Here is a 55,747-nt window from a genome sequence, read left to right on the forward strand (position 1 = left end):
ATTCGCCATGCTGCGAGACGGCACCCTCTACGAAACTGAACACCAACTCGCTGCTTGACAAAAACATAGGGGCACCCCCCGGTTTCCCGTTGACTAATTTAGGTTCATGTTGATGAGGGGCACGGCCGTTGGTCGGCTCAGCGGCGCGTTAGAGTGGGTAGCGCAAAGCTTGCCGCGAAATGGGTCCGGAGGATTTGCGTTAATCGTGTTACTCACGAATGTGGGATTGCTTCGATAGCCGACGCCTCGCCCGCGAGAACTCGCTGCCCGGAACCTGTCGAAGCCGCGTATTTTTTGCGAATGTTGAATGAAGTCGAGTTTGGGTGTAACCAAGGCTTTGGAGAAAGAGGGAACGCGTGCTGCCAGCTGGAATGGACGATCAATCTCGACACTATGAATTGTTGTCGGACGACAGATGGCTGGAATGGAATGCTCGCACGTGGGGGCTCAGGCCACAGAGAGTTGCCTACGAACCGGACGGAGGAGAATTCAAGCTGTCTGGGGTGCTCTATACCGACAAGCGTGGGCGCGTGCGGATGCCGCGCCTGAACCCCTATGTTCCCTTCCGATTCGAGTCCTCGGGAGCGCGCCGTCCGGAGAGAATGAGTCGCCAGTGGGCTACAGTTGCAGGCCTTCTTGCCAAGGATCTGGCCGCGAGAAAGACGATCGGGCAAATTGCGCTACCTCCTGAGTTCACCGATGCTCGACCGTTCCAGTGGCAGGGTTTCACAGTCGAGGTGCGTTACACCTATACGGCGGCCTTACCCTACGCAATTGAGTCGGCATCGCAGGCCGTAAGAAAAAACATCAACAAAGCAGTGCGAGAAGGATTCCAGTTCGAATCCACTGAGAGTGCGGCAGAGATCGTCAAGTGCCTACAATCGACCGCAAATCGCAAGGGTTTTGGCTATCATGTCGACACTGAGAGTTTGAAAGATTTGTTTGGACTTCTAAACGCTGACGAGTGTCGAGCGCATGTCGTTCGCGACGCAACTGGAACAGTAGTGAGCGCGGGAGTGCGTCTGATCACGGTCGGCGGTACTGCGCTCGACTGGGTGCAGGGAACTGAACTCGAAGCGCTCAAGCGGGGTGCTGCGCAATTAATGTATCGCGGGGCGCTCGACGATTTGGGTACCACCGGGGCAATATCTTTCGACTACGGCGGCGCGAACATTCAATCCGTCACAGCAGCAAAAGCGGCCTGGGGAATGACGCTGACTCCATACTTCGTGCTTGGCCAGCCAGACGCCCGTCACCTTTACAAAAGCGCAAGAGGTGCGACGAAACGTTTGTTCCCTCGCCCCAATGCTCAAGCTTGACTACGTCTACCCTGATCCCGCCACGGCACGGAATCCACTGAGAATCTCTTCTTCGATCCGCTCGTTGATGGCGCCTAGGCCAAACGCCTTACAGTACCCGCCTCCTTCGTACCCGCCTTCCTGCAGGATGCCGTGCGTTGGGATGTAGCCGAATGTATCGTCAATACATCCCACACAGAAGGCAAATTTCGCACCTGTAAGACTTCGGACGGGCCCCGCGTATTCAGCTACTACTTCTCCGCTGACGGCGAGAATCGAGAATTCGGGGCCGATATGAAGGCCGTGAAATGACACGTCAGATTTAAGGCCATCCACAAATGCCGATCCTGGACGGGTGACGCGGGCGACGGTAATCTCGTCCGAGGCGACTTCACGCTCCGTCAGGATGGTCGACAGGACTGCTCGTGTAAGGCTCTCGGACCACTTCTCGTAGGCCGCACCGGTCATGTCCTCGAAGAGTGGGCCGGAAACAATGCGACGCAAGAAACGCAAGGGAGTATGAACTCTCGCGCTGGCGCTCGGGCGGGTATTCCCCGAGAAGCCCTGAAAGTAGAGGACTGGAAGTTCGCCATTGCCCGCGTTCACCCTCAGTGCGTCTCGGACCGGATGGGGAAAATGTGCCGCAACGGTATTGAGCTGGGGATAAGCCACTGGGTGACAGGCGTAATTCCACAAGACTGCAATTTGATCGCCGTTCGCCCGGCGAATGCTTACCGTAATGAGGGTGTCGTCTGTGGTGCCTCGAGGATTGGGTGCGTTGATGAAGGCGTTGATGCGCGGACGCTTGGCTAAAAAAATGAGCTTCTTCCTGCGCCTATTAATGCTGTGTGCGGCGATTGACTGAGCTGCCGATACTACAACGGGCTTGGCGATCCCGATTTGCAGCACGGATCGGACGGCGGCCGAAACTGTTTCCCTCAGCCAGTCGATATAGTCGGGGTCGGGGGTGCCGAGTCCCGGCTTCGTGTCGTCTGTCATAGGGGCGCGATGCGTGTGCGACGCCGCCAGAAAAATCTGAGCCGGTCTCAGCGGGTGGGCGGCGGCCTCTACGGCTGCCCGTAGTATTCGGCCCGGATAGAGTAAATCCACAGTGACAATAAGAATGGGGTCGCCCGTTTCCGGCCAGAGCACGAGAAAATTGGCCTCAATGGGCTCGGCGACTCCGAGCCACCGCGAGTCCCCGGCCCCGGCGGCTCCGAGTTGAACTTGCGAAGTTGGTGAGATGTCGAGCGAGATTGCGGAGGCGTGCATGGGTCACTTTCCGTGGGGTTAGGTCGAAGTCTACGAGATCGCACGTTGTCGGGAGGTCGACCGCCTCGTGCCTGCGTGACTTAGACAGATCTACTGGCGCTGTTTGACTTCAGCCAATAGATGAGGTCACATTGCGACGGCGGACCCTGTCGAAGGGCGTTGTCCAAGCTAGTCATATTTCGGGGAGTATTTGGGGCGGCGCCTGGATAAGTTGCCTCCTGTCATTTGAAGATTCGTCCTTCTTGGGAACGATGAATGCGCGTGTGGACGGTGCGACGTTGAGCTCCCGGAGTTGAAGGACGCTGCCGCGTTGGAGAAGTCGCTGGACGCCCACGTGTGGCTGTTAACGCCGAGCCAAAACAGGGCCGCGATACTGGCCCTATTTTCGCTCGGCGTTAACAGTGGCTTCGGCCTGCGCCCTTCCGGGCAGGCGGAAGAATCTCACCCGACGCAGGGAGAATTCGGAAGGCCGCAGAGCTCACATGAACGGAACGGTTTAGTACTGAGCCCAAGAAGGGCTTGGGGGTCATCGAATGCTGCTACCGGGATGCACGCGTCGGAGGCAGCGGCTAGTGCGGACCTTATACTTTTGAACGGTTAAGGTTGAATTGCCGCGCAATTTTTGAAGGGTCAAACCGACTAGCGGCGGACACTACGCACATGGACGAATGGCAAGTGATAACTGGTGAAGAGGCTCTTAAGCCGGCTAGCGGGTCGTTGGAGCGGCCCGATGAAGGGCATGGCCGCAATTGCGTCAGGATCGCTCATTGGGCAGTTGATCCTCGCAGGGGCCACCCCACTCTTGTCACGAATATATCCTCCGGAGAGTTTTGGTGCCTTCTCGGTAGTGTTGGCGATCTCAGCAATTATCGGCCCCGCCGCGACTCTTAGATTTGAGTCGGCGCTTCTCCTACCAAAGCATGAGGATGACGCTCGGCGATTGTTTCGACTGGGTATGTTGAGCGCAGTTTCAATTTCAGGGCTCGCCGTACTGGCGATCTGGGTGGCAGATAGAGCTGCATGGAACGTGGGGTGGGAGGAGGTCGACTACGCACCGGCCTGGGTCGGTGGCATGGTGCTCGCGTCCGCGACATTTTCCGTATTGAGCCAGGCCGCTCTCCGCGACCGAAACTATGCGACGGTGGCTAAGCGATCCGTTGCACAATCGGCGGGGATTGTCGTTGGACAGGTAGCGTTTGGAGCGCTCACGCTGTCCCCAGCCGGGCTTTTGGGAGGATTTCTCGTTGGGCGTTGCGTCGGGTATGTTCCCCTTGTGCGCGCGACCAAGTCGCTGCTTGCGCGCCCGTCTTCTGGAGACTACAGAACAATTCTGCGGTCGTACTGGCGTTTTCCGCTAGTACTCACTCCATCAGGGCTGTTGAACGCGCTGGGGACTCAGTTGCCGATGATAATTATTGCAGCTTGGTTTGGGGTGGGGAGCGCAGGTGAGCTCGGGATGGCGCAAAGGCTGGTCTTCATTCCTGCTACTTTGCTGGGAACGTCCATGGGGGAGGTATTCGGTGCCGAGATGTCGCGTCGGCTTCGGCTTGGGCTAGGCGGGGAAAGGCAAATTTACCTGCGATCATCAGCCCGGATGGGCCTGATTTCGGTGGCCGTGGTCGTCGGGATTTTGGTCCTTGCACCGTGGTTCTTGCCTTTTGTACTGGGGCCGGCGTGGGGAGAAAGTGGCTTCTACGCGCAAGCCATGGCGATGTCAGTTGGAGCCGGCCTAATTGCGTCCCCGATGAGCAAGGTATATGCCATCCACCAGTCATTCGCGTCAATTGCCGTCGACACGACCCGAATAGTCTTCATCGCAGTGGCTGCCACAGGCGCGCATTTCCTCCACCTTGACGCAGTCCAGACGACTTGGGCGTTATACGGAGCGCAAACGCTGAACTACGCAGTGACCTGGATTTATGGATTGCGCATCGTTTCCCGGGCGGACGTCAATTACGAGCAGAAGGCTTTCATGAGATCACCTGTAAGAGTCATGCGTCAACGTGTCTACTTGTGGACCCGAGACGCGCCGGGCGCCAACTTGGGCTCTGTCGAAGTGTTCCCCATAGCACGGGAGAACGTTTCTCGCGTACTTGACTTTCGAAGTGCACAGCAAGTTTCCGTATTTGAGAACTACCTTGATGAGGGGAGAACGGGCGTCTTCGGTGCAGTGGGCGAACGCGTGGTTGGACACGCCTGGGCATCTTCTCGGTCCGACACTACCGCGACCCTAAGTCGTTATTTTCGACTGCGGCCGGGGGACACATTGATTCACCACTGCCATGTCGACGAGTCGGCGCGCGGGCAGGGCGTCTACGGTGCAATGCTTCGGGCGCTTGTCGAGAAAATGCTTGCCGACAGTCGGGTACGTCGAATCTTTATCGACACCGAGCGTTCAAATGTTCCTTCGATTCGGGGCATTGAAAAGGCGGGATTCTCGTTCGTCGAGGAAGCCACATATATTCGCGTTGGCAAGTGGCTGGTCTTCAGAACGCAGAAGAAATGAACCCGCCGTGAGCGCACAGATCATGTTGCGCGTCCTTCCTAGAGGGTCGCGGCTTGACGCCGCGGCTCAAGCCAACGATTCGGCGTGTTGGCGCCAACCGAAGTATTGCTTTTTCCTCCAGGTCGTTTCTAGGGCGAATTCCAGCGGTCGTCGCAACACGAATTCGTTCGTGGAATCGTCGTGCGTCGACGAAGTACCGGTCTGTTCGCCAGCGGCGGCCGTCGCCTAGTGACGCGCGTTTTGTCGCCTTCGATGCAACGTTTTTCATGGGGTGCATTTCGCTGGCAAGCGATATGTTCGCGCGTGGGCTAATGTTATTTGACCCCCTTTTGGCTGGGCTTGATGACTCAAACGCGGGGAGCACGGTTGTATATCGCAGATAGCGCGACAGTTTCCGAGGCCGCTTCAATCGGTGAAGGCACAAAGATCTGGGACTTGGCGCAAGTTCGCGAAGGCGCCGTGCTGGGCTCCAATTGCACCGTCGGGCGCGGGGCGTACATCGGCTCCGGCGTCTCGATCGGCAAGAATTCTAAGATCCAAAACGACGCCCTCATTTACGAGCCGGCGGTCCTGGGCGACGGAGTCTTCGTGGGCCCAGCCGTTGTGCTGACCAACGACACGTATCCTCGTGCCATCAACGCTGACGGCACCCAGAAGTCCGCCGGTGACTGGACGCCGACCGGCGTCATCATCGGAGAAGGCGCCGCCATCGGTGCACGCGCGGTGTGCGTTGCTCCCGTGCGTATCGGTCGATGGGCCACCGTGGCCGCCGGCGCGGTCGTCACGAAAGACGTAGCAGATTTCGCCTTGGTGGTCGGCGTACCCGCCCGGCAGATCGGCTGGGTCGGTAAGTCGGGTCGGCCCCTCGCCCAGGACGGTGAGCTGTGGATCTGTCCGCAATCGGGCGACCGGTATCGGGAAACAGCAGAAGGATTGACGGAGGAACACCAGTGACCAACACTTTCATCCCGGCGGCCAGCCCGATTATTGGTGAGGATGAGCGCCGTGCGGTCGACGCCGTGCTGATGTCGGGTCAGCTGGCTCAAGGCAGCGAAGTCGCAGAATTTGAAACTGAATTCTCAGACATTTTGGTTGATGGCCGGGCATCGGTCGCCGTCAATTCTGGCACCGCAGGTTTGCACCTCGGCCTTCTTGCAAGCGGTGTCGGCCCGGGAGATGAAGTAATCGTCCCGTCGTTCACTTTTGCAGCTACGGCCAACTCGGTCGCACTTACCGGAGCGACGCCGGTCTTTGCTGATATCGAGCCCGACCACTTCTGCCTTGATCCACGCTCCGTTGCATCGGTAGTCACCGAGCGCACTGTGGCCGTGATGCCCGTTCACCTCTACGGTCACCCCGCCGACATGCCGGGCCTCCAGAAAATCGCCGACGAACACGGGCTCAAGGTATTCGAGGATGCTGCTCAGGCACACGGGGCGAGCTTAAATGGTCAACGTGTGGGTTCGTTCGGACACTTCGCGATGTTCAGCCTGTATCCGACCAAGAACATGACATCTGGTGAAGGGGGAATGGTCACTACCAGTTCCGCAGACGTCGAACGGCGCCTCCGCCTGTTGCGTAACCAGGGCATGCTCAAGCAGTACGAGAACGAACTCGTCGGCTTCAACGCCCGCATGACCAACATCCATGCGGCAATTGGCCGCGTGCAGCTCACGAAAATCTGGGCGTGGACCGAACAACGCCGCAGCAACGCCCGTTTTCTCTCCGAGAATCTAACGGGCGTCTCTACTCCGCTCGTGGCAGAAGGCGCCGACCCGGTCTACCACCAATACACCGTTCGAGTTCTAGAAGACCGTGACCGCATCGCGACGGCCCTGCGCGAGGAGTACCAGATCGGAAGCGGCGTGTACTACCCGATTCCCAACCACCGGTTGCCATCGTTCCGACGCATAGAGGACCTTCCCGAAACCGAGAAGGCGTCTTGCGAAGTACTTTCGCTGCCGGTGCACCCTTCCTTGTCTCAGCAGGACCTAGAGCGGATCGTGCACGCCGTCAACACGCTAACGAAAGCGGGAGCATAATGACCGAGCTACGCGCGGGCCTGATCGGGCTGGGCATGATGGGCCGTCACCACGCACGGGTATTGCGCGAGATGCCCGGCGTCGACCTCGTGGCGGTCGCCGACGAGATGGGCGACCCGCACGCAGTCGCCGGTTCCACACCTTTCTGCCGGTCCGTCGATGAGCTCATCGCTCAGAAGATCGACATGGCTGTTGTTGCCGTGCCCACAGCGTTTCATGCCGCAGTAGGCCTTCAGCTGGCGGAAGCAGGTATTCACACGTTGGTCGAAAAACCCATCGCGAACACGGTGGCTGAAGGGGAACTGCTCGTGGCAGCCTTTGAGTCACGGGGACTCGTCGGAGCCGTGGGGCACATCGAACGATACAACCCCGCCCTGCAGAGCATGCGTGAACGCATCAACGCCGGCGACCTTGGCGAGGTCTACCAGATCGCCACCCGCCGGCAGGGCCCCTTTCCCTCCCGAATTGCCGATGTTGGAGTAATCAAGGACCTCGGTACCCACGACATGGACTCAACGGCGTGGCTTGCTCAGAGCGCCTATTCATCGGTCTTTGCGCAGACCGCGCACAAAAGCGGTCGCCCCCACGAAGACCTCGTTGTCGTCACGGGGCGATTGGGCAACAACGTGGTCACCAGCCATCTGGTGAACTGGTTGTCACCGTTCAAAGAGCGCGTCACGATCGCTACTGGCGAAAAGGGCTCGCTAATAGCGGACACGATTACTGCGGATCTTTCGTTCTATGAAAATGGCACCGTGGCGACGACTTGGGACTCCATCGCGGCCTTCAGGGGCGTATCCGAAGGGCCCATGATTCGGTACGCGCTGGAGAAACGTGAACCACTGAGAGTTGAGCACGAGGCGTTCCGCGACGCTATTCTCGGCATTCGATCGGATGTCGTCACCATGCGTGAGGGACTTGCAACGCTTCAGGTGGCCGAAGCGGCGATTCAATCCTCCCGCACGGGTGACGTCGTCAAACTATAAGCGCTTCCTCAGTCCAGCAACATTAAGTTAGGTTTTGCCACGTGAAAATAGCCGTAATCGCTCTAGGAAAGATTGGACTGCCTCTCGCAGTGCAATTCGCGAGCAAGGGACATGAGGTGGTGGGGGTCGATGTGAACGCCACGGTGGTGGACCTCGTGAACCAAGGGATCGAGCCGTTCCCCGGGGAAGCCCACCTGCAGGAGAAAATGCGGCTCGCCCTGGCCGCAGGCCACCTTCGCGCTACGACGAATTACGCCGACGCGGTTCCAGATGCCGATGTCGTTGTGCTTGTGGTTCCTCTCTTTGTCGATGACGATGCCAAGCCTGATTTCGGATGGATGGACGACGCCACCGACTCACTGGGCAAGCACTTGACCTCGGGAACGTTGGTGTCCTACGAAACAACACTCCCCGTAGGTACGACACGCAACCGGTGGAGCCCGAAGCTTCAAGCGGGGAGCGGCCTGACCGAGGGAGTGGACTTCCACTTGGTATTTTCCCCGGAGCGGGTTCTCACCGGACGCGTGTTCGCGGATCTGCGCCGATATCCGAAACTTCTTGGCGGGCTGTCAAAGAAGGGTGCTGCTTTGGCAAGAGAATTTTATGAAGCGGTTCTGGATTTCGATGAGCGCCCTGATCTCGCCCGCGCAAACGGGGTTTGGGACCTAGGGACGGCAGAGGCCGCTGAGCTGTCGAAATTGGCGGAGACCACATACCGTGATGTCAATATCGGGCTTGCGAACGAGTTCGCGCGTTACTCCGACACAGTGGGGATCGATGTATATCAGGTAATTGAGGCCTGTAATTCACAACCGTACAGTCACATTCACAACCCGGGCATCGCCGTTGGTGGGCATTGCATCCCGGTATACCCTCGCCTGTACCTGTGGAACGACCCGGCCGCCACCATTGTTCGTGCCGCGCGCGCTCGAAATGCGGGTATGCCGAATTACGCGGTCGGCCTCCTTGAAGGAATTCATGGGTCGCTTCTTGGTCAGCAGGTTGTTGTGCTGGGCGCGGCCTATCGGGGTGGTGTAAAAGAGACGGCATTCTCCGGCGTCTTTGATACTGTGTCGGCCCTCGAAGCACTAGGTGCAATCGTGACAGTGCACGACCCGCTCTACACCGCCGCGGAGCTTCTGGCGCTCGGTTTCAAGCCCTTTGATATCGGAACGAGCACCGACGCTGCGATAGTTCAGGCGGACCATGCGGAATATAAGGAGTGGGGACCTGCCCAGCTTCCTGGAATTCGGTCCCTCCTTGATGGGCGACGCGTTCTCGATTCGTCGTCCTGGCCTGACGTCACCTTCGTTGCAATCGGAAACGCAAGCTCGAAAGCATAGACTGGACCGCGTTGGGTCCAACCTGCCGAATGGTTCGAAACTCGTTCAACTAGAGCGCGTGTCGATGTTGTCATATGGCCACTCGAATGGAGAACTATGACGATCGCTGCCCGGCCTCGGGGCCTACCAAAACTAGAACAGAGCAGCAGGCACGGATCGTCCGGTTTCCGCAGCGATATTCAAGGATTGCGTGCCGTTGCCGTCGGGCTGGTCTTGGTATTTCACGCTGGCGCCCCTTTTTTGCCGGGCGGCTTCGTGGGCGTGGACGTCTTCTTTGTAATCTCTGGATTTCTGATCACAGGTCTCCTGATGAAGGAAATCGAGACGAGGGGCTCGATCTCTCTGGCGAACTTCTATGCGCGCCGGATCAAACGTATTCTCCCGGCAGCCTCTGCAGTCATTCTCGCGGCTGGCGTGATGACTGTCGCCCTTCTCCCGCGCACGCGATGGGACGAAATCGGCTGGCAGATGTTGGGCAGCGCGACCTATTCTGTGAATTGGGTCCTCGCTGACTCCGTCAACTATTTGAATAGCGAGGTGCCGCCCGGACCACTCCAACACTTTTGGACGCTGGCCGTCGAGGAACAGTTCTACCTGTTTTGGCCCCTCGTCCTGATCGTTCTCGCCTCGTTCGCTCGACCCTGGTCGCGCAAACAGAGCCGGCGTGACCGGTCTGCGATCCGAGCAACGCGCTGGCAAATTCTGACCGGAATGACTGTAGCTGTGCTGACTGCCGCTTCTCTTGCCTGGTCCGTCTACTACACGCCTCTGAACCCAGGGCCGGCCTATTTCATTACGACCACACGCCTTTGGGAACTTGGTCTCGGTGCAACAGTTGCGATATTTGCTTTTGCTTTGGGGGGGATTCCCAGGCTCGTCGGCCGTCCTCTGGGGTGGGCAGGGCTCCTCGCAATCTTGGCAGCGGGAACGTTTTACTCTGTTGAGACCCCGTTTCCGGGCGCCGCCGCGCTGCTCCCTACTTTGGGGGCCGCAGCAGTGATCGTCGCCGGTCTCAATGGGCATGACCGGCACGGGGCTGCGGGGCTTTTATCCTTGCGGCCTCTCACGTGGATCGGTGACAGGTCATACTCGCTCTATCTGTGGCATTGGCCTTTGATCGTGATGGCGACATTCCTGCTGGATGGTCTCAGTGTTTTAGAGGGCACCCTGATCATTGTCGCGTCGACGGTGCCCGCGTTGATCAGTTACCGCTACATCGAACTGCCGTTCCAGAGGCATACCGCGGTCCGTGACAATGCATTGCGAGTGCTGCAGATCGGGGGTGTCATGATGGGTCTTACGGTCCTTGCCTCGGTATCCCTGCTAGTCGTCCCCAAGTTGGCGGCCACTAACCAGGTGGACGCCATTCTCGATAAACCTCTTCTGGGCGCTGAATTGCTGGCTATCGATCCGGCTGTGGGTGTAGCGAGAGACAAGGTAGGAGCGTTCGTCCCCACGGCGATTGAGGCCAAGGACGACACGCCCGCACTTTATGCTGACGGCTGTCACCAAGAAGTTATGGCTGAGGAAATTGTGCCGTGTGTCTATGGTGAAACTGACTCGGATTTCACTATCGCCGTTGTGGGCGACTCGCACGCCGCGCACTGGGTCCCCGCAGTCGTGCGGCTGGCAAACGACAATGGTTGGCGCGTGGAGACCTATACGAAGTCGAGCTGCCCGCTGATCAGTACGGTCATTATGTTCGGCGAGGGAACTGAGCCGTTTCTTCCCTGTTCCGCGTGGAACGCGAAAATGATGTCTCACCTAACCGGCCCCGATGGCCCAGATTTCGTGCTTATGAGCGGCACTGAGTACGTAGCGTATTCCGGCGCACCCGTTGACGGCTTCGCGATCGGTCCGATTGACGAGGGATACGCGTCGACTTGGCGGAGTCTTCGGGCAGAGCGGGTCCCGTTCGCCTTCCTTGAAGACACGCCGCGGAGCGGCATCGATACACCCGAATGCGTCTCGGCGAATGCCGATCACTTGACTAGATGCGCCACGTCACGCGATAAGTCCTTGTTGAATGGCTCTGTAGACCAGCTGAAGGCGTCCACGCGGAGCGGCGAACGCTTGATCAATTTGAACGAAAGGATCTGTCCTGACGATCCCTGCGCCGCGGTGATCGGGCGTGTGCTGGTCTACAGAGACTCTCACCACCTCACTGCAACGTACGCGCGGAGCCTTGCACCGGCGCTCGGCGAGAAACTCCGAACTTTTCCGTCGATCCCGTTCGTTGCAGGGCCATAACGGAAACAGCCGGGGAACCAGTCTGCTCCATCGGGTCTGCTGCGAATCGAAGCTGCCAGCTAATCGGCGATATCTGCGCTCGTTGGTAGAGTTGAAAGGTTCATTGTCCCATCTAGAGAGGCCTGTATGCCAACGCTCCGACCGGGTGTCGTTTCCGTTGTACTCGTGAACTACCGAGGCACCGACGACACGATCGAGGCGCTTGAGCACCTCAAGAAATTGAATTGGCCGCAAGACCAGCTCGAAATCATCATCGTCGAGAACGCGTCGGGTGACGACAGCGAGGAACGCCTGCGGGCCGCTGCTCCGCAGATCAAGCTGGTCGTCTCCAAGGAGAACCTCGGTTTCGCCGGCGGCTGCAACCTGGGTGTGGCAGCGAGTTCGGGGCAGTATCTGGCGTTCCTGAACAACGACGCCAAGCCCGACGCGCAGTGGATTGCCGCGGCCGTGGCGACGTTCGAAAAATCACCCCGCATCGGGGCGGTTGCCAGCAAGGTGGTCGACTGGGACGGCGTTCTCGTCGACTACATCGGGTCGGCCATGACCTGGTTCGGTATGGGCTACAAGCCTCTTACCGGCCAGCCTCTCCCGACCACGCCGGATGTGGAACAAGACGTGCTGTTCGGCACGGGGTCGGCGATGTTCGTTCGCCGGGATGTCTACGACGAGCTGGGCGGCTTCGATGAGAGCTTCTTCATGTTCTTTGAAGATGTCGACCTGGGGTGGCGCCTCAACCTCAAGGGATACCGCTACGCGTACGCGCCGGCATCCATCGCCTTCCATAAACACCATGCTTCCATGGGCTCGTACGGCTCGTTCAAAGAGACCTACCTGCTGGAGCGCAATGCCCTGTTTACGCAGTACAAAAACCTGGGCGACGAGGCTCTGGCCAAAACGTTCCCAGCCACGCTGGCATTGGCCGTGCGCCGTGCTGTAGCCCGAGGCGGCCTCGACTCCACTGAATTCGATTTGCGCAAGGGTGCAGACAACGGTCCAGCCACCACGGTGGCCAAAGAGACCGTCGCCGGGATGTACGCGATTGATCAGTTCGTCGAGAATCTCCCTTCGCTGCTGATATCGCGCAACGAGATCCAATCGAGTCGTGTTGTCGCCGACAACCGTATCTGGCCGCTCTTCGTTGAAACGGATGCTCCCTCCTACCCCACCGAGCATTATCTTGAGGGCTACGACAAGATTATTCAGGCCTTTGGGGTGACCGAGATTCCCGTGCTGACCCGGGTGCTCATCATCACCGGCGACCCGATCGGCGCCAAGATGGCGGGTCCGGCCATTCGTGCCTGGCACATGGCCGAGGCGCTCTCCAAGGACAACGCAGTGACCCTCGTAACTCTGGCGGGAGCTGAGCCGGTCTCTGCTCCGTTCGAGATCGTGCACGTGCGACCGGGCGATGACCGCGCCATGCGCAAACTGGAATTGACCAGCGACGTGATCGTCTTTCAGGGGCTCGCGATGGCCCTCTTCGACAGCCTGCGCAAGAGCGGCAAGGTTATCGTTGCCGACATCTACGACCCGATGCACTTGGAACAGCTCGAGCAGGGCCGAGAGCAGGGCACGGAGCAGTGGAAGAAGCAGGTTTCCGACGCCACCGACGTGCTCAATGAGCAACTCGCTCGCGGCGACTTCTTCTTGTGCGCCTCCGAACGTCAGCGGCACTTCTACCTCGGGCAGCTGGCGGCTCTTGGGCGCGTGAATCCGGCAAATTATGCCGACGACCCCGATCTGACGAGCCTGATCGACGTGGTTCCCTTCGGCCTCAACCCGGTGTTTCCGCCGGCCAGCCGCCCCGTGCTAAAAGATGTCCTCCCCGGAGTCGGCGCAGACGACAAGCTGCTGCTCTGGAGCGGCGGGCTCTACAACTGGTTTGATCCGAAGACGCTCATCTCGGCGGTGGCCGACCTGTCGACCCGCCATGACAACGTGCGACTGTTCTTTCAGGGAACGAAGCACCCGCACCCGGGCGTACCCGAGATGGGGATCGTAGCTGAGTCGCGGTCGTTGGCGCGCGAACTCGGCGTGCTCGACCAGGCGGTCTTCTTCAACGACTCGTGGGTCGACTATGCCGATCGTCACAATTACCTCGGTGAAGCTGATGCCGGCGTCAGCACCCATTTTGCTCACGTAGAAACCACGTTCTCCTTTCGCACCCGCATTCTGGACTACCTCTGGGCGGGTCTGCCCATGGTCGTTACCGAGGGCGACCACTTCGCCGAACTCGTCGCGGCCGAGAAGCTCGGCGTCGTGGTTCCCGCGCGGGATGTGGCTGCGCTCTCGGCGGCCCTGGAACAAGTGCTCTTTGACGAGCCCTTCATTCGAGCCGCGCGAAGAAACATCAAGCGCGTGCGCGCCAGTTACGAGTGGGCAACCGTTCTTCAGCCTTTGGTCGATTTCGTGGCCGAGCCACGGCACGCCCCCGATCTGGTCGACAGCGGTGTCGTGACGGCGGGCAGTGCTGCTGCGCGCCGCCAGTTCGTGCATCGTCGCAAGCACGGCCTGCGCCACGATGCCGGTCTGCTCGTTCACTATCTGCGTATGGGGGGGCCGAAGGTGGTTCTCAATAAAGTGAAGAGCCGCCTGCGCCGTCGCTAACCGGGCGGTCCAGCCGGCCTAGCGCTGGGCCTTGGAGACGAGCGCGAGGTACTGCTGCACGCGCTGCGGCCAGGACCATTGCTTGAGCTGTTCAAACGGATACGACGGTTTGGGAGTGTCCAGCGCAGCGCGCATCGCCGTGGCGAGCGCGTTCGGGTTCTGCTCGGTGACGATGAAGAGGGGCGCGCCCTCGGACGCGAGCTGTGCTGCGCCGGGAACGTTGTAGGTCACGATCTGGCAGGTGCCGGCCAGCGCTTCCAGGAGCGTTGTTTGAAAGCCCTCGGCGAGCGTGGTGGGGTTCACGAGCACTGAGTCGCGAAGATAGGTGCGCACGGTCTCGCCAGATACGTAGCCGTGCGCACGAACGCACGAGCGCAGGCCTGCCTGCTCGATCTGGGCTCGCAGCGATGCCATATCGGGGCCGTCTCCCAAAATTTCCACGGTGAACGGTTGCACGGTCTCGTCGGCAGCGAGCAGCGCGGCGGCACTTAGCAGGCTGTCCCAGCCCTTACCGGGAACGAGACGACCGACGAACACGAAGCGCCGCAGGGCGACGTGCAAATCGTCGGGCCGCTCCCACCCATCGAGATTGATGGCGTTGTAAAACACGGTTCCGGCCACCCCCGACAATCGCTTCACGAACGCAATCACCTGCTCGGAGACGCCCAGAACACTCGTGGCTTTGCGCATGGTCTGGCGTCCGACGGTGACGTCTACGACTCGACTGGCCAGCCCGATCAGCGGCGACACGCCGCGAACGAAATCGGAACCGTGCTCGGTGTGCAGCACGGGTACGCCCAGGCGCTTGCCCGCAGCTACGCCAACCCAAGACATGGGGAAAAAGCGCGTATGGGTAGAGATGGCGGTCACTCCCGCGTGGGCGAATTGTTGCCGAAGGCGCCGGGCGGTGCCCAAGGCGGGAAACGACATGACGGATGCTACGGGAAAATGTCGACGCAGGCGGTGAACCGTGATGCCGTTTTCCGTAGTGACGCCGGAAACTTCTGCCAGTGTGACCACCGTTGCGCGGTGGCCTTGCCGCACCAGTTCGTCGGCGAGATCAGCGATGTGGCGTTCGATGCCACCGACCCGGGGCGGAAAACTGTTGACGACAAAGAGAATGTGTTGCTGTTGAGGCATGGACCGCAGTTTCTGTTTCTTCCGGAAGGACGCCATCGGTGCCGGCAAATACGTCGCGGAGCGAGCCTGCGAATGCAGAATGCCGATTTTGCGTCTTGAGTTAGCCTAGAACCGATGCCTGACGATAAAGGACGCAATGTGCGCGGTGTAAGTGTGATCATTCCCACGGTTCGTCTCGATCACTGGCTCGACCTGGCTGTGGAGTCGATCCTGGGCAGTGTGGGGGTCGATGTTGATTTGGTCGTCGTGCACGACGGCGTCGAACCCGACCGGGCCCTGTCGTGGACCAATGATCCGAGGGTGCAGCTCGTGCACCACGCTAATCGTCGTGGTCAGACCGCGGGGATGCAGAGTGGCCTGGCCCGCGCCCGTTTCGATCTGATCGCCCGACTCGACGCTGACGACTTGTCGACCCCCAACCGGTTGCAACAGCAGGTGGCCTACCTCGACGACCACCCGCACGCGGTTGCCGTGGGCAGCCGAGTGATGCGGATGTCTGCCGACGGCACCGACCAGGGTGAGATGGTTCTCGCTGTCGGGGCCGATGTTCGGCGGCAACTCCTGTTTCAGAACGTAGTGGCGCACTCTTCGCTGATGTTTCGCCGCGACACGAGCCTGATCGTCGGTGGCTATGACGAGCATCTGGTTCAAATGGAAGACTACGACTTCATTATGCGGCTGGCCCTGCGCGGTGAAATCGCCGTCATTGACGAAATTCTCACCCGGTATCGCGTGCACCCGCAGCAAACCAGCCGGGGTGCCGCGCCCTGGGGGCCGCACATCGATCGCGTCCTGGCCGATCGCGTGGCGCTGCGCCGGGTGCTCCGTGCGGGGCGCGCGGCGTCGACGATCAAGAATGTGATCTGGTGCGGAGTGCAGTATGCGCGCTACTTTCGGATCATCCGCCCGGGGTACGAGCGAGCAGGGCGCCGGGTCTCGCACCGCAGCGGGCGCGCGGGTCGGCCGTGAGAGAATCGTGCAATGGCATCAGTGGACATTCGGGACGGTATTTGCGCGTATTTGCAAGGGGGGCTTGGTAACCAGCTCTTCATCGTTGCGGCAGGTTGGGAGCAGGCTAACCGGCTGGGGTGCCCGCTCTATATTGACGGCGCCAGGTTTCTCGGCGCTGACCCGATCGAGTTCGCCAAAGAGACTCCGCGCCACATCGATCTGGCTGCGGTGTCTCTTCCAGGGGTCGTACTCGGTACGAATTCACCCTGGTTCAAAAATTCGCCGCGTCGCCCGAAGCTGATTCGTCGGCCGGGCCGGTCGTCCGGGCGCCTCGCGGTGTATAGACAACCCGTTTTCGGTTTCGACGAGAAGATCAACGACATCACGGTCGGCACTACCATCGTGGGCTACTTTCAATCCCCGAAATACTTTGCGACCGTCGCCGATCGCGTGCACGACATGATTTGGAACGCCAGCACCACGGTGGCTGAAGACGTGCAGCTGCAACGAATTCAGGCCGATCCGCGCCTCACCGTGCACATGCGCCGCGGGGACTACCTGGGCGCGGCCACACGTGCTCACCATGGAATAGCATCCGCTGAATATTTTGAGCGGGCTATCGACCTGTGTGAACGCCTCGTGCCGGGTCAGCAGGCTCGGATCTTTTCAGACAGTCCGGTCGTGGCCAGGGAAGAACTCGGAACCCGGCCGAGACTGGAGTTCTTCGACGGCGTGGAGTCGCTGGGAACGGTCGCTACCCTCAAGGCGATGGCCCTGGGGCGCGGCTTCATCATGAGCAATTCGTCGTTCAGCTGGTGGGCGGCCTGGCTGATGAGTCGCCTCAGCGACCACCCGGTCGTCGCGCCCCGGCCGTGGGACACGTCGGGCGAAAGCGCCAGCGACTTGCTGCTGGCCGAGTGGATGACGCTCGATGCCCGATAACTTATCGCCGTCCGCTAAACCGAAAGCTCCTTCGTGGGCGAAGACCACCACCTGGCTGCTGTCGGCCACGGTGCTGCGCAATGTCGGACTGATCGTCATTCTGGTGATGCTCGCTCGGTTGACAGATCAGGAGACTGTGGGTCGCTACGCGATTGCGCTCGCGATCACCACGCCGATCTTTGTCATGGGCCAGCTGGGCCTGAAAAATGTGTACCTCACCATGCAGCGGGAATTTCGGTTTCGGTCGTATCTGAGCATTCAATTGGTCATGGCGGCGGCGGCCTTGCTGTTGAGCATGGGGATTGCTTTCGTCTTCAATCGTGACCTGTTGGTGACCGTGACGTTGGTGGCCGTGGTCAAGGTCGCCGACACCCTGTCGGAATTCTTCTCCGCACCGCTGCAGAAATACCATGCGGCACCGCGCATCTTCTGGGCATATCTGGCCAGTGCCGTACTGGGCAGCGGCGTCACGGGTGCAGCCCTGGTGTTCACGCAGCAACTGGACGTGGCCCTCGCCGGACTGGCCGGTACCTCGCTATTCGTCGCCTTGGTGCTCATGCTGTCGCCCGCCCGTCGATTGACGGCGCTGCACGAGACCGACGTGCACCGGGCCATCCTCCGGCGCTTGGATCGAACCGCAATTCTGCGCGCCGGGTTTCCGATGGGCGTGGCCGGAGCAATACTGGCGTTGGTCTCGTCGATGCCGCAGTATTTTTTGGCCAAGGACCACGGTGAGGCCACGGTGGGGTATTTCGTGGTGCTGCTCTACATCTTCGCGATCGTCGATATTTTTTCCGGCACGCTAACCCAGGCCTGGATTCCGCGCGCGCGTCAGGCTCGGCAGCTCACGACGGCAAACGATCCTTATCACTTCTTCAAGGCAGCTATGGCGAGCACCGGCTGGTGGACCCTAGCGTTGGCTCCGCTCGCCGTGGCCGGGCTGTGGATCATGTCAATTCTGTTGCCCGTGGTCCTCGGACCGGGCTATGAACTGACGCTCACGGTGGCCGTGCCGCTGGCCTTTGGCATCATTGTGCTGCCGGCCACGCACTTCGGCGGTACGGCCGTAGCCGTGCAGAACTATTATGTGCACGGCATCACGCTCAGTATCGCCTCGGCCAGCGTCTCCCTGTTGGCCTGTCTCGCGCTGGTGCCGACATTCGGAACGGCCGGCGCCCTATGGGCAGTCTCACTGGCTTACGGCGCGCGCGGAGTCATTGCGATTGTTATTCTCTTCCCCGGCGCGCGACTTCGGCGTGCTGCCACGGCGAGTTGACGGACGAGTAATGCTGCCGGCGAGCAGCACGAGTAGGGCAGCGAAAGCCAGCGATCCCAAGATCCAGATGGCTCCGGGGCCGACCGGGATGTTCCACCACCACTCGAGATTTGAGTCGAGGTTCAGACCGTTTTGATCGGCACCGGTGACGTAGCGCCGCAGGTTGTAGTGCAGGGCCAGCGCATTGGCCACGGACAGTGCGGCAATGACGCCGAGAACCTGAATTTTCGACAAGATTAGGCGCGGGCCGCGTGCGTTCAACAGCGCAACGCCGCCCAGCATAACAATCAGGGGCAAAATGTAACGAGGCTGGACCTCACTTCCCACCGCCACTTGCGACTGCACCAGGATGAAGGTGGGGATGATCCAGAGCGCGGCCAGAACCATGAGTACCGCCAGAAGTTTGCGCAGGGACCTCGAGGCGAGCCCGGAAAAGGCCAGGGCGGCAAAGCACCCGAGCCCGGCAACCCACACGACGGCTGGCATCAGGGTGTCCAGCCAGCCCAGTCCCCAATTTCCAAAGACACCAACCCAAAGGCCCGGCACGTTCAGGAAAATGTGCAGGATCAGGCCCAAGGAATTCTGTTCGACGCCGTCGTTCGGCGTCGAATTCAGGCCGGACGATACGAGCGTCGATTGCCCGGTCGAGAGATAGAAGACGATGGCGACCATCACGAGTACGATCGGCAGCAGGGCGGACAGAATCCAGCGTCGCTCCCAGCGTGCTGTGAGAAGCGTGACGACGCCAACGGCGATCACCGCGTAGACCGCGGCATCCGCTCGTGAACCCGCGCCCATGACGGTGGCAATGACGGCTAGTAGGCCAAGGGCGATTTTGCGGGCACCGGTCGTTTCAAAGAAACCGAGCAGCGCGAGCCAGAGGGTGCCGGCCGAGATGATGGCCCAGGCGCTGGGGTTGTTCGACGCTACCAGGAACATGCCAAGCGGAACCAGCGAAATTGCCCAGGACCAGAGCAGGGTCGGCCGCCGCTGGGCTGGAAGAAGGGCATAGAGGGCGGTGGTTAGGGCGACGAACAGCACGACATTGACGATGCGCATTACGACGGCCGAAAGTTCGATATTCGTTGAAGCGAACAGGTTCATCGTGAGGTAGTACACCGGCGGGTAGGCGCCGCTGAAATTGCCACGATCAGAGTCCACGAAGTCGCCGTAAGTATCGAACGAATCGCCCTGGCACGCTGCGCTTTCGTTGGCGTCGAAGGCGTAGCACGGGGCGATGAGGAGCGCGTTGGGAACGGATCTCTCATCCTCCTCTGTCGCTAGGTGACAGAGGCTGGTGTCTTCATTGGTAGCGCACCAGGTGCTGGCCAGATGGTAATCGTCGTCAGGACTGGCGCCAACAGGGGAGGCCAATGCCCAGGCCGACAAGGCCAGTATTGCCAGAATGGGTGCCACGACGGCGAATGCGGTGATTCTCGTTATTCTGTGCTTAACCTCGGACACGAACCGCAGAAGCTGATGTTTCCCATTCACATAGAAATCTTACCGGCCCGATCAGGCTCGGCCGTGGCGCCCGGGTCGTAAGGCGCGTAGACCGGAATCGGGCGAATAGACTGACGAGTATGAAATTGACGTTCGAGCAGACAGTGATTGTCATGCCCGCCTTCAATGAAGAGGAATGTGTAGCCGACGTCGTTACCGAGGTACTCGCTGCCCTCCCCGGCGTGTTGTGCCTGGTCGTGAGCGACGGATCCACCGACGCGACCGCCGCCCGGGCGCAAGCCGCCGGTGCCGTGGTCGTTACCCTGCCGTTCAATCTCGGCGTCGGCGCGGCGATGCGGGTGGGTTTTCGTTACGCACTCGATAACGGGTATCAGAACGTCGTTCAGATCGACTCAGATGGTCAGCACAATCCGGCGGAGGTTCCGTTTTTGCTAGCCGAACTGAAAGAGGCCGATCTGGTGCTGGGCGCGCGCTTCGCGGGCGCCGGCACGTACTCCGTGCGTGGACCACGCCGCTGGGCCATGACTTTTCTCGCTAGCATTCTGAGCCGACTCGTGAAAAGCCAGCTGACCGACACGACCTCCGGGTTTCGTGCCAGTGGCCCGAAGGCCGTAGCGATTTTCGCCAAGCACTATCCGGCCGAGTACCTAGGCGACACCATTGAAACGCTGGTCATCGCCGCGCGCGCGGGGTGTACCGTCAAGCAGGTTCCGGTGGCGATGCGACCACGCGCGGGAGGCACCCCCTCGCACAACCCGTTCAAGGCAGGGGCATATCTGGCCCGCGCTTTTCTGGCCCTGCTATTTGCCCTCATGCGGCCGGCCACGTTAGTGCACTCGGAGAGGACCGTTGCATGATTCCGTTCAGCCAGATTCTGGGGATCTGTGCGGCCGTGCTGGTACTTTTCGTGGTGATCGAGCTGTTGCGCCGCCGGCACCTGCGCGAACGTCATGCCATCTGGTGGTTCGTCGCGGGGCTGCTGGCCCTCGTGGCGGGTGTCTTTCCCCAAACACTCGAATGGTCGGCTGAACTGGTCGGCATCGAGGTTCCCAGCAACCTCATCTTCTTTCTGAGCATCGCCGTGTTGTTTATGGTGTGTCTGCAGCACAGTGCGGAGCTGACCGAGCTCGAAAGCAAGACCCGAGATCTGGCGGAACAGTCCGCTCTGCTGGAGCTGCGGGTACGGCAACTTGAGGCAATGGCGAGCAAGCCGGCGGCTCAGGACAGCACGCCGAACCCGTAAGCATCACCGCTAAAGAATGGCAAACTAAACAGGTGACAGTGCTTGTGACCGGCGGTGCCGGCTATATCGGTTCCCATGTGGTGCGTCTGCTCAGAGAGAGGGGCGATGACGTCGTCGTTGTCGACGACCTGGTCACGGGAGATCGAAACCGGATTGCCGACGTTCTTCTCGTCGAAATGGATCTCGCCCAGTCGAATGCACCGTCGATGCTCCAAACCGTCATGCACGAGCACAACGTCGACCGCGTCATCCACTTTGCGGGCCGCAAACAGGTTGGCGAATCGGTGGCTCGACCCGCCTGGTATTTTCAGCAGAATGTCGGATCGCTCGCCAACCTCCTGCTCGCCATGGAACAGGTGCGGGTCACGCAGATCGTCTTCTCCTCGTCGGCCGCAGTCTATGGAACCTCAGAGGGTGCCGCGCTGCGTGAAGACACACCGCGGCATCCGCTCAACGCCTACGGTGAGACCAAACTTATCGGCGAATGGCTGTTGTCGGATTCCGTCGGTGCTTTCGACCTGCGCGCCTGCAGCCTGCGCTATTTCAACGTGGCCGGCGCGGGTTGGGCTGAACTCGGCGATACTGCAGCCCTCAACCTGGTGCCCATGGTCTTTGAACGGCTCGATCAGGGCCTGGCGCCCCTTATCTTTGGGGATGACTACGACACCGTCGATGGAACGTGCGTGCGCGATTACATTCACGTGGCCGACCTCGCCGAGGCGCACCTGGCCGCCCTGGACGGCTTGGCCGGAGGGAGCGCGCGGCATGACGTCTACAACGTGGGTACGGGCCTCGGTTCGTCGGTGCGCGAGATGGTCGACGAGATTCTGCGGGTATCCGGTCTGAGTATCCTCCCCGAAATTCGCGAACGACGCCCGGGCGATCCGGCCATCGTCGTGGCCGACCCGGCAGCAATCTTCGCATCCATCGGGTGGACTGCCCGGCGTGGACTGGTCGACATTGTACAGTCGGCCTGGGACTCACACCTGCTCTTGCAGCGCTCATGAGAGACAGCGTCTCCGTTGCGCTGTGCACGTATAACGGCGCCGCGTATCTTGAAGAGCAGCTGCTCAGCATTGTGGGGCAGTCACTGCGTCCCGACCAGATCGTGGTGTCCGACGACGGGTCGACGGACAAGACGTTGGCGGTGCTGGAGCGGGTCACAGCGGCGTGGACCGATATCGACGTTGTGCTGCTGCAGAACGTGACCGCGCTTGGAGTGACCGCGAACTTTGAGCAGGCGCTCGCCGCCTGCACCGGCGACCTCATCGCGCTCTGCGACCAGGACGACATCTGGTGGCCCGAGCGCCTGGATCGTATGGTGGCCGAGTTCACCCGTCGGCCCATACTGCAGATGCTGCACGCCGACGCCCGACTCGTCGACGCTGACGGGGCGCCCCTCGGCTTCACGCTGTTGCAAACCCTGGGCGTGTCGCCCGCCGACCGGCGCGCCGTGCATGCGGGGCACGCCATCGACGCATACCTGCGGCGCAACATCGTCACCGGGGCGACGATGATGGTTCGGCGTGACCTGGTCGAGCAATCACGCCCCTTTCCCTCGGCGTGGGTCCATGACGAGTGGATGGCGATGGTCGCCGCTGCTACCGGGCTGGTCGACCTGCTCGAGGAGCCCCTCATCGACTATCGCCAGCACGGTGGCAACCAGATCGGTGTGACGACCCTCGACGCCACGGGCAAGCTCGGTCGGCTGCGCGCGCCGCGCACGGCGCGGAACGCGCGGTTGTGGGCGCGAGCCGCTGCGCTGCAGCAACGGGCATCGGGTTTCGAGCCGGCGGCATCCGCTTCGGTGCTGGCGCTGATCGACGCGAAACTCGCCCACGAGACGCGGCGCAGCGCGCTGCCGGCAGCCAGGGCGCTGCGCGTGGGGCCGATTGTGCGCGGCTGGCACGCGGGCGACTATTCCCGGTTCGGGCTGGGACTGCAAGACGTGCTGCGCGATTTGGTGCAGCCGGTCTGAGCTACCGGCGGGAAAACGGGATCACGGAGTGTCGTTAGGCCTGACCGGAAGGGACACTGTCGGGGCCACGGTGAAGAAGGCCGATTCTTTGTCACGGGACCAGCCTTGGTTGCGGGAGTCCCCGCCGTGTTCTATCCGGCAAACAGGCAACGCGCATTCTGCGTTCGCGCTCCGCGCCTTGCGACGCTCCCTCATTGTCAGCGAGCGTCGGCGCGAGGGCCGTGTGAATCACGGCCGCAACGATGCCATTCGCGAGCACCACTTTGGGTCATTTCGGCGACCGGACGGGCTGACGGTGGTCTGTAGGACTCTGGTGTGGGAGCCTTGACTGTGTCCGCCACCATTCTCAGGACGGTGCTCACAGCGCACGTGCCGGAGGTGACCGGACTGAACGTCGAGCTCGTTTACAGCCGGGCACGCCGGGCCGGGCACGCCGGGCCGGGCTCATGCCGGTCAATCCTGAAGCCCGGCCAGGTGCCACCGCGCGGGCGCAGGCTCGGCCGGTAGACTCTCGGCCGGCTGACACTCGGCCGGCTGACACTCGGCCGGCTGACACTGGGCACGCTGACACTGGGCACGCTCACCACGGTCCCCAGTACTCGGACAAAGTCCTGCAGCTACACCCTCTCCGCCGCCGCTACCATCTTCTTCTGCACCACCTTCATTAGTTCGACCGTCTTCAATGCCACCGCTTTCAGCACCAACCATTTCAGTACCACCCTCGCCGGTACCACTCTCATCAGCACTACTCCGCGCGGCACGACCCAGTGCGGAACCGGTCGGACGGGTCGGCCACGGATTCTTTGACAAGGGCACGACCGACATCGACCGTGGACTGTTGCTCTGCGGTCACTGCTACCGCCGACTCCATCAGGAAAGCTGGCGGGTGATCGCCGAGCAGGGCGAGCACGGCGGGTTCTGGCTGCAACCACCCGCGAACATCGACACGACACAGACGCTGATCCCGCTAGTGAACAAAAGCCCGCTCATGCTCGAATCGAAACGGCAGCAGGACGCCGACGTCAGCTGATGCATTCTGCTGCGGGCCGGATTACGCACGACCGCCAGCGCTGATCGCCTGGCGATCTGGCGGTCGCGGGGGGCTCGAACAGCGTGAGGGGCGCAGGTCGCAGACCGTCAGAGTTGACGGACGGACGGGCGATATCGGCGGGCTCGATGCGGAGCGCATTCTCGAGATCGGCCGGGCCCTTCCGTGGGCGGAGTCTATGTGGCGTCGGGGTGCGGCTTGTGCGGCAGGGCGCTGCGCCAGCTCAGACCCTGCGCGGCCTTGACCGCACAGATCACCAGCAGCAACCAGCCGAACTCAGACAGAATGGTGCTCTCCGCCGCGCTGGTCACCAGCAGGGTGACGAGTATGAGCGGCGCCCAGACGTAGACCAGCGAGCGCTTGTTCGAAGCGAGCAGCCAGGAACGCACGAAGGCCAGCAGTACGAGGGCGAGAAAAGCGAGAAAGCCGATCAATCCGACCTGAAAGTACACGTCAAGGTAGGCGTTGAGGCCGGTCAGATGCGCACGCCCGGTGGTGAATTCAAGCCAGCCGTATGGCGTGACGTCCTGCGGCCAGAATCCGGCCCAACCCCAGCCCTCGAGCGGATGCAGCTCCACCAGCCGCCACATCTCGCTCCAGAGCGAGTATCGCGCTTCAAACTCACTGCCGGCGTTGAGAGTGTCGATGATGGTCGTGCGACCGAGCCAGGCGGCGCCGGCGGCGACGAGGGCCGCGCTCAGGAGGCCGAGCTGCAGCATCCGTCTGCCGGCAACGGGGGTGCGACGCAAGCGGTAGAGCGCGAGCGCCGCGACGCTGACGCAGATCGCGACGACGACAACGACGGGGGAGCGGGAGAGTACCAGGCAGATACCGGCCAGCCACATCGAGCCGAGGCCGAGGCTGCGCGGAATCGACCGGGCGCGCAGCTCGACGTAGAAGGTGACCGCGGCGATGAGCGCGATGAGTCCGAAAACGTTGCGGGAGCCGAAGATGCCCTGGATCGGGCCGAGCTGGTCGATGTCGCCGACCACATCGAGAAAGGCGATCGGCAGGTCGAGCAGCAGACCGGAGAGCACTTCGAGCACGATCGAGAGGCCGAGAAGCACGCGCAGCACATCGCCGATGGCGCGCACCACCTGAAAGGTGTCGCGCACAAGGGCCACGTAGATGGCGAGGAATCCGACGGTGATTTGATAGCTGACGCCGATGAGCGTCTCGGTGACGTAGCCGCTCCACACGCCGGACACTGCGCACCAGGCCACGAACACGATGATCGAAATGGGCAGCAGGCCGTGCCATTCCACGATCGGGCGGCGGGCGAGCAGCGAGGCCACCGCGAGCAGGACGAGGCCGCCGAGAATACCGATGAGACCGGCCCAGCCCATGACGCTGCGCAGCAGATGGGTACTGAATGCGGTCGCCAAAATTATGAGCGTGAGTGCGGCCGCGAATTTCGGCGACGCGAGCACCCGGCGCAGGTCCTCGGGCAGGGTGGTCATGCTCTAATTTACCGCGCGCAGGTCACGGCATCGGCCTGGGCGCGTGCTGCTGCCGTTTGGTGACGACGGCGAGCACGATGAGAATCACCCAGCCGCTCTCGATGAGCAGTCGGCTCTCGGCCACGCTCTGCGCGATCAGCGCGGCGAGCAGCAGCAGGGGCAGCAGTGCGGAGACGGCGAACGGTTCGGTGTCTTCGATGCCGAGGCGCGGCCGGTCGACGGCGAGGAACCAGGCCCGCCAGAGAGTCGAGAAGACGAGGTCGGCGAACAGAACCACGCCGATGATGCCGAGCTGCAGCCAAACGTCGAGCCAGGCATTGTGCGCCTGCAGATAGGTGACGCCCTTGCGCACGGCGAGGTCGTTGAACGGTTCGACCCACGGCACCCAGTAGCTCACCCAGCCCCAGCCAAACAGGGGTCGCTCGAGGGCGAGCCCGGTGACGCTGGCCCAAATGTCGAAGCGGCCGGTGAGGTCGTTGCTGCGGCCGAGCAGGCCGAACAGTTGTGCGGAGAACAGTGCGAGCGCCGCTGCGATCGCCAAAACGGATGCCGTCGCCACGACATACAGCGGCCGCCGGTGCTCGTCGTGCAGTCGTCTGGCCCAGAGCGCGAACAACAGGGCCGCGACGACCGCGACGAGCGAGACGGTGACCGTGGCTGAGCGGGTGAGCAGTAGCATCCCGACGGCCAGCGCCAGCCAGACCAGTCCGGCGTTGCGCCTGACGATGTGGGCTCTCAGTTGCACGGTGAACACGATGATGGCTATCAAAGCCGTGAATCCGAGCAGGTTGCGGTTGGCGACGATGCCCTCGATTGGCCCGCCATTTAACAGTAGGCCCCTGCTCCAGTAGAAGGCGCCCGGCACGTCAGCGGTGCCGTAGTCGACGAAGAACGGGAGCACTTCGTGTTGCACAACAACCGCCACGAACAGCTCGAAGACAAGGGAGAGGGCGAGCACCCAGCGCAGGGCGCCGGCCAAGGTGCGCAGCAGCTCCGGCCAGGTGAGGGTCACGGCCAAAAACAGCGCAGCGAGGGTGGTGATCAGCTGCAGGATAACGCCGAGAGCGGAGGCCCCCGGGTAATACGACCACGCGATCGACAGGGTAGCCAGCAGCAGAAAGGCGGTGATGGTCTTCGGAAATTTGCGCCAGTTCAGAAGCGGGGCCAGGGCTGCCCGGCAGGTGTGGCCGCGGGCGATGTCGCGGTCGGTGGGGGTATCGTCGTCGACGGCTGCTTGCGCTGTGGCTGCATTGGCGGTTGCCCGACGGCGGGCGTTGTGGCGCTGGGTACCCAGGCCGATCACGCTGCCAATGACCACGATCACGGCGATGGCGCCGAAGCCCCACCAGCCGCCGAGGTTACGCCAAAACTGGCCGGCCAGAACCGTGAACCAGACGAAGGTCGCAAAGAGTCGAATGGCGAGACGACTCTGTACAGCGGACATGGATTTAGATTACCGGTGTTGTTCCGTTGGGTTTCGCGAGATTGTTCTACCGTGTCGCGAAAATGGGTAAACGGTTGCGTCGCGGTGGCTGAAACAACACTTCACCCGCTTTCGCGGAAAGTTAGCGGGTTGAGAGGGAAAGATCGGGGGAAACCAGAATGTTGTATTCGTGGGCCAGGGCGCTGAGGGCGGCGCGGTAGCCGCACATTCCATGCACGCCTGGGCCTGGCGCGGTCGACGACGAGCACAGGTAGACGCCGTCCAGGGGGGTGCGCCACGGGTCGCCCGAGAGCACCGGGCGGCGCACGAGTTGGGCCATGCTGACGGCTCCGGCCGCGATGTCGCCGCCCACATGATTGGGATTGTGGTTCTGCATCTGCGCGGCGGTCTGGCTGTAGGAGGCGAGAATGGTGTCGCGAAAGCCCGGGGCGAAGCGTTCGATCTGTCGGGTGATTTGCTCGGTCTGGTCGCGGGTGGAGCCCGCCGGCACGTGCGTATAGGCCCAGAGGGTGTGTTTTCCGGCGGGAGCGCGAGTGGCGTCGAGAATGCTCGGCTGCGCGGCGAGCACATAGGGTGATTCGGCGTGCCGCCCGCGGGCAACAGCGTTTTCGGCACGAGCCTGGTCGGCGCGGGTGCCGCCCACGTGCAGGGTCGGCGCTCGCCGTAAGTCGGTCGCGGTGAAGGGAACCGGTTCGGAGAGGGCGAAATCCACCTTGGCGACGGCGTTGCCGTAACGAAACCGTTTCATGGATGCCGCGTAGCTGGCGGGTAGGGCGCCGTCGGCGAGCTCGAAGAGGGCGCGTGGCGTCAGGTCGAGTAGCACGATGCGGGCCGGCGGCAGCTCTGCGAGGCTGACGATCTCGGCATCCGTCACGATCTCGCCGCCGTGCGCGAGCAGATCGTCGGCGAGGGCCCACACGATGGCGCCGCTTCCTCCGGTCGGAATCGGCCAGCCGCCGGCATGCGCGTGCGCGGCGAGCACGAGCCCGGCCCCGGCAGTAGACGGGCTCGGTAGCCGCCCGATCGAGTGGGCGAAGGTGCCGGTGAGTAACGCCGGCGCGGTCTCGCCGGTGAAGCGCCAGTTCCAGGCCGGGCCGCCCTGCTCGAGGGTGCGCAGCCCGAACCTGGTCAGGGTGAACGGATGCCGCGGCACCCGGAGCAGCGTATCCCCGGTGAGTTCGGCGATGGCGTGGATGTGGTCGACCAGGGGCTCGAGCAGGTTTAACCAGGCCGGGCCGTCGCGGCCGAGGCCGGCGGCCGTGCGTTCGATGTCGTGCCAGGCCACACCGGCCAGGCCGCCCGGCAGCGGATGCCCGTAGGAGATCTCGGGAACTGTGAGTTCGATGCGGTCCTTGAGGCCGAACTTCTGAAAGAACTCGGAGGCCAGGGCGAGCGGATGCACCGCGCTCCCGACATCGTGGTGAAACCCGGGCAGGGTGAGTTCGGCGGTGGCCGCCCCGCCACCGATCGCCGAGTTGCGCTCGTAGACGCGCACTCTGAGGCCAGCCCGGGCGAGAGTTACGGCGGCGGCGAGACCGTTCGGGCCGGATCCGACGACGATCGCGTCGAGCCCCTGGTCGGTCGTCACACGGGGCCGGACTGGAGTGGGCTCATTCCGACACCGTATCCCGGGCGGGGGCGCGGGCGCACCCCCGCCCGTGGATTCAGGGCCGTTGGGATCAGCTCAGACGAAGGCGGCCTGGCCGGTGATGGTGCGGCCCACGATGAGGGTGTTCATCTCCTGAGTGCCCTCGTAGGAATAAATGGCCTCGGCGTCGGCGAAGTGCCGGGCCACGTTGTACTCGAGGGTGACGCCGTTGCCGCCGAACAGCTCGCGGCACCAGGCCACGCTTTCCCGCATGCGGCTGGTTGTGTACGCCTTGGTCAGCGCGGAGTGCTCGTCGCGCTGCACGCCCTCGTCTTGCAGCTGCGACACCCGCACGACCATGCCGAGGCTTGCGGTGATGTTGCCGAGGCTCTTAACCAGCAGATCCTGCACGAGCTGGTGACCGCCGATGGGCTTGCCGAACTGCTCGCGTTCGTGAGCGTAGGCGACGGCCGCGTCGTAGGCGCCGATGGCATTGCCGACCGCCGCCCACGACACCTCGGCGCGCGTGGCCCGCAGCACCTTCGCGGTGTCCTTGAACGAGTTGGCGTTCTGCAGGCGCAGGCTCTCGGGAACGACCACGTCGGTCAACACGATGTCGGCGTTCTGCACCGCGCGCAGGCTGATCTTGCCCTCGATTTTGGTGGCACTGTACCCGGCGGTGTCGGTGGGAACGATGAAACCCTTGACCTGTTCGTCGGCCGTGTCCTTGGCCCAGATGATGGTCACGTCGCTGAAGGTGGCGTTGCCGATCCAGCGTTTGGCACCGTTCAACGTCCAGCTGTCACCGCTGCGCGTGGCGGTGGTGCGCAGGCCCTGCGCTGCGTCCGAGCCGCTCAACGGCTCGGTCAACCCGAACGCCCCCACGATCTCGCCCGAGGCCAGGCGCGGAATCCACTCGGCGCGCTGCTCGTCCGAGCCCGTCGCGTCGACCGTGCCGGCGGCGAGACCGGTCTGCACGCCGACGAAGGTGGCGACGGATGCGTCCACTCGCGCCAGTTCCAGCGCCACGAATCCCCGGAAAACTGCCGAATTCTCAAACGGTTTCGTGGACTCCCAGCCGAAGGAGTACACGCCGAGTTCGGCGAGGGGCTTGATGACCTGGGTGGGGAATTCGGCGCGGTCCCAGCATCCGTTTGCGATCGGCCGTACTTCGTGTTCGAGGTAGGCGCGCAGCTTGAGGATGGCCGCCTGTTCGGGCGCGGTGAGCAGGTTTTCGTAGCCGAAGAAGTCGCTGCCGAGTAGTTCAAAGTTCATGGATGCTCCGTTGCACGAGGGCGGCCGACGTGCGACCGGGGAAGTGCGCCCAGCCTAGGGTCGTTGGCTGGACGCCCCAACCCGGTTGGTAGTTTGGTCTAAACAGTTGTAGAAGGAGTCGTACATGTTTGTGGGCATCGCCAACACCCCGCGCAATTACGCATGGGGTTCCACCCATGCCATCGCTGACCTGCTCGGCCGCACGGCGTCGGGCGGGCCGGAGGCTGAACTGTGGTTGGGAGCCCACGCCGGGTCACCGTCGGTGATCGAGGACCCCGCGCTGGTCGGCGGTTTTTTGGACCTCGCCGCGTGGATTGCTGCGGCGCCGGAGGTGGCACTCGGTGCTGATTGGGCCAGTCGAGAAGTGGATGCGGCCCCACGCCTCCCATTTCTGCTCAAGATTCTCGCGGCCGGTCGCCCGCTGTCGCTGCAGGCGCACCCGACGAGCGAGCAGGCCCGCACCGGGTTCGAGCTTGAGAATGAGGCGGGCGTTGCCATCGACGCTGGCAATCGCAACTACCGCGATCCGTTCCACAAGCCCGAGCTGCTCGTTGCGCTCAGCGACACCTTCGAAGCGCTCTGCGGCTTTCGGCCGCTCGCTGAGGTACGCGGCATTATTGCCGAGTTGCGGATGCTCGATCTCGCGACCGAGAATCCGCAGGCCTCCATCATCGACCTGCTCGAGAGCCACCTGACGCGGGGCCTGCCCGACACCGTCGACTGGCTGCTGCGCGATGGGCGCGGCGGAGATTCGGGCGAGGTGAAATGGCTGGTCGAACGGGTCGTGGCGCTCGCCGAACACGCCGAGTTTCTGGCCGAGGGGGGAGCGGCCATCGGCTATGCCCGCGAACTGGCGGCGGTGCGTGTGCTCGCCGCCGAGTATCCCGGCGACCCTGGAATCGTGCTCGCCCTATTGCTGAACCGGGTCTCCCTGCAGCGCGGCGAGGCGATGTTTCTGCCAGCCGGCAACATCCACGCGTATCTATCCGGGCTCGGCGTCGAACTCATGGCCGCCTCCGATAATGTGCTGCGCGGCGGGCTGACTCCCAAGCACATCGACATCGAGGAGCTGCTCGCGGTACTCGACTTCACTCCGGCACCCTCGCCGTACCTCGTGCCGATCGTCGACGCGCCCGGGGTATTGCGGTATCGGCCGGACGTGCCCGACTTCGAGCTCGTGCAGATCGAAGCGGATGCCGACGCCGCGACGTCGACGCCCGTCACGATGCGGCAGATCACCCTGACCGGTCCGGCGATTGCCATCTGCACGGCTGGCGGGTTTCTGGTGGCCGGGGCCGCGTCATCGCGGCCGCTCAAGCGCGGCCAGGCCGTGTACATCACGCCCGACGAGGGCACGCTGACCTTCGCCGGAACCGGCGAGGTGTTTCTGGCGACGACGGGCGCGTAGCCGCGCTGCGCCTGTCGGTGGCGGGCTAGCTGGCCTTGCGGGGGCCAAATGCCCGCCGGTAGGCGGTAGGCGTGGTCTGCAGAACCTGCAGAAAATGATGGCGCATCACGGCCGCCCCACCGAAGCCGGTGTCGACGGCGATCTCCTCAAGGCTGTTTGAGGAGTCCTCGAGCAATTCCTGCGCCCGAAGCAGCCGCTGCCGATTGAGCCAGCGGGTCGGCGTGGTGCCGAGTTCGGCGCGAAACCGGCGGGCGAAGGTGCGCGGCGACATAAGCGACTTGCGGGCGAGCAGATCGACGGGTAATTCCTGGTCGAGGTGGCGCAGCATCCACTCGGTGACGGCGGCGAAGGATTCGTCCTGGCAGTCGACGACCGGCGCTTCGATGTACTGTGACTGGCCGCCATCGCGCTGCGGCGGCACCACCATGCGGCGCGCGATCACGTTCGCGACAGTCGCGCCCAGTTCCTTGCGTACGATGTGCAGCGCAGCATCAATGCCGGCGGCGGTGCCGGCTCCGGTGACGACGTGGTCGTCTTCCACAAACAGCACGTCGGGGTCGACGGTTGTGTTCGGGTAGGTCCGGGCGAGGGCTTCGGTGTACATCCAGTGGGTGGTGCTGCGGCGCCCATCGAGGATGCCAGCCTCGGCCAGTACGAACGCGCCGCTGCACACGCTGAGCACCCAGGCGCCACGGGCCTCGGCGTCGCGCACGACCTGCAGCACGCGCGGGTCGATCGCCGCACCGGTCTCGTACGCAGGGATCGCGATCAGGTCCGCGTCGGCGGCAGCCGAGAGGTCGTCGTGCACGACGATTTCAAAGCCGATCTTGGTGCGAATCGGGCCGGGTTCGGCGGCGACGACGTGAAAGTCGAACGCCGGCCCGCCGTGCGCGCTGCGATCGATGCCGAACACCTCGCAGATGACGCCGAATTCGAACGGCGCCAGACCCGGAAGGGTGACGCAGACGATTTTTTGAAGCATGGGCATCCGTTCTGCTGAGATGGAACCGGAAACGGGAAACACTGGATCTGGCAGGAATGTGTCGAACAACGTCTACTCTGCCGCTCGCGGCAGAAAAGCACAATACATAGAGTTCCTGCCATGTTCATCTTTATGTTTCTCCTCACAGTCCTCGCGATTGCTGCTGTTGTGGCCTCGATTCGCTCCACCGGGCGCGACGGTTACGGTCGCCAAGCCATCAGAGAAACCGACGACGAGGAGGCACTGATTCGCCGGCGCTAGCCTGAAGCGGTGGCACATCGGTGCCACCGGGAACGAGCGGGGCAGTATGACGTGGTTGGTAACTGGCGGAGCGGGCTATATCGGAGCCCATGTGGTGCGCGCTTTTCAGGCTGAAGGGCTCGACGTGGTCGTGCTCGACGACCTCTCGAGTGGCCACGAATCTTTCGTGCCAGCCACAGTGCCCTTCGTACGCGGCAGCGTGCTTGACGGCGACCTGCTCGTGCACACCTTTCGCGAGCATGACGTGCACGGCGTCGTGCACGTCGCCGGATTCAAGTACGCCGGCGTTTCGGTGCAACGCCCCCTGCACACCTACGAACAAAACGTCACCGCGACGGCCACGCTCCTCGCCGCCATGGACGCGGCGGCGATCGACCGCATCGTGTTCTCCTCGAGCGCTGCGGTCTACGGCACGCCGCACACCGACCTCGTCACCGAAAGTACCGCGAAAAGCCCGGAATCGCCCTACGGCGAATCCAAACTGATCGGCGAATGGCTGCTGCGCGACCAGGGTGTCGCGACCGGCCTGCGGCACACCTCGCTGCGCTACTTCAACGTCGTCGGCTCGGGCGAACTCAGCCTGAGCGATACCAGCCCGCACAACCTCTTTCCCCTGGTCTTTGCCGCTCTGCTCGATGGTCGCACCCCGCGCATCAACGGCGATGACTATGCCACGCCGGACGGCACCTGCGTACGGGACTACATCCACGTCGCTGATCTGGCCCTCTCGCACGTCGCCGCCGCCGGCCGGCTCGACGCCAAGGAGGCGATCGAGCCGGTCTACAACCTCGGCAGTGGCGACGGCGTCTCGGTCGGCGAGATCATGGCGACCGTGCGCCGGGTCACCGGCATCGACTTCAGCCCGGAAATCGGACCGCGCCGCGTGGGTGACCCCGATCGCATCGTCGCGTCCGGTGCGCTCGCGGCCCGTGATCTGCGCTGGAACATGCGCCACACGCTCGAGCAGATGGTGCAGAGCGCCTGGGACTCTTCCCGCGCTGCCGTGCATTGAGGGTCGACACGCCGCCGAGGGCGCCGATCGTACTGTGTTCGCAACGTTCAGGTACCCCCGAGTAGCCGAATTTTGTCGCCGTTGGCGCGTCGCAACTCTCTAGCCCGTATTGAGGGTTTACGATTTGCGACTTGACGCGATCGAATTACACGGGTGTAATTAGGTGCGGCACCAGTTGGTGCGGATCGAGCGCTGGGAGACGATATGGCATTACCTGACTATCGTTCCGGAGTACCAGAGGACTGGTTCGTTGACCCCGTCACCCTCGGTGTTCCGGGAGTACGACAAGACCACGGCGACGAGAACCTGCTGGCCTGGCAGGCCGATTCCCTCTGCGCGCAGACCGACCCCGAGGCATTCTTCCCCGAAAAAGGCGGTTCCACCCGCGACGCCAAGAAGATTTGCTCCGGCTGCGAGGTGCGCAGCGAATGCCTCGAGTACGCGCTCAGCAATGATGAGCGGTTCGGCATCTGGGGCGGGCTGTCCGAGCGCGAACGTCGCAAACTGCGCAAGCGCGCCTAACCTAATTCGCGCAGTTTTAAGCGGATGCTGCCAGCCGGCTCGGCCCGGGTGCAGTCCCCTCAGCCCTTGCGCCGGGCTGACGTGGTCGGCAGCGGGCCATGTTGCGGCTGCGCTTCGCTATTGCCCTGCCAATATTTGAGGCGCGCCCTCTCGCTTGAGGTGCAGCGACCGATCCCGACCTAGGCTGGTGCTGTTATGCAACCGAGAGTCACCGCCATCCTTGTCGCCCGAAACGGCGCGAAACACCTTGAGCGAACTCTCAAGGCGCTGTCGTTGCAAACCCGCAAACCCGACATTGTGATCATGGTGGACTGCGGATCGAGCGATAAGACGGCCAAGATGCTGGCCGATTTTGGGCCGACACAGTTTATTGCCGCCGATGCTGACCTGAACTTCGGGCAGGCGATTGCCGCCGCCGTGCGCGTGACCACGCCGCCCACGCACGACCGGGAGCTGCTCTGGCTGCTCGCCCAAGACAGCGCCCCAGACCCGACCGCGCTCGAAGTCTTGGTCGATGCGCTCGAGATTGCGCAGTCCGTTGCGGTGGCCGGTCCCAAGATCATGGAGTGGATCGCCAGCGAGTACATTCACAACTTCGGCGAGTCGATGACGCCGTTTGGCGCGACCGTCACCCTGGTGGAGAGTGAACTCGATCAGGGCCAGCACGATGGGCTGAGCGATGTCCTCGCCGTCAGCGCCGGTGGAATGCTCGTGCGCCACCAAGTGTGGGAACAGCTGGGTGGTTTCGACCCAGCCCTTACGGTCGTCGACGACTCCCTCGACTTCTGCGTGCGGGTGCGCCTCGCCGGGTATCGCGTGTCGGTTGTTCCGGCCGCCCGGGTAGCCTCGGCCGGCGACGGCGTGGCCGGACCTAACCAGTCATCCCGGGGGCGCCTGCGCCGCCGCCGGGTGCGGGCCGAACGTTCGGCGCAGCTGCACCGCCGCCTGGTCTACGCGCCAGCCGGAGTGCTCGCCCTGCACTGGCTGACCCTGCTGCCGCTCGCCTTCATCCGCTCGATCGGGCAGCTGCTGCGCAAGGAGCCCGGCGCGATCGTAGGCGAATTCTCGGCTGCGTTCGGCGCCGCTTTCAACGGCATGCGGGTGAGAAGCGCCCGCCACACCTTTGCCAAGACCCGCACTCTCGGCTGGGATGCCATCTCCACCCTGCGCGTTCCCTCGGTCGAAGTTCGGCGGCGGCACTCGCTCAAACGGGAGGCGAGCTTGTTCGGCCTGCACGGCGAACGCGCCGAAATTCGGTTCTTCTCCGGCGGCGGAGCCTGGACCATGCTCGCCGCCGCGGTTGTCGGCATCGTGATGATGGTGCCGCTGCTTGGTGCCGACACTCTCATCGGGGGCGGGCTGCTGCCGCTGTCGCCAAGCCTGCCTGAACTGTGGGCAAGCGTCGGCTACGGCTGGCGCGACCTCGGACTCGGTTTTGTCGGCGCCGCCGACCCGTTTGCCGCTGTGCTGGCCGTGCTCGGCTCCATCGCGTTCTGGTCGCCGTCCTTTGCCTTCGTGCTGGTCTATGCGCTCGCCTTTCCACTCGCTGCGGTCGGCGCCTGGATGGCTGCGACCCGCCTGACCGACCGGGGCAGCCTGCGCGCCCTGGCCGCCACCCTGTGGGTGCTGGCCCCGAGCTTTCTGGTCGCCCTTGCCGATGCCCGCCCGGCCGCCATCCTCGTGCATCTGCTGCTGCCGTGGCTGTTTTTCAACTGGTTCGCGGCCGCGCGTACCTGGTCGTCTTCCGCCTCGGCTGCACTGCTGTTCGCGGCGGTCGTGGCCTGTGCGCCCTCTCTCGCCCCGGCGCTGCTCGTGGTCTGGCTGCTCAGCGTGGCCATCGCCGGTCGTCGCGTGATGCGTTTCATTGGCATTCCGCTGCCGGCGTTGGCGCTCGCGCTTCCGCTCATTGCCGACCAAGGCCTGCGTGGCACCTGGCTGAACCTCGTCGCAGACCCGGGCCTGCCCGTGTCGAGCGCTCACACACCGACCCTGCAACTGCTGCTCGGGCTGCCCGGAGGCAGCGGCTGGGCTGACGTCCTCGATCAGTTCGGGGTGCCCGGTCTCGACCCCCAGCTGCTCGTGCCCATCCTGCTCGCACCCATCGCCGTGCTCGCCCTGTTGGCGCTGCTGCTGCCGGGCGCCCGGCTCGCGGGCGGCGCCTGGCTGGTCGCCCTGCTCGGATTCACCACAGCCCTCGCCGCCAACCAGCTCGTTCTGGCCGCCATCGGTGCCGAACCGGTACGCGTCTGGTCGGGCGCCGGGCTCAGCCTGTACTGGCTCGGCCTAGTCGGCGCCGTCCTGATCGGCCTGCGCGCCCTGCGCCGGTTCGCAGCGGCGCCCGGAGTCGTCGCCGCCCTCGCCCTGGTCGTCGTGGTGCTGCCCCTTCTGGCGTCACTGCACCTCGGCACCGCCGCCGTGCGCGAGGGAACCGGGCGGACCCAGCCGGCCTTCGTTGCCGCCGAAGCGCAGATCGATGACCGGGTCGGCACCCTGAAGCTCGTTCCGCAGGCCGATGGCGGCCTGCTTGCCACGATCGAACGCGGTGTCGGCGCCACGCTGAACCAGCAATCCACCCTGGACAGCACCGACCAAAGGCTGAGTGTCCGCGAGAAAGCACTCGCCGAGCTCGCCGGCAACCTGGCCTCACGCAGCGGGCTCGACACCAGCGCAGGTCTGGCCGAATTCGGCATCCGCTTCATTGTCTTACAGCCGGCCGACGCTGATGTTCTCGCCGGTGACACCCCGCTGCGCACCGAAACCGCCCTGGACGGAAATGCCGCGCTGGCCCCAGTGGGCGACACCGAATTCGGGCGACTGTGGCAGTTCGGCGAAACGGATGCTGGCGGCGGCGTTCCAGCGCCGGCTCGTGCTGGCGGCGTCTTCGGCCTGATCACCCTGCTGATCGCCGTCGCCGTGGTGGGCAGCGCCGTGCTGCTGTCGCTGCCGATCGGCGCGGGCCGCGAAGCCGTGCGCCAGGCCAACCGCGATGCGATTCGCCGCGCGGCCAAGGCCAACGCCAGGCAGAAACCGAAACGCACGCGCCGGGGCAAGAACGTTGCCGCTGCCGATCTGGACGCCGATCGGGAACCGCCGCGCGGTACCGATTTAGAGGCCGACCTGGCCATGGACCGGGAAACCGGCGTCGGTACCGGGCTGGAATCGTCGACGGAAGACGCTGTGGAGAACGATCATGCCCGCTAGAAGCACACTCGCCCGCATTGGCAGTCGGGCCGGCCGCGGCGTGCTCGGTCTCGTCGGCATCGCCGTCGTCGTCGCTGTCGGCGCGGCCTCGATCCTCGTGACGCTGCCGACCATTGAGAACGAACCGCAGTTGAGCGAGATCGCGCCGCTGCCGAGCGAGCAGCAACGGGTCTGCCCTGGCCCGCTGCTGACCCTCGCCGAGGATTCGACGCAGGCTCAGTCGGCGTCGAGTGTCGGGTCGGCAGCGGCCGTGTATGGCGCTATCGAAGCCGACGAAAGCGAGTTCGACCAGATTCGCCCCGAGGTTACCGAGATCAGTGCGGTCGACGACTCCAACAGTCGGCAGCAACCGCTGCTGCTGACTGTTCCCGTGCAGGACGGCGTCACCGTGCCGCCGCTCGTCACCGGCAGTCAGTCGCAGGTCGTCAGCACCGACACCCTGGGCGGGCTCGCTGTCGCGGCCTGCACCGAAGCGGCCAGCGAGAGCTGGATCGTCGGAGGATCCACCGATATCGGCGGCAGTAGCCTGCTGCTGCTCAGTAACCCGACGACCGTGCTGGCGACCGTCGACGTCACCGTTCACGGTGAGAGTGGGCTCGTCGACGCGCCCGGCGCCTCCGGCATCCTGGTGCAGCCCGGCGAGCAGCGTGTCATTTCTCTGGCCGGTCTCGCCCCGAACCTGAAATCCCCGGTCGTGCGTGTTTCGTCGCGTGGCGGGCAGGTAGCGGCAGCACTGGAGCAGAGCAGCATCCGGGGGATTGAACCCGGCGGAGTCGAGATCATCGGCGCCACCGCCACACCGGCACCCAACCAGACCATCGCCGGGGTGCGTGTCACGTCGGCCGTTGCCGCGGACACCGTCACCACCGGCGAGGGGTTCAACGCCGACACCCCATCAATTCGGGTGTTTGTGCCCGGCACCGAGCCGGCGACCGTGCAGATCGGCGTCACCAGTGCCGACGGGGCTGCCGACGGCACCTCGACCCAGGTTAAGATTGAGCCCGGCGTGGCGACCGAGGTTCCGCTGTCACCATTGACCGTGGGTAGTTTTTCGGTGAAATTACGCTCCGACCAGCCGATCGTCGCGGCTGCCCGCACTTCCAGCGCGGGCGCTGACGGCCGGGACTTCGCTTGGTTCGCGGCCTCGGCACCACTCGAGGGTTCGTTCACGGTAGCCGTCGCCGAGGGGCCAGCACCGACCCTGCACCTCGTCAACGGCGGGGGAGCGAATGCTGCGCTCACCCTCACGCCCGATCGCGGCTCTCCCGTTGAGCTACAGGTCGACGCCGGGGCGAGCGCGACAGTTCCGCTAGTGAGTGGGGCTCGCTATCTGGTGAGCGGCGGGGAGTCGGTGTGGGCGCTCGTGGACTACTCCGGCGAGGGCTTGCTGTCGTCATTCACAGTGAACCCGCCTGGACCGCTCGCGTCGTCGATCCGTGTCTACACGCACTAGCTGTTTGTCGTTCCGGGGTCTTCGGGAGTCTTCGGAGGTCTCTGTTTGCTTTTGGGACTCTCGCCCGGAACGTGGGTTCAGTTTATAAACCGGGCCGGCGGAGCGGCCCGGTTTCCTAACACCGGGCGTTGCCCGGCGCGCGCTCTTCGGCTTTTTCGGCCCGGGCCCGGGTCCGGTCGTCCGGCGCGGGGCATCCGTTCTGGTGCGGCGGTCTTTCGTGGGTACGCAGCTTTCGATGGCAGACTGAACACTCGACTCGTAACCCGCTGGGAGCCGCTAGTGACGCTTGACTCTGTGCTTGACCCTGTGCTTGACCCGATCGCCCGCGCGGACGTCGCCGTGATCGGCGGATCCGGACTTTACGAACTCGTCGACCCCGCAACTGCGGTGACGCATCGGGTTCCGACACCGTACGGGTCGGTGTCGGTCACGATCGGCCTGCGCGCCGGTCGCCGTGTCGCATTTCTGCCACGGCACGGCAGCGGCCACAGCGTAGCGCCGCACTTGATCAACTATCGGGCCAATCTCTGGGCCCTCTCCTCGATCGGCGTGCGCGCGATCATCTCGTCCTCGGCGGTGGGCGGGGTCACGCCAGAGTACCCGCCGGGGCTACTCGTCGTCACTGACCAGTTCATCGACCGCACGTCCGGCCGCCCCGATACTTTTTACGACCGGGAATCGGTGCAGCACCTCTCCGCCGCAGACCCGTTCGACCCTCAGCTGCGAGCGTATGCTCTGCGCGCGCTCGAGGATCTTGGCGAGAACTTCGCTGCTACCGGCACGGTGGTCGTCATTCAAGGTCCGCGGTTTTCCACCCGGGCGGAGTCGGTCTGGTTCCGTTCGATCGGCGCGCACATTGTCAATATGACCGCGTATCCTGAAATCGTGCTGGCCGGTGAGCTCAACATGGGCACGGTCAACCTCTCCTTCGTGACGGACGCCGATGCGGGACTCGCGCCGACGCCTTCCGCCGTCGCGGACAGCGCGGCTGGTCCCGTGGTCGATACTCACGGCTCTGCCTCTTCTGGCTTGCCCAGGCCCGGCGTGGGCGCTTCCGGTCTTCCCGCGACGTTCGGCCCTACCTCGACCAGCGAAACGGATGCCGTCACGGCGTCGGTCGTGTTCCGTCGCCTCGGCGAGGCCCAGCCGCGCATTCTGGCGGCGATCGACGCGATACTTCGCGCCTTACCGACCAACTTCGCCCCGCGCGAGGTCATCGACCCGGCCCAGGTCGAAGCCGTTCTAGCGCGGGCCGCGCTGTCGGATGTCGTGCGCGGTGATTCCAGCACTGCCGTGCCGTGCTGCCCGGCCGAGGATCTCACGTGACGGCCGGTCGGCCTGAGGCTCGTCGCATGCTCCCCGATGCGCCCTGGCCAACTAATGGACCTACTGGTGCCAGTTACCCAGGCCTCGCATGAGCGGCGTCCGCTTGCTGATCACGGGCGGCGCCGGATTCATCGGTTCCGCAATTGTTGACGCTGCCCTCGCCCGCGGCTACGAGGTGCGCGTACTGGACTCACTGCGCACCGACGTTCACAGCCCCGCGGCCGAGGTGCAAACCGTTCCGGGCCCGGGCCCGGAACGTGGGCCCATGATGGAACGTGGGCCCGGTTTCTTGGCCAGGGCCCGGAACATGAGGCCGGCGGGGCTGGACCCACGGGTCGAGTTCGTGCATGGGGACGTGACCGACCCCGCGATCGTAGCCGGCGCCCTTACCGACATCGACGTGGTCTGTCACCAGGCCGCCAAGGTCGGCCTCGGCGTGGACTTCGCCGACGCCCCCGATTACGTGCACAGCAACGAGGTCGGGACGGCCGTGCTGCTGGCTGCGATGGCCGCGCGGGGCATCCGTCGTCTGGTGTTGGCATCGTCCATGGTCGTCTACGGCGAGGGCAGCTACCGAGGCCCAAACGGCTTCACCCGGCCCGGCCCTCGCCTCGCCAGCGACCTCGATGCCGGACGTTTCGATCCCCTCGACCCGGGCACCGGGGAGCCGCTCGAGCCCGTTCTGGTCAGCGAATCCGATCCGCTGGACCCGCGCAACGTCTACGCGAGCAGCAAACTCGGCCAGGAATACCTCGCGACCGCGTGGGCCCGCTCGACCGGCGCACGCGTCGCGGCCTTGCGCTACCACAACGTCTACGGTCCGGGCATGCCGCAGAACACGCCCTATGCCGGAGTCGCCTCATTGTTTCGCTCAGCACTCGAGCGCGGCGAAGCTCCCCGCGTGTACGAAGACGGCCGGCAGCGCCGCGACTTCGTACACGTACGGGACGTCGCCGCTGCCAACGTCGCCGCGCTCGACTTCACCGGGCTTGATTACACACCGCGGGCTGCCGGCCTTGGCCCAGTGCCTGCGGACTCCGCATCTGCTGAAATCGCGTCCACCTGCTCGATAAATTCTGATTCCGGAATATTTCGTGCGTTCAACGTCGGCAGCGGAATCGTTCACACCATCGGTGACATGGCGACCGCCCTTGCCGCGGCGGCGGGCGGCCCAGCGCCCATCGTGACCGGCGAGTATCGGCTCGGCGACGTGCGGCACATCACGGCGTCGTCCGAGCGCTTGCGACAAGAACTCGGCTGGTCGGCGCAAATCTCTTTCGACGACGGAATGCGCGAGTTCGCCACCGCCCCGCTACGCGCCGCAGTGCGCCCCTGATACCGGCCCGCTTCGTCTTCTGGGGGCGAATTCAGGAAATCGGGTGCGGCTGATACGGACACGCCTTGTTTTCGGGGCCGAACGAGCTGGCCGCAGGTAAATTTCCTGAATTAGCCGCCGACACTGCCCGTGACGAGCCGTCCGAACCAACCCCGACCACCGGTCAGCCAAGCGGATGCTGCGGCAGCAGCAAATCAAACCGGCACCCGCCTTCAACATTGGTCACCGTCACCTGCCCGTGATGGGCCTCAGCGATGCCCCGAACGATCGCGAGTCCGAGCCCGGCCCCACCGCTTTGACCGCCGGTTCCCCAAGCGGACACCGTGCGCGGCTCGCTCGCCCGCCATCCGGCCTCGAACACCCGGCCGAGGTCTGGTTCGGGGATACCTCCGGCCGCATCGACGATCGAGATGATCGCCCGCCCGTCAACGTGCTGGGTCGCGGAGACCACGATTGCGCTGTCGGCCGGCGAATGCTGGATGGCGTTCATCACGAGGTTGCCAACCGCGCGGGCGAGCTTGCGGGCATCCGCTTGCAGTATCAGACCGCGCTCGCCCTCGAAGCGCAGGTCGAGCGACTTCGCGAGGGCAACCGGCGCCAAGTCGGCAACCGTGTCGCTGATCAGGTCATACAGGGATATCCGTTCGAGCGACAGCTGCAGCGCTCCCGAATGAATTTTCGACAGTTCAAACAGGTCGTCGACCATGCCGCTGAGGCGGTCGACCTGCCCGCGTATCTGCACGTGGTACCGCTCGGGGTCTGGCGCCATGCCGTCTTCCAGCGCCTCGGCCATGGCCCGGATTCCGGCGAGCGGGGTGCGTAGATCGTGGGAGATCCAGGCTATGATTTCGCGTCGGGAGGCCTCGATGCGCCCCTCCCGTTCGCGGGATTCAGCCAGCCGATCGGCGGTTGCGGCCAGTTCCCCGGCGAGTGCTGCGAACTCCGTACTCGTATGCCCATCGGCGGATATACCCGATTCGCCTCGTCCGATGCTCGCGGCGGCGGCCCGAAAATACCTGTTGTCGCGTGCGAGCGAGCGTCCGAGCAGCGCTGCCATCATGAGTGACACGATGCCAGCTACCGCTGCAACCACGCAGAAAACAATCAGATCGTGCGTCGACAGATACATCAGCGAGGCGACCGCTGCGGTTCCGCTCAGCACCGATGCGACGGTGGCGAAGGCGACGACGACGATCTGGGTTACCAGCGACCCGCGCGACAGCAGCCGCAATGCGAGCAATCCGAGTGCGCCCACGACCAGCGCGCAGCCGAGTGCTATGCCGACGACCGCGGCGAACACCGACGCTGTCATGTCGTGTCGCCGGCGTTCTGTGCACCATCCGTGTTCTGTGCGCCCCGCGAAGTCCCGGCGTCCTCCGCCGACACCGCGACATCCGCAGCCCCCGCGCCCAGGGGCACAGGGTCGAACCGGTAGCCGACCCCCCAGACCGTGTTCAACACGAGCGGATGCGCCGGGTCGGCTTCGATCTTCTCCCGCAGCCGCCGCACGTGCACGGTCACCGTGGACAGGTCACCGAATTCCCAGCCCCAGACCGAGCGCAGCAATTCCTCGCGGGTCAGCACCTTGGACGGGCGCCAGATCAGGTAGGCGAGCAAATCGAATTCGCGTGCGGTGAGTACGAGAGCGGTCCCGCGCAGGCGAATTTGGTGCGCGGCCAGGTTGAGGGTGAACTCGCCGGCCTCGAGAATTCCCTCCGGGATCGACTCAGACCGGCTGCGCCGCAGCACCGACTGCACCCGCAGCACGAGTTCCCGCGGCGAGAACGGTTTCACCAGATAGTCGTCGGCGCCAGCCTCGAGTCCGGCGATGCGGTGCTCTTCCTCGCCGAGCGCGGTGAGCATGATCACCGGCAGGGCGCCCCAATTCTGCCGAATACGCCGACATACTTCGATGCCGTCGAGCAGCGGGAGCATTCGATCGAGCACGACCAGATCGGGCGGTACCGCCTCGGCTCGGCGTAGTCCGGCGAGTCCGTCGGCGGCTTCGTCGACGATGAATCCGGCGGAGCGCAGGTACTGTCCGACCACCTCACACACCAGCGGATCGTCCTCGATGACGAGCACACGGCGCCCGGTCAGAGCATCGGCTTGCGGCGGCGCGAAATGTTGGGAGGGGGGCACCCCCTCAGACTAGGCGCGCGACCTCGGTACCGCGCGACCGGTCTGGTCGCCCGGTCAACGGAGGCCCCGCTCGGACCACCACCAACCGTTCGGGGCCGGGGCCCGGACCGTGGGGTGGGCCCGGTCGACCGTTCGGCTTGGCTGGTATTTGTCTGGTGTAGAGCTGCTGCGCATCCTTCCCCGGTTCGTAAGCTCTTTCGCCCCGAATGCTCAGACGCCGTGCTTAGTCTCTAACCATGACGAGTATTCGGGTTGACGTCGTGCTGCCCTGCCTGAACGAAGCGCAGGCGCTTCCGTGGATTCTCGAGCGGATGCCCGCCGGCTACCGGGCGATCGTGGTCGACAACGGATCTACGGACGGTTCGGCTGACCTTGCCCTTGCCTTCGGCGCGCACGTCGTGCATGAAACCCGTCGCGGGTTCGGCGCCGCCGCCCACGCCGGACTCCTCGCCGCGACCGCGCCGATCGTCGCGTTCTGCGACGCCGACGCATCAATGGACCCGCGCGACCTGCCACTCGTGGTCGACCCTATCGCTCAAGACGACGCCGATCTCGTGCTCGGACGACGCCGCCCAACCACCCGAAATGCCTGGCCGCCGCATGCCCGGTTAGCAAATACCTATCTTTCTTGGCGACTGCGCCGAATAACAGGTGTGAACATTCATGACCTCGGCCCCATGCGGGCCGCCCGCCGCGACCACCTGCTCGCCCTCGATCTGCACGACCGCCGCAGCGGGTATCCGCTCGAGATGTTTCTCAGCGCTGCCGCGGCAAATTGGCGCATCCGCGAGGTCGACACCGGCTACGCGCCGCGGGTTGGCCGCAGCAAGGTAACCGGGACCGTGCGCGGCACCCTCACCGCCATCCACGACATGTCCGGCCTGCTCCGCGCGACCAGCACCATCCGGAACGATAACGACGCCAGTGTCAGCGCCGACCGAACCAGCAGCGTCACCAGCGCTGCCCGCGCCAGCCGCAGCGGGGGCCGCTCATGACCACCATCGTCGTCATCGCCAAGGAATGCCTGCCCGGCAAGGTCAAGACCCGGTTGCACCCGCCGCTCTCGCTCGAGCAGGCCGCTCTTCTCGCCGCATCGAGCCTCGCCGACACCCTCAAGGTCGCCGTACAGCTACCCGCGACACGCCACATTCTCGCCTTCGATGGTGTCACCCCGCCGCCAGAGGCATCCGATTGGCAGATTCTGCCGCAAACCAGCGGCGCACTCGACGAGCGCCTCGCCGCCATCTTTGACCACCTCGACGAGCCCACCCTGCTGCTCGGAATGGACACTCCGCAGATCAGCGCCGAGATACTCGCACCAGTATTCCAAAACTGGAATGAAACGGATGCCTGGTTCGGCCCCGCCAACGACGGCGGATTCTGGGCACTCGCGCTGAAAAAACCCAGCGGCGCGCTGCTCCGCGGCATCCCAATGAGCCGCTCCGACACCGGCGCACACCAGCTGCAACGCCTCGACCAAGCGGGCCTAACGGTGCGCCTGCTACCCGCGCTCACCGACATCGACACCATAAGGGATGCCCACACCGTCGCCGCGATCGCCCCCCACACGCGTTTCGCGCGTGCCTTCGAGGAGATGCGGACGTCCGCTCAACCCGGTAATGCGAACCTACGCGCCCCCGAACAGCGCACGACGAATCAGCCCCCTGCGGATGGGCGAGCTGCCGACGTCTGCACCCCGCACCTGCACGCGGCGGCCCTGCGTACTGCCGAACTGCAGGCGGCCGACCTGCTCACGCTGACCGGGACACGCTCGTGAGCCTGGTCTCCCCGCGCTTCTGGGATCAGCCGGGAAAATGGCCCGTCAGCGAGGGTGCGGTCGGCGCTGACCGATTCGTTTCCGAGTTCGTCGGGCAGCTGGTCGCGCATGCGGCAGCGGACCGTTCGGCCGCAGACCAGACGACGACCGACCGGTTTCGCCGCCCGACTACCTTCGGTTCCGGCGGATCCGAACCGTACGCCCAGGCCCTGCAGAGCGACGACAATGTGCTCTACCTGCACGGCCGCCGCCACGACGCCGATCCGGAAACTGCCGCCAGCGTTTCCACCATGCACGCCGGACGGTGGAGCGCCGGAGCCGATGCGACCGACCGTTCCCTACTTGCAGTCGTCGCCGGACCGGTGCTCGACATCGGCTGCGGACCGGGCCGAATGATCCGGGCAGCGATGAACGAAGGCCTCGACGCACTCGGTGTCGATGTGTCACCGACCGCCGTGCGGATCGCCCTCGCCGCCGGACTTGCCGTGCTGCACCGCTCCGTCTTCGATCACATTCCGCTCGCGGGAACCTGGGCAACCCTGCTCCTAGTCGATGGCAATATCGGCATCGGCGGCGACCCCGACGCGCTCCTCGAACGCTGCGCCGCGCTGCTCGCCCCCGACGGCGTGCTCGTCGTCGAGGTGCACCGCGACCCCGAACACGACCTCGCCTATGTTGGTACCCTGCACGACGCCGCCGGACACACGAGCGACGCCTTTCCCTGGGCCGAACTCGGAGTCAACGCCCTGTGTCGCCGGGCCGCAAAAGCAGGTCTAACTCCGGTCGCCGAATGGTCCCGAGGTGGCCGCGCCTTCGCCCGCCTCGCTCGCGCTTAGTCGTTCATCTTCCCCGCTTCGGTCAGGTGGGCCGGATCAAGGAAGTCACGAGTCTGTCCGTGCACCGTCGATCTCCAATGTCTGAGCGCGGAGTGGATGACCCGTTGACACCGCGGGCCGCGTGCGACACGGTCACCGCACGGAGTTCTCCTGCGGCACAGCGCGCCGCCCCCGCAGCATCGCCCACGCCGACACGACCACCGTCAGCACAGCGAGCACGAGCCAGAAAATCCCAAGGTTGAGCCCATAATTCAGCGGCAGCACGGTCGGATTCGCCGGAGCAAAGTTTTTCGCCACGATCGTCGGCACCGCAACGAGCGACACAATAGATCCGACCACAATTGCGCCCTGCACGATCGCCATGACCGTGCCAGTCACCCGTCGCCCGGCCCGCCGCAGAGCAATCCCGAACGCAAACACGATCGGCGCCAAAAAAACATCGTGCAGCACGATCGCCGCCGCAATCCACAGGGCCACTCCGGGAATCCGGGTCAGCCGAACCGAATCGAACATCACGAACGCGCCCCAGGCCAGCAGCAACACGCCAGCCCCCAGCAGCACCAAACGGATGCTCCGCATCCGCCGGCTGGTCGACGGCGCGATCCCGGCTGGCGGCGGATACAGGCCGGTCCCAGCGTTCTCGGTTGACGTGGTCGCGGAACTTTTCTGGGCACCCACTCCGGTCTTCACACCGATGTCATCGCCGGCCGCCTCGCCACGTGACCCGCGCGCATCCGCTCTCATAATTCGATCGCCTCGATTCGGCTCAGCCATTTGGTCTGCAATACCCCAGGCCGCCCCGGCGCGATCATGCGGGCCGGATAGCCATGCTCGAGGTCGAGCGTTTCGCCGTTCAGCTCGAGGGCCACGAGCGTGAGCGAGTCGCGCACATATTCCCGGCCCATCTGGGTTTTGCTGAAGCTGCCGCGTTCTTCCAAGCTGATCAAACGAAACGAGGTCTCCGGGTCGGCGCTCATCAGGTCGGCGAGGTCGCGCAGCCGCACACCGCGCCACGTCGCCATCTGACTCCAGCCCTCGACGCAGGCGATCGGCAGCCGGACCTCGGTCTGTGGCAGGGCGACCAGTTCGGCCCGCGTGAAGGAGCGTTCGGTGCCGGCCACCGCGAGGGTAAGAGTCCACGTTGAAGCGAGGGCGGTAACCGCCACCTGCGCCTGTTCGCTGGTGCGATTCACCGGAACGCCCTGCTGGCCGACGCCCTTCTTGCGCGGCGCGAACAGGTTGACCGCGTTCAGCGGTGTGAAGGTCTGTCCGGCGGTCAAGGCCACGACGGCCGTCGTGGCGACGCCGACGGTGGTGAGAAATCCGCGCCGGCTGACCCGCGAAGACGGGCGCGGCGTCGCATCGATGTAGTCGAGCACCCGCCCGGTGAGGCCCCCCTGCCGAGTCGTGCCCCACAGGCGCACCGCCTCCGCATTAGACGCCCGGTCGGCCGACACCGCGTCGACCAGATGATTGCCGGCGCCCGAGTCAGAACCCGAGTCAGAACCCGCACCGTCACTCGACGGCTTACTCCAATACCGCGTAATTAGCGGCAGCTTGACCGCGATGTGAATGACCAGCAGCCCGATCAGAACCCAGCCAAGCGCAAAGTGCACCTGCCGAAACGGAAATGGCCACGGATACCACTGAAACGTGTTGAGCAGTCCGATCGTAATCTGCACGAGCGAGGCCCCCACGAACAGAGCGATCGAGGCCCGCTCAAGAAAGTGCACGAAGCCGCGCACCGGGGGATAGGCGAACAGATCGGGAAAAACGATGTACAGCTTGGCCAGCAGCAGCGGAAAACAAGCGATTCCGGCGATAATGTGCGTGCCCTGGGTGATCTGGTACAGAAACTCGGGCCGGGTCGCAAAGCGCATCCAATCCAGCGGTTCCTGCAGAAAATGGCTGTACAGGCCGGTGCCGAAGCAGATCAAAAAGGCGGCACCGAGCAACCGCCCGATCACCGTCGCCATGCGCGGATTGCGCACCGGTGTCGCCAGCGCTCGCTGGGTCTCGTACATCAATCGCCGCATGCTTCTATTGCACCACCTGAACGCTCGCCGTGACCCCGCTGAATCCTTACGATGTGCACAAGGCCTGCCTCGCTTGATCGAGCGCGTCGGAACTACCGCAATGTCGGTGGGTGCCGTGAGCGTCATTGTTAACTACTCACAAAGACTCGTGCCGAGACTAGGGAGAAGCACGATGAAGGTTTTAGTCGCGACGGCGATGCTGGCGGGCAAACAACGAAGGGCGAAACGACGGGCCAGCGCGGGCCAGTCACACGCGTGCATTGCCGGCGAACTGGTGTGGATGATTGACCCCTGCCCAGCCAGCCGACGCAACCCCAACGGGCCGTGCGACTGTGGATGCACCTTCACCGGAATGTGTTCAGATGGCCACACGCCGACGGCGATCGTGACCGACCTCGTTTAAATGTCGTGCGGCGACTCCATCGAAGCCATGCGCGCCAGTTTTGACAAAAAAGGCTGGTGTCCCTGTTGCACTGCGCGGCCCCTCGAGGAGGTGATCGACGAGTTGATTGCCTTCGGTAGCGGTATACCCACTGGCACACTCGTCGGCCGTTGCCTCGATTCGCTGATCCTGCTCACTGAACCCGAAGGGTGGGACTAAGCGCGGCATCCGCTGTCGGGTTGCCCGGCCTTCGTCTACTCCGTCGGCCTTGAGGGTTGGCGAGCGGTAACCCGGGAGTCTTACAGTCTGCAGGTTTCTCACGCCGCACGGCCAGAGCGCGCCGCCGGTGAGCGTGGGTACGAGAGGATGGACTGGTGCGCATAACGATCATCGCGGTCCTGCTGGTGCTCAGCGCTGCCGTCACCGCATTCAGCGCGACAACCCTCGACCTGTTCCAGGCCGACCGAGACGAGGTGCAACTCGTTCTGGTCACGGCTGCGCTCTGGGTAGTGTTCGGCCTGGCCTGCTGGCTGCTGCGCAGTGTCAGCGGCAAGGCCGTGGTCGCGTTGATCCTGGCCGGCTCCGCTCTGATCGGCGGCGCAGCCATGGTTGGCCCGCCCAACACGAGCACCGATTCGGCGCGCTATGCCTGGGATGGCATCGTGCAAAACGCAGGAATCAGCCCCTACGCCTTCACTCCAGCGGATGCCCGCCTCGATTCCCTGAGACCAGACTGGCTGTTCCCGGCGCCCCAGACTGCGGCCGACGGAGGGGAGAAATGTGTCGGTGAACGCATCGCCACCGCCCGCACGACCGACGGCGACCTGCTCTGCTCCGCCCTGAATCGCACCGCTGTGCCCACGATCTACCCTCCGGCCAGCGAAATTTTCTTTGCCAGCGTGCGTTTCTTCACCGGCCCGGAGCCGGCCTATTGGCCGCTGCAGCTCGCCGGTCTGCTGCTCAGTCTGGGCACCACGGTCATGCTGCTGGTCGGCATGCGCCGCCGCGGCCTCGACCAACGCAACGTCGCCCTCTGGGCCTGGTGTCCGCTGGTCGCGACCGAGGCCATCACCAACTCCCACGTGGATATGCTCGGCGTCATCTTCGTGGTTGCGGCCGTCTTCCTAATGTCTTCGAAGAAGGTTTGGCGCGGCGGCATTGCCCTCGGAATCGCGATCGGCACCAAGCTCATCCCGGTGCTCGCAGCGCCGGCGCTGCTTAGGCGCGGCGGCTGGCGCCTGGTGACGGCATCCGTTCTGAGTTTTGCGCTGCTTTATGTTCCCTATGTACTGGCGACCGGTATCGGGGTGCTCGGCTACCTGCCCGGCTACCTGAGCGAGGAGGGATACCAGGACGGGTCGCGGTTTGCGCTGGTGTCTCTGGTCGCGCCGGGGGCATCCGCTGTAATTGTCGCCGGCCTGATTCTGGCCATTGTCGCCGTGGTCGTGATTCTCAAGACCGACCAGAACCAGCCGTGGGTCGGCCAGCTCGTAATGATCGGCACAACCCTGCTCGTACTCAGCCCCCGATACCCCTGGTATGCGCTGCTGCTGCTGCCGTTCGTGGCGCTCAGTGGCCGCTGGGAATGGCTGCTCGTGCCGATGGCGCTTACGCTGAGGCTACTGGTGCCGAGCGTTCCACTCACCCGAGCGTCGATCGCGGTCGCAGTGATCGTGATCGTCGTAATTTCCCTGCATCGCGCTGGCCCGGGCTCAGTCAAGCGGATGCTGCATCCCCTGCGGCGACTCCGCCCCGCCTGACCGCCCCGGTGCCGCGAGCCGCAAGGGGCACTCGGACACGCAACAATCGGGGCCCGCCATGTGGCGAGCCCCGATTCGTGCTGTGCAGCCGAAAGCTGTGAAGAAGAACTACTTCGTGGCGGCGGTGATGGTCGCGATACCCACGAGCATCTGGTCGGTGACGGCGTCGGTGCTAAAGGTGGAGTTCAGCAAGCCAGCGGCCACCGAGGAGATGTGCACTGTGGTACCGGCGAGGATGGCGTTGTCGCCGTCCATCTCAAGCGGCTTCAGGGTTCCACCGTAGAGGTCGAACAGCAGCTCCTGGTTTGCAGCGGACTCGCCGTTGACCGAGACGTCACCGAAGAGCTCCGAGGTGCCCGGGTCGATGGTGAAGTTGGTCAGCTCGACGACGATGTCACCGGCGGTTAGCGAGAAGCCGGATCCCTCGTGCTCGATGGAGCCTTGAACGTAGGGGCGGTAATCTTCGGCCGGGTCGTAGTAATCCACGTTTCCACCGGTGATCGGAAAGTGCAGGCTGCCTTCTTCCAACGTGGCCGTTCCCACGGTTCCGGCGTTCAGGCCGAGGCTCGTCAGGGCGGCACCGAAGTCGGCGTCGAGCAGCACTGCGGTGTCCACACCAGACAGGCTGGGGATCGAGGCGAGCGGTGTCGGCGTGGCGTCCGAGGAGCTCGATGAGCTCGCGGCGGGCGCCGGGGACGAAGTGGTGGCTTCAGCCGAGCAGCCAGCGAGGCCGGCGATAAGAATTCCGGCGGAGGCGAAACCGATGGTGGCCTTGGTGAATGTGCGCATGGGATGAATCCTTTTCTGTCGATCGAGCAGGTGATGTTGGGGTCTGCTTGGTGTTCGGTTCCACCCCCGAAATGGTTTGGAATTGTCCCAATCCGTTACCGTTCTGTTACTCAATTCAGCAAACGCCCAGACAGTACTGGCGCGCCAAACACCCCTCGATCCCGGTCCTGGCCAGCGATCGACGCGTCTCAGCCGAGCGGATGCCGCGTCCCGCCCGTGGCCCGCGTTTTCGAAGTTGCCACTGGTTTGAACACATGCCAGCATCTCAATCACGTGCCGCGACGAATCGCACGGCGGTTTCGGTCAGTGGTTGCCCGACCCGCGCACAGCACGGTTTCCGCGGTCCAAGCGGCGGCGGCCTAGAAGTGGCGGAAGCGATCCGGCGCGAGATCCCACGGGTCTTTGCCGAGCAGTTCGGCGACTCCGCGAAAGACGCAGGTCTCGATCATCATGCGCTGGTGCATTTCATCGTTTTCGTCCAGGCGCGACAGGCGCTGAATCGGCAGCCGGTAGAACACCACCCGATTTGTTTCCGGCGTGACCATCCAGCGCTCCACGCCGATGCCCGGTATCACCGAGCGCGGTCCGGACGCCACCTCGAACACGGCGTGGCCGAGTTCTTCCGGCCAGACGCCGCGCAGATACTCGATCGTGGAGGCGACCGTCATGTCGAACAGATCGATCCGGGTGCGCAGCGGCGGCAGAAACGGGCCGGTCGCCGAGCTGCGAATTCCTCGGCCGTGCCGGTCCCGCCCGCGGCCGCGTACGGTCGGTTCGGGCGCTGCAGAACGTCGAGATCGGGCCATGCTGCCATCCTACGGCCGCTGCCGCTGCCGCTGGCACTGCCGCTGCCGCTGCCGCTGCCGCTCCGGCCGCCGGATGCGGCCACTTCTGATCCGAACGGATGCCGCCCCGACCTGGTCGCACCACCCTTCCCGGCGTTCCGTGCGCAGTGAGCAGCACCGGGCGCGAAACCAGTCCGGCGCAGCATCACGAAATCTAGCGCGGCTGCGGCGTTCCCCGCGAGGTCAGAGCGAGCGGAACCGGGTCGGAGCTGACCCCGGCAAACCGACCGGCGGCAGGCATCCGCTTCGATGAAACCCGGCAGATTGGGCTCGCGGGTCGGGCCCTCGAGCACGCGCCCGGCTCAGATTCCGGCCGCACGGATGGGTTCGGCGCGATCAAAGCGGAACGGGCCGAGCGGGCCGTCGGCGGGGGGCCGCGTAGGTGCCGGTGATCGTGTCGACGATGGCGGAGAACACGTCGGCGCAAGCCGCGCAGAACACGATCACGTGCTGTCCGGCCAGTTCGAGCACCTGGATCACCTTAGTCGCCACGGCGTGGCCGATTCGTTGAATTTTGGGTGCGCGATCGTGACTTCCGGCCGGCGTAGAAGAGGTGCCTTGGCATCATCAACGCCGGCCCGGAATACTTCGGGTTCGACAGGGTCGGCTTCTTCGGCAAGGAAAGCCTCGCCATGGTCACCTTCGCGTTCGTTCTGCGAAACTGGAAGGGGTACGACAAGGTCTTCAGCATCCTTCTGATCGCGCTCATGGTGCAGGGCCTTCTCATCCTGGTTCCAACTTCATCCTGCTCCGCAACTTCATCCTGCTCCGCAGCTTCAGCTTGGTGAAAGATCTCGGGCTGCTGAATACCATCGTCGGAATCACCTTGCCGGCTTGATCCACCCTGACCAGCGGTCTCTGGGGTGACACCTACAACTTTGATGACCCGCGCTTCCAGGGGGCCATCGACTGGTGGTATTCCCTGGTCGAGAAGGGCGACATGCCCTCGTTCGAGGCGCAGGTAGGCATCGGCTGGCTCAGCACGGCCGGCGGCAGCAACCCGGCGAAGTTTCTGATTTCCGAGCCCGACGCCGATGCGCTCAACCGCGTGCGCGTTGCGCAGCCCACCGGGGAAGCTGGAACGATTCAGGCCCAGTCCGCGCCGGGGCTGGACGGAATCATCGTTAGCGGCGCCACACTGGCTCAGGTCGGCTTGCACCCGCTGATTCTGCTGCCGGAAACCGCTCTTCTGTTCGAACTTCACTGCGTGTTTGAGCTGGACGACTAGTGTCCAGACCGGCCGTTGGCGTGGTGGAGTCTTGACCGGAACAGAGTGTCATTGACATGGAGTTCCTAACGGGGCTCGAACCGAGCAACTCAAGTTACCGCAGTAATTTCGAACGGTCGCGACCCCGAGGCCTTCGAGGTTCAGCTCATCGTTGACGGCAGCGGGTTCACGTCCTGGGCGCGCAGCGCGGCGGCGATCGCTATCCAGAGTCGCTTCAACGGACTGGCCACATAAACGTTGGAGCCTGCCCGGTAATGCCGCTGCCGCCGGTAGCCTTGACAGCAATGACATTCCGTCCGTGTTCCCGCGTTGCCTGCCTCGAACCATCGGTGGCCACGCTCACCTTTGACTATCGGGATTCCCTGGCCGTACTCGGCCCGCTCGCCAGTCGCAAAGAACCGCACAGCTTCGACCTCTGTTCCCGGCATGCGGAGCGAACGACCGCTCCGCAGGGCTGGCAGCTGATGCGGCACCGTCTCGTCGCCGACGAACCGGATCCTTCCAATTAGCCTGCCCCGACTTGCCCGAAAGCTTCGTCCCGCTGCCGAACCCGCGGCTGACCCGGCCCGCTGCCCTGCCCGTCTACTCGGTCGCCTCGGCATCGCCGACGACCGGCCGTCTCGGCCCACTGGCCGCCTGCCGACGAAAGCAGGCAGCATCCGTTCTGTGGCCGGCTGGGAATATCAGCGTGCGGTCGTTTTTTTGTTGGGGCCGTTCAGACGGAAATGGCAAGATAGCAGCATGACTGTCGCCTCGGCCACCGCGCCCCCCACATTCACCTATAAGATTGCCGATTTGTCGCTTGCCGAGGCTGGGCGTCACCAGCTGCGCCTGGCTGAGAACGAGATGCCGGGGCTGATGGCCCTCCGCCGCGAATTCGGCGAATCCAAGCCGCTGGCCGGCGCCCGCATCGCCGGATCCCTGCATATGACCGTGCAGACCGCCGTGTTGATCGAGACCCTCGTCGCGCTCGGTGCTCAGGTGCGCTGGGCCAGCTGTAACATTTTCTCGACGCAAGACGACGCGGCCGCCGCGATCGCGGTCGGCCCCGCCGGCACAGTGGAGGCCCCCGCCGGTGTTCCCGTGTTCGCTTGGAAGGGCGAAACGCTCGAGGACTACTGGTGGTGCACGTCGCAGATCTTCGACTGGAGCGCCGAAGCGTCCGCCGCCGGAGCCAGCTGGACCGGACCGAACATGATCCTCGACGATGGCGGCGACGCCACGATGCTTGTACACAAGGGGCGTGAGTTCGAATTAGCTGGCGTCGTACCAGCGGATGCTGCCGGTGACAGCCACGAGTACAGCGTCATCCTCGCCGCCCTCCGTCAGTCTCTGGCCGAATCGACCGACCGCTGGACCCTGGTCGCCGTCGATCTGATGGGTGTCACCGAAGAAACCACCACCGGCGTGCATCGTCTCTATGAGCTCGCCGCGAGCAAGGAACTGCTCTTTCCGGCCATCAATGTGAATGACTCGGTCACCAAGAGCAAGTTCGACAACAAGTACGGCATTCGTCACTCGCTGCCGGACGGTCTCAACCGCGCCACGGACGTGCTGATCGGCGGCAAGGTCGTCTTCGTCGCCGGTTATGGTGACGTCGGCAAGGGCGCCGCCGAAGCATTGCGCGGCCAGGGTGCCCGCGTGATCGTGAGCGAGATCGACCCGATCAACGCCCTGCAGGCCGCAATGGACGGTTTTCAGGTCGCCCGCCTCGATTCCGTCGTCGAACAGGTCGATATCTTCGTCAGCGGCACCGGAAACTTCAACGTCATCGGCGTCGACCACATGTTTCGCATGAAGCACCTCGCCATTGTCGCCAACGTCGGTCACTTCGACAACGAGATCGACATGGCCTCGCTCGAGTCATTGCCGGGCGCCGTCAAGGTTCAGATCAAGCCGCAGGTCGACGAATGGCGTCTGCCGAGCGGGCGCAGTGTGCTCGTGTTGTCGGAGGGACGCCTGATGAACCTCGGCAATGCCACCGGACACCCCTCGTTCGTGATGAGCAACTCGTTCACCAACCAAGTATTGGCGCAGATTGAACTGTACGTCTCACCGGAGAAGTACCCGGTCGGTGTGTATGTGCTGCCGAAACTGCTCGACGAGAAGGTGGCGCGCCTGCACCTCGACGCCCTCGGTGTGGAGCTGACCGTACTGACCCCCGAGCAGTCCGCCTATATCGGCGTTCCCGCCGAAGGCCCCTACAAAGTAGCTCACTACCGCTATTAGCGGATGCCGGGTCTCGAGACCGGGCTGTGCGACACGCCCGGGTGGGGGGCGTTTTGACGGGTGGTGGTGGTGGCCGTAATGTATCTATACGTACCCCAAAGGTGCGGAA

At 63.9% G+C, this 55,747-nt stretch carries 46 protein-coding genes; 31 read left to right on the forward strand and 15 right to left on the reverse strand.

Annotated features, from left to right (window positions below):
• Positions 1-371 precede the first annotated feature (371 nt).
• On the forward strand, positions 372-1,319 hold the full coding sequence (locus CXY73_RS04600) for a GNAT family N-acetyltransferase (protein WP_104176982.1): 948 nt from the start codon (positions 372-374) through the stop codon (positions 1,317-1,319).
• Between the two features lie 6 nt (positions 1,320-1,325).
• On the opposite strand, the gene CXY73_RS04605 is transcribed toward CXY73_RS04600, so the two are convergent.
• Positions 1,326-2,570 (reverse strand): hypothetical protein, encoded by a 1,245-nt coding sequence (locus CXY73_RS04605; protein ID WP_104176983.1) that lies wholly within the window; start codon positions 2,568-2,570, stop codon positions 1,326-1,328.
• A 730-nt stretch (positions 2,571-3,300) separates the two neighbouring features.
• Here CXY73_RS04605 and CXY73_RS04610 point away from each other — a divergent pair.
• The 7 genes from CXY73_RS04610 (at position 3,301) to CXY73_RS04640 (ending at position 14,304) form a co-directional block, all read left to right on the forward strand.
• The gene (locus tag CXY73_RS04610) at positions 3,301-5,076 is read left to right on the forward strand and encodes a GNAT family N-acetyltransferase (RefSeq protein ID WP_104176984.1); all 1,776 of its coding nucleotides are present in this window, start codon (positions 3,301-3,303) and stop codon (positions 5,074-5,076) included.
• A gap of 366 nt (positions 5,077-5,442) precedes the next feature.
• The gene (locus CXY73_RS04615; protein ID WP_233198139.1) at positions 5,443-6,030 is read left to right on the forward strand and encodes an acyltransferase; all 588 of its coding nucleotides are present in this window, start codon (positions 5,443-5,445) and stop codon (positions 6,028-6,030) included.
• Positions 6,027-7,118: a DegT/DnrJ/EryC1/StrS aminotransferase family protein gene (locus CXY73_RS04620; protein WP_104176986.1), complete on the forward strand. Its 1,092-nt coding sequence runs from the start codon at positions 6,027-6,029 to the stop codon at positions 7,116-7,118. The genes CXY73_RS04615 and CXY73_RS04620 overlap by 4 nt, the downstream gene beginning before the upstream one ends.
• Positions 7,118-8,104, forward strand: a complete 987-nt coding sequence (locus tag CXY73_RS04625) for a Gfo/Idh/MocA family protein (protein ID WP_104176987.1) — start codon at positions 7,118-7,120, stop codon at positions 8,102-8,104. The genes CXY73_RS04620 and CXY73_RS04625 overlap by 1 nt, the downstream gene beginning before the upstream one ends.
• 41 nt (positions 8,105-8,145) lie before the next feature.
• The gene (locus CXY73_RS04630) at positions 8,146-9,447 is read left to right on the forward strand and encodes a nucleotide sugar dehydrogenase (protein ID WP_104176988.1); all 1,302 of its coding nucleotides are present in this window, start codon (positions 8,146-8,148) and stop codon (positions 9,445-9,447) included.
• Between the two features lie 96 nt (positions 9,448-9,543).
• Positions 9,544-11,697: an acyltransferase family protein gene (locus CXY73_RS04635; protein WP_104176989.1), complete on the forward strand. Its 2,154-nt coding sequence runs from the start codon at positions 9,544-9,546 to the stop codon at positions 11,695-11,697.
• A 126-nt stretch (positions 11,698-11,823) separates the two neighbouring features.
• Positions 11,824-14,304, forward strand: a complete 2,481-nt coding sequence (locus CXY73_RS04640; RefSeq protein WP_104176990.1) for a glycosyltransferase — start codon at positions 11,824-11,826, stop codon at positions 14,302-14,304.
• A gap of 18 nt (positions 14,305-14,322) precedes the next feature.
• Here CXY73_RS04640 and CXY73_RS04645 read toward each other — a convergent pair whose 3' ends face one another.
• Entirely contained in the window at positions 14,323-15,444 is a 1,122-nt protein-coding gene (locus CXY73_RS04645; RefSeq protein ID WP_158254028.1) for a glycosyltransferase family 4 protein, read from the reverse strand.
• Positions 15,445-15,582: 138 nt separating this feature from the next.
• Here CXY73_RS04645 and CXY73_RS04650 point away from each other — a divergent pair, with 138 nt between their 5' ends.
• From CXY73_RS04650 to CXY73_RS04660, 3 genes are read left to right on the forward strand one after another with little or no spacing between them, the layout of a single operon-like run.
• Positions 15,583-16,413, forward strand: a complete 831-nt coding sequence (locus tag CXY73_RS04650; protein ID WP_158253060.1) for a glycosyltransferase — start codon at positions 15,583-15,585, stop codon at positions 16,411-16,413.
• A gap of 12 nt (positions 16,414-16,425) precedes the next feature.
• Positions 16,426-17,337, forward strand: a complete 912-nt coding sequence (locus tag CXY73_RS04655; protein ID WP_104135636.1) for an alpha-1,2-fucosyltransferase — start codon at positions 16,426-16,428, stop codon at positions 17,335-17,337.
• On the forward strand, positions 17,327-18,613 hold the full coding sequence (locus CXY73_RS04660; protein ID WP_104135637.1) for a lipopolysaccharide biosynthesis protein: 1,287 nt from the start codon (positions 17,327-17,329) through the stop codon (positions 18,611-18,613). Before CXY73_RS04655 ends, CXY73_RS04660 begins: the two co-directional genes overlap by 11 nt.
• Here the strand turns inward: CXY73_RS04660 and CXY73_RS04665 are convergent.
• Positions 18,527-20,107, reverse strand: a complete 1,581-nt coding sequence (locus tag CXY73_RS04665) for a DUF2142 domain-containing protein (RefSeq protein ID WP_104135638.1) — start codon at positions 20,105-20,107, stop codon at positions 18,527-18,529. The genes CXY73_RS04660 and CXY73_RS04665 overlap by 87 nt on opposite strands.
• 89 nt (positions 20,108-20,196) lie before the next feature.
• Between CXY73_RS04665 and CXY73_RS04670 the strand changes: the two genes are divergently transcribed.
• From CXY73_RS04670 to CXY73_RS21835, 5 genes are all read left to right on the forward strand, one after another.
• Positions 20,197-20,934 carry a glycosyltransferase family 2 protein gene (locus tag CXY73_RS04670; RefSeq protein ID WP_104176992.1) on the forward strand — a complete coding sequence of 246 codons (738 nt, stop codon included), beginning with the start codon at positions 20,197-20,199 and terminating at the stop codon, positions 20,932-20,934.
• Entirely contained in the window at positions 20,931-21,320 is a 390-nt protein-coding gene (locus CXY73_RS04675) for a DUF2304 domain-containing protein (RefSeq protein WP_104135640.1), read from the forward strand. The genes CXY73_RS04670 and CXY73_RS04675 overlap by 4 nt, the downstream gene beginning before the upstream one ends.
• 32 nt (positions 21,321-21,352) lie before the next feature.
• Entirely contained in the window at positions 21,353-22,327 is a 975-nt protein-coding gene (gene galE, locus CXY73_RS04680) for a UDP-glucose 4-epimerase GalE (RefSeq protein ID WP_104135641.1), read from the forward strand.
• Complete coding sequence (locus CXY73_RS04685; RefSeq protein WP_104135642.1) at positions 22,324-23,298, forward strand: glycosyltransferase family 2 protein; 975 nt, start codon at positions 22,324-22,326, stop codon at positions 23,296-23,298. Before galE (CXY73_RS04680) ends, CXY73_RS04685 begins: the two co-directional genes overlap by 4 nt.
• 886 nt (positions 23,299-24,184) lie before the next feature.
• Positions 24,185-24,328 (forward strand): hypothetical protein, encoded by a 144-nt coding sequence (locus tag CXY73_RS21835; RefSeq protein ID WP_158253061.1) that lies wholly within the window; start codon positions 24,185-24,187, stop codon positions 24,326-24,328.
• A 194-nt stretch (positions 24,329-24,522) separates the two neighbouring features.
• Here the strand turns inward: CXY73_RS21835 and CXY73_RS04690 are convergent, their stop codons facing one another.
• From CXY73_RS04690 to CXY73_RS04705, 4 genes are all read right to left on the reverse strand, one after another.
• Positions 24,523-25,806: an O-antigen ligase gene (locus tag CXY73_RS04690; protein WP_104176993.1), complete on the reverse strand. Its 1,284-nt coding sequence runs from the start codon at positions 25,804-25,806 to the stop codon at positions 24,523-24,525.
• Positions 25,807-25,828: 22 nt separating this feature from the next.
• Positions 25,829-27,250 carry an O-antigen ligase gene (locus CXY73_RS04695; RefSeq protein WP_104176994.1) on the reverse strand — a complete coding sequence of 474 codons (1,422 nt, stop codon included), beginning with the start codon at positions 27,248-27,250 and terminating at the stop codon, positions 25,829-25,831.
• A gap of 121 nt (positions 27,251-27,371) precedes the next feature.
• On the reverse strand, positions 27,372-28,838 hold the full coding sequence (locus tag CXY73_RS04700; protein WP_104176995.1) for an NAD(P)/FAD-dependent oxidoreductase: 1,467 nt from the start codon (positions 28,836-28,838) through the stop codon (positions 27,372-27,374).
• A gap of 96 nt (positions 28,839-28,934) precedes the next feature.
• Positions 28,935-30,113, reverse strand: a complete 1,179-nt coding sequence (locus tag CXY73_RS04705) for an acyl-CoA dehydrogenase family protein (RefSeq protein WP_104135646.1) — start codon at positions 30,111-30,113, stop codon at positions 28,935-28,937.
• 124 nt (positions 30,114-30,237) lie between these two features.
• Here CXY73_RS04705 and manA point away from each other — a divergent pair, with 124 nt between their 5' ends.
• The gene (gene manA, locus CXY73_RS04710; protein ID WP_104176996.1) at positions 30,238-31,521 is read left to right on the forward strand and encodes a mannose-6-phosphate isomerase, class I; all 1,284 of its coding nucleotides are present in this window, start codon (positions 30,238-30,240) and stop codon (positions 31,519-31,521) included.
• Positions 31,522-31,546: 25 nt separating this feature from the next.
• Here the strand turns inward: manA and CXY73_RS04715 are convergent, their stop codons facing one another.
• Positions 31,547-32,503 (reverse strand): GlxA family transcriptional regulator, encoded by a 957-nt coding sequence (locus tag CXY73_RS04715; protein WP_104135648.1) that lies wholly within the window; start codon positions 32,501-32,503, stop codon positions 31,547-31,549.
• 120 nt (positions 32,504-32,623) lie between these two features.
• On the opposite strand from CXY73_RS04715, the gene CXY73_RS21840 reads away from it, so the two are divergent.
• The 7 genes from CXY73_RS21840 to CXY73_RS04745 all read left to right on the forward strand — a co-directional run bounded on the left by CXY73_RS21840 (position 32,624) and on the right by CXY73_RS04745 (position 41,614).
• Positions 32,624-32,764 (forward strand): hypothetical protein, encoded by a 141-nt coding sequence (locus tag CXY73_RS21840; protein WP_158254029.1) that lies wholly within the window; start codon positions 32,624-32,626, stop codon positions 32,762-32,764.
• Between the two features lie 46 nt (positions 32,765-32,810).
• Positions 32,811-33,776: a UDP-glucose 4-epimerase GalE gene (gene galE / locus CXY73_RS04720; RefSeq protein WP_104176997.1), complete on the forward strand. Its 966-nt coding sequence runs from the start codon at positions 32,811-32,813 to the stop codon at positions 33,774-33,776.
• A gap of 204 nt (positions 33,777-33,980) precedes the next feature.
• On the forward strand, positions 33,981-34,298 hold the full coding sequence (locus tag CXY73_RS04725) for a WhiB family transcriptional regulator (RefSeq protein ID WP_104132008.1): 318 nt from the start codon (positions 33,981-33,983) through the stop codon (positions 34,296-34,298).
• A 195-nt stretch (positions 34,299-34,493) separates the two neighbouring features.
• A complete protein-coding gene (locus tag CXY73_RS04730; RefSeq protein WP_104176998.1) occupies positions 34,494-37,499 on the forward strand; it encodes a glycosyltransferase family 2 protein in 3,006 nt (1,001 codons plus the stop codon).
• Positions 37,489-38,952 (forward strand): DUF5719 family protein, encoded by a 1,464-nt coding sequence (locus CXY73_RS04735; RefSeq protein ID WP_104176999.1) that lies wholly within the window; start codon positions 37,489-37,491, stop codon positions 38,950-38,952. The genes CXY73_RS04730 and CXY73_RS04735 overlap by 11 nt, the downstream gene beginning before the upstream one ends.
• Before the next feature lie 279 nt (positions 38,953-39,231).
• A complete protein-coding gene (locus CXY73_RS04740; protein WP_233198140.1) occupies positions 39,232-40,278 on the forward strand; it encodes an MTAP family purine nucleoside phosphorylase in 1,047 nt (348 codons plus the stop codon).
• Between the two features lie 88 nt (positions 40,279-40,366).
• Positions 40,367-41,614, forward strand: coding sequence for an NAD(P)-dependent oxidoreductase (locus CXY73_RS04745; RefSeq protein ID WP_104177000.1), 1,248 nt, complete (start codon positions 40,367-40,369; stop codon positions 41,612-41,614).
• Between the two features lie 163 nt (positions 41,615-41,777).
• Here the strand turns inward: CXY73_RS04745 and CXY73_RS04750 are convergent, their stop codons facing one another.
• A complete protein-coding gene (locus CXY73_RS04750; protein WP_104135653.1) occupies positions 41,778-42,926 on the reverse strand; it encodes a sensor histidine kinase KdpD in 1,149 nt (382 codons plus the stop codon).
• Entirely contained in the window at positions 42,923-43,756 is an 834-nt protein-coding gene (locus tag CXY73_RS04755; protein ID WP_199184283.1) for a response regulator transcription factor, read from the reverse strand. The genes CXY73_RS04750 and CXY73_RS04755 overlap by 4 nt, the downstream gene beginning before the upstream one ends.
• A 236-nt stretch (positions 43,757-43,992) precedes the next feature.
• Here CXY73_RS04755 and CXY73_RS04760 point away from each other — a divergent pair, with 236 nt between their 5' ends.
• Genes CXY73_RS04760 through CXY73_RS04770 form a run of 3 tightly spaced genes read left to right on the forward strand, consistent with a single transcriptional unit; the run spans position 43,993 to position 46,369 of the window.
• Entirely contained in the window at positions 43,993-44,751 is a 759-nt protein-coding gene (locus tag CXY73_RS04760; RefSeq protein WP_104135655.1) for a glycosyltransferase family 2 protein, read from the forward strand.
• On the forward strand, positions 44,748-45,533 hold the full coding sequence (locus CXY73_RS04765) for a DUF2064 domain-containing protein (RefSeq protein WP_104135656.1): 786 nt from the start codon (positions 44,748-44,750) through the stop codon (positions 45,531-45,533). Before CXY73_RS04760 ends, CXY73_RS04765 begins: the two co-directional genes overlap by 4 nt.
• On the forward strand, positions 45,530-46,369 hold the full coding sequence (locus CXY73_RS04770; protein WP_233198141.1) for a bifunctional 2-polyprenyl-6-hydroxyphenol methylase/3-demethylubiquinol 3-O-methyltransferase UbiG: 840 nt from the start codon (positions 45,530-45,532) through the stop codon (positions 46,367-46,369). Before CXY73_RS04765 ends, CXY73_RS04770 begins: the two co-directional genes overlap by 4 nt.
• A 132-nt stretch (positions 46,370-46,501) precedes the next feature.
• Here the strand turns inward: CXY73_RS04770 and CXY73_RS04775 are convergent, their stop codons facing one another.
• Entirely contained in the window at positions 46,502-47,113 is a 612-nt protein-coding gene (locus CXY73_RS04775; protein ID WP_104135657.1) for a hypothetical protein, read from the reverse strand.
• Positions 47,110-48,405 (reverse strand): molybdopterin-dependent oxidoreductase, encoded by a 1,296-nt coding sequence (locus tag CXY73_RS04780; protein WP_104135658.1) that lies wholly within the window; start codon positions 48,403-48,405, stop codon positions 47,110-47,112. The genes CXY73_RS04775 and CXY73_RS04780 overlap by 4 nt, the downstream gene beginning before the upstream one ends.
• Before the next feature lie 756 nt (positions 48,406-49,161).
• Between CXY73_RS04780 and CXY73_RS04785 the strand changes: the two genes are divergently transcribed.
• Positions 49,162-50,547 carry a glycosyltransferase family 87 protein gene (locus tag CXY73_RS04785; protein ID WP_104177001.1) on the forward strand — a complete coding sequence of 462 codons (1,386 nt, stop codon included), beginning with the start codon at positions 49,162-49,164 and terminating at the stop codon, positions 50,545-50,547.
• A 108-nt stretch (positions 50,548-50,655) separates the two neighbouring features.
• On the opposite strand, the gene CXY73_RS04790 is transcribed toward CXY73_RS04785, so the two are convergent.
• The 3 genes from CXY73_RS04790 to CXY73_RS21845 form a co-directional block, all read right to left on the reverse strand.
• Positions 50,656-51,336, reverse strand: coding sequence for a hypothetical protein (locus CXY73_RS04790; RefSeq protein ID WP_104177002.1), 681 nt, complete (start codon positions 51,334-51,336; stop codon positions 50,656-50,658).
• Positions 51,337-51,695: 359 nt separating this feature from the next.
• Positions 51,696-52,142 carry a metallopeptidase family protein gene (locus CXY73_RS04795; RefSeq protein ID WP_104135661.1) on the reverse strand — a complete coding sequence of 149 codons (447 nt, stop codon included), beginning with the start codon at positions 52,140-52,142 and terminating at the stop codon, positions 51,696-51,698.
• A gap of 375 nt (positions 52,143-52,517) precedes the next feature.
• Positions 52,518-52,673, reverse strand: a complete 156-nt coding sequence (locus CXY73_RS21845) for a hypothetical protein (protein WP_158253063.1) — start codon at positions 52,671-52,673, stop codon at positions 52,518-52,520.
• A gap of 448 nt (positions 52,674-53,121) precedes the next feature.
• Between CXY73_RS21845 and CXY73_RS04810 the strand changes: the two genes are divergently transcribed.
• The 3 genes from CXY73_RS04810 (at position 53,122) to ahcY (ending at position 55,638) form a co-directional block, all read left to right on the forward strand.
• On the forward strand, positions 53,122-53,409 hold the full coding sequence (locus CXY73_RS04810) for a hypothetical protein (RefSeq protein ID WP_104135663.1): 288 nt from the start codon (positions 53,122-53,124) through the stop codon (positions 53,407-53,409).
• 284 nt (positions 53,410-53,693) lie between these two features.
• Entirely contained in the window at positions 53,694-53,918 is a 225-nt protein-coding gene (locus tag CXY73_RS04815; protein ID WP_104135676.1) for a DUF3499 family protein, read from the forward strand.
• Between the two features lie 232 nt (positions 53,919-54,150).
• On the forward strand, positions 54,151-55,638 hold the full coding sequence (gene ahcY / locus CXY73_RS04820) for an adenosylhomocysteinase (RefSeq protein WP_104135664.1): 1,488 nt from the start codon (positions 54,151-54,153) through the stop codon (positions 55,636-55,638).
• The last annotated feature ends 109 nt before the right edge of the window (positions 55,639-55,747 follow it).

Origin of the sequence: Cryobacterium sp. Y50 (assembly GCF_002929805.1) — a bacterium.
Lineage (GTDB): Bacteria > Actinomycetota > Actinomycetes > Actinomycetales > Microbacteriaceae > Cryobacterium.

Bases quoted from the DNA above. Each gene is read 5' to 3' on its own strand.
- CXY73_RS04750 (WP_104135653.1), bottom strand. From the start codon at position 42,926: ATGACAGCGTCGGTGTTCGCCGCGGTCGTCGGCATAGCACTCGGCTGC.
- CXY73_RS04810 (WP_104135663.1), top strand. From the start codon at position 53,122: ATGCCCTCGTTCGAGGCGCAGGTAGGCATCGGCTGGCTCAGCACGGCC.
- CXY73_RS04690 (WP_104176993.1), bottom strand. From the start codon at position 25,806: ATGACCACCCTGCCCGAGGACCTGCGCCGGGTGCTCGCGTCGCCGAAA.
- CXY73_RS04775 (WP_104135657.1), bottom strand. From the start codon at position 47,113: ATGAGAGCGGATGCGCGCGGGTCACGTGGCGAGGCGGCCGGCGATGAC.
- ahcY (WP_104135664.1), top strand. From the start codon at position 54,151: ATGACTGTCGCCTCGGCCACCGCGCCCCCCACATTCACCTATAAGATT.
- CXY73_RS04655 (WP_104135636.1), top strand. From the start codon at position 16,426: ATGGCATCAGTGGACATTCGGGACGGTATTTGCGCGTATTTGCAAGGG.
- CXY73_RS04790 (WP_104177002.1), bottom strand. From the start codon at position 51,336: ATGCGCACATTCACCAAGGCCACCATCGGTTTCGCCTCCGCCGGAATT.
- CXY73_RS04815 (WP_104135676.1), top strand. From the start codon at position 53,694: ATGACATTCCGTCCGTGTTCCCGCGTTGCCTGCCTCGAACCATCGGTG.
- CXY73_RS04645 (WP_158254028.1), bottom strand. From the start codon at position 15,444: ATGCCTCAACAGCAACACATTCTCTTTGTCGTCAACAGTTTTCCGCCC.
- CXY73_RS04685 (WP_104135642.1), top strand. From the start codon at position 22,324: ATGAGAGACAGCGTCTCCGTTGCGCTGTGCACGTATAACGGCGCCGCG.
- CXY73_RS04600 (WP_104176982.1), top strand. From the start codon at position 372: ATGGACGATCAATCTCGACACTATGAATTGTTGTCGGACGACAGATGG.
- CXY73_RS04735 (WP_104176999.1), top strand. From the start codon at position 37,489: ATGCCCGCTAGAAGCACACTCGCCCGCATTGGCAGTCGGGCCGGCCGC.
- CXY73_RS04760 (WP_104135655.1), top strand. From the start codon at position 43,993: ATGACGAGTATTCGGGTTGACGTCGTGCTGCCCTGCCTGAACGAAGCG.
- CXY73_RS04695 (WP_104176994.1), bottom strand. From the start codon at position 27,250: ATGTCCGCTGTACAGAGTCGTCTCGCCATTCGACTCTTTGCGACCTTC.
- CXY73_RS04605 (WP_104176983.1), bottom strand. From the start codon at position 2,570: ATGCACGCCTCCGCAATCTCGCTCGACATCTCACCAACTTCGCAAGTT.
- CXY73_RS04745 (WP_104177000.1), top strand. From the start codon at position 40,367: ATGAGCGGCGTCCGCTTGCTGATCACGGGCGGCGCCGGATTCATCGGT.
- CXY73_RS04715 (WP_104135648.1), bottom strand. From the start codon at position 32,503: ATGCTTCAAAAAATCGTCTGCGTCACCCTTCCGGGTCTGGCGCCGTTC.
- CXY73_RS04730 (WP_104176998.1), top strand. From the start codon at position 34,494: ATGCAACCGAGAGTCACCGCCATCCTTGTCGCCCGAAACGGCGCGAAA.
- CXY73_RS04780 (WP_104135658.1), bottom strand. From the start codon at position 48,405: ATGCGGCGATTGATGTACGAGACCCAGCGAGCGCTGGCGACACCGGTG.
- CXY73_RS04705 (WP_104135646.1), bottom strand. From the start codon at position 30,113: ATGAACTTTGAACTACTCGGCAGCGACTTCTTCGGCTACGAAAACCTG.
- CXY73_RS04660 (WP_104135637.1), top strand. From the start codon at position 17,327: ATGCCCGATAACTTATCGCCGTCCGCTAAACCGAAAGCTCCTTCGTGG.
- CXY73_RS04795 (WP_104135661.1), bottom strand. From the start codon at position 52,142: ATGGCCCGATCTCGACGTTCTGCAGCGCCCGAACCGACCGTACGCGGC.
- CXY73_RS21840 (WP_158254029.1), top strand. From the start codon at position 32,624: ATGTTCATCTTTATGTTTCTCCTCACAGTCCTCGCGATTGCTGCTGTT.
- CXY73_RS04625 (WP_104176987.1), top strand. From the start codon at position 7,118: ATGACCGAGCTACGCGCGGGCCTGATCGGGCTGGGCATGATGGGCCGT.
- CXY73_RS04640 (WP_104176990.1), top strand. From the start codon at position 11,824: ATGCCAACGCTCCGACCGGGTGTCGTTTCCGTTGTACTCGTGAACTAC.
- CXY73_RS04675 (WP_104135640.1), top strand. From the start codon at position 20,931: ATGATTCCGTTCAGCCAGATTCTGGGGATCTGTGCGGCCGTGCTGGTA.
- CXY73_RS04725 (WP_104132008.1), top strand. From the start codon at position 33,981: ATGGCATTACCTGACTATCGTTCCGGAGTACCAGAGGACTGGTTCGTT.
- CXY73_RS04765 (WP_104135656.1), top strand. From the start codon at position 44,748: ATGACCACCATCGTCGTCATCGCCAAGGAATGCCTGCCCGGCAAGGTC.
- galE (WP_104176997.1), top strand. From the start codon at position 32,811: ATGACGTGGTTGGTAACTGGCGGAGCGGGCTATATCGGAGCCCATGTG.
- CXY73_RS04610 (WP_104176984.1), top strand. From the start codon at position 3,301: ATGAAGGGCATGGCCGCAATTGCGTCAGGATCGCTCATTGGGCAGTTG.
- CXY73_RS04635 (WP_104176989.1), top strand. From the start codon at position 9,544: ATGACGATCGCTGCCCGGCCTCGGGGCCTACCAAAACTAGAACAGAGC.
- manA (WP_104176996.1), top strand. From the start codon at position 30,238: ATGTTTGTGGGCATCGCCAACACCCCGCGCAATTACGCATGGGGTTCC.
- CXY73_RS04670 (WP_104176992.1), top strand. From the start codon at position 20,197: ATGAAATTGACGTTCGAGCAGACAGTGATTGTCATGCCCGCCTTCAAT.